This window comes from Streptomyces incarnatus, assembly GCF_001027185.1.
Classification (GTDB): domain Bacteria; phylum Actinomycetota; class Actinomycetes; order Streptomycetales; family Streptomycetaceae; genus Streptomyces; species Streptomyces puniciscabiei.
This window is the reverse complement of the sequence record NZ_CP011497.1, coordinates 4,837,382-4,893,386: the sequence shown is the minus strand read 5'-3', so window position 1 is coordinate 4,893,386 and position 56,005 is coordinate 4,837,382. Positions and strand designations below refer to the sequence as shown.

Annotated in this window: 52 protein-coding genes and 1 pseudogene (1 of these 53 only partly in view); 29 read left to right on the top strand and 24 right to left on the bottom strand. The window is 72.1% G+C overall.

Translation table 11 applies throughout. The annotated features are described in order from the left end of the window. The 3 genes and pseudogenes from ABB07_RS22080 to ABB07_RS40945 form a co-directional block, all read left to right on the top strand. A protein-coding gene (locus ABB07_RS22080) for a COG4705 family protein (RefSeq protein WP_208900327.1) crosses the window boundary here: on the top strand, positions 1-699 show its 3' portion. It extends 597 nt beyond the left edge of the window; 699 of the gene's 1,296 nt are visible here — the last part of the coding sequence; the start codon falls outside the window, past its left edge; the stop codon is at positions 697-699. Between the two features lie 192 nt (positions 700-891). Further along, positions 892-1,398 (top strand): NUDIX hydrolase, encoded by a 507-nt coding sequence (locus ABB07_RS22075; protein WP_208900326.1) that lies wholly within the window; start codon positions 892-894, stop codon positions 1,396-1,398. A gap of 86 nt (positions 1,399-1,484) precedes the next feature. Beyond that, positions 1,485-2,051: pseudogene (locus tag ABB07_RS40945) on the top strand (methyltransferase domain-containing protein); the annotation flags it as partial. 267 nt (positions 2,052-2,318) lie between these two features. On the opposite strand, the gene ABB07_RS22065 reads toward ABB07_RS40945, so the two are convergent. From ABB07_RS22065 to ABB07_RS22055, 3 genes are read right to left on the bottom strand one after another with little or no spacing between them, the layout of a single operon-like run. Beyond that, on the bottom strand, positions 2,319-3,116 hold the full coding sequence (locus tag ABB07_RS22065; RefSeq protein ID WP_208900325.1) for an ABC transporter permease: 798 nt from the start codon (positions 3,114-3,116) through the stop codon (positions 2,319-2,321). Further along, entirely contained in the window at positions 3,103-4,050 is a 948-nt protein-coding gene (locus ABB07_RS22060; protein WP_244189786.1) for an ABC transporter ATP-binding protein, read from the bottom strand. The genes ABB07_RS22065 and ABB07_RS22060 overlap by 14 nt, the downstream gene beginning before the upstream one ends. A gap of 11 nt (positions 4,051-4,061) precedes the next feature. Then, positions 4,062-5,093 carry a hypothetical protein gene (locus ABB07_RS22055; protein ID WP_208900323.1) on the bottom strand — a complete coding sequence of 344 codons (1,032 nt, stop codon included), beginning with the start codon at positions 5,091-5,093 and terminating at the stop codon, positions 4,062-4,064. An 80-nt stretch (positions 5,094-5,173) separates the two neighbouring features. On the opposite strand from ABB07_RS22055, the gene ABB07_RS22050 reads away from it, so the two are divergent. From ABB07_RS22050 to ABB07_RS22040, 3 genes are all read left to right on the top strand, one after another. After that, complete coding sequence (locus ABB07_RS22050) at positions 5,174-5,485, top strand: PadR family transcriptional regulator (RefSeq protein ID WP_208900322.1); 312 nt, start codon at positions 5,174-5,176, stop codon at positions 5,483-5,485. Then, positions 5,482-6,240: a hypothetical protein gene (locus ABB07_RS22045; protein WP_208900321.1), complete on the top strand. Its 759-nt coding sequence runs from the start codon at positions 5,482-5,484 to the stop codon at positions 6,238-6,240. The genes ABB07_RS22050 and ABB07_RS22045 overlap by 4 nt, the downstream gene beginning before the upstream one ends. 97 nt (positions 6,241-6,337) lie before the next feature. After that, entirely contained in the window at positions 6,338-7,072 is a 735-nt protein-coding gene (locus ABB07_RS22040) for a polyprenol monophosphomannose synthase (RefSeq protein ID WP_208900320.1), read from the top strand. Positions 7,073-7,212: 140 nt separating this feature from the next. On the opposite strand, the gene ABB07_RS22035 is transcribed toward ABB07_RS22040, so the two are convergent. Further along, the gene (locus ABB07_RS22035; protein ID WP_208900319.1) at positions 7,213-7,734 is read right to left on the bottom strand and encodes a hypothetical protein; all 522 of its coding nucleotides are present in this window, start codon (positions 7,732-7,734) and stop codon (positions 7,213-7,215) included. Positions 7,735-7,852: 118 nt separating this feature from the next. Between ABB07_RS22035 and ABB07_RS22030 the strand changes: the two genes are divergently transcribed. Then, positions 7,853-8,470 (top strand): hypothetical protein, encoded by a 618-nt coding sequence (locus tag ABB07_RS22030; protein ID WP_208900318.1) that lies wholly within the window; start codon positions 7,853-7,855, stop codon positions 8,468-8,470. Positions 8,471-8,576: 106 nt separating this feature from the next. Next, a complete protein-coding gene (locus ABB07_RS22025; RefSeq protein ID WP_208900317.1) occupies positions 8,577-9,419 on the top strand; it encodes a slipin family protein in 843 nt (280 codons plus the stop codon). On the opposite strand, the gene ABB07_RS22020 is transcribed toward ABB07_RS22025, so the two are convergent. Continuing rightward, positions 9,349-10,554: an MFS transporter gene (locus tag ABB07_RS22020; RefSeq protein WP_208900316.1), complete on the bottom strand. Its 1,206-nt coding sequence runs from the start codon at positions 10,552-10,554 to the stop codon at positions 9,349-9,351. The two genes, ABB07_RS22025 and ABB07_RS22020, sit on opposite strands and share 71 nt — an antisense overlap. Before the next feature lie 90 nt (positions 10,555-10,644). Between ABB07_RS22020 and ABB07_RS22015 the strand changes: the two genes are divergently transcribed. From ABB07_RS22015 to ABB07_RS22005, 3 genes are all read left to right on the top strand, one after another. Then, positions 10,645-11,610 carry an ArsR/SmtB family transcription factor gene (locus ABB07_RS22015; RefSeq protein ID WP_208900315.1) on the top strand — a complete coding sequence of 322 codons (966 nt, stop codon included), beginning with the start codon at positions 10,645-10,647 and terminating at the stop codon, positions 11,608-11,610. A gap of 134 nt (positions 11,611-11,744) precedes the next feature. After that, a complete protein-coding gene (locus tag ABB07_RS22010) occupies positions 11,745-12,233 on the top strand; it encodes a glutathione peroxidase (protein ID WP_208900314.1) in 489 nt (162 codons plus the stop codon). 66 nt (positions 12,234-12,299) lie between these two features. Beyond that, on the top strand, positions 12,300-13,211 hold the full coding sequence (locus ABB07_RS22005; RefSeq protein ID WP_425264751.1) for a MerR family transcriptional regulator: 912 nt from the start codon (positions 12,300-12,302) through the stop codon (positions 13,209-13,211). Between the two features lie 141 nt (positions 13,212-13,352). On the opposite strand, the gene ABB07_RS22000 is transcribed toward ABB07_RS22005, so the two are convergent. The 3 genes from ABB07_RS22000 to ABB07_RS21990 all read right to left on the bottom strand — a co-directional run bounded on the left by ABB07_RS22000 (position 13,353) and on the right by ABB07_RS21990 (position 15,662). Then, positions 13,353-13,544, bottom strand: coding sequence for a DUF397 domain-containing protein (locus tag ABB07_RS22000; protein ID WP_208900313.1), 192 nt, complete (start codon positions 13,542-13,544; stop codon positions 13,353-13,355). A gap of 189 nt (positions 13,545-13,733) precedes the next feature. Beyond that, on the bottom strand, positions 13,734-14,591 hold the full coding sequence (locus ABB07_RS21995) for a helix-turn-helix domain-containing protein (protein WP_208900312.1): 858 nt from the start codon (positions 14,589-14,591) through the stop codon (positions 13,734-13,736). Between the two features lie 315 nt (positions 14,592-14,906). After that, on the bottom strand, positions 14,907-15,662 hold the full coding sequence (locus tag ABB07_RS21990; RefSeq protein WP_208900311.1) for a GOLPH3/VPS74 family protein: 756 nt from the start codon (positions 15,660-15,662) through the stop codon (positions 14,907-14,909). Positions 15,663-15,857: 195 nt separating this feature from the next. On the opposite strand from ABB07_RS21990, the gene ABB07_RS21985 reads away from it, so the two are divergent. Beyond that, on the top strand, positions 15,858-18,410 hold the full coding sequence (locus ABB07_RS21985) for a D-alanyl-D-alanine carboxypeptidase (RefSeq protein ID WP_208900310.1): 2,553 nt from the start codon (positions 15,858-15,860) through the stop codon (positions 18,408-18,410). Between the two features lie 185 nt (positions 18,411-18,595). Continuing rightward, positions 18,596-20,476, top strand: a complete 1,881-nt coding sequence (locus ABB07_RS21980) for an MFS transporter (protein ID WP_208900309.1) — start codon at positions 18,596-18,598, stop codon at positions 20,474-20,476. Here the strand turns inward: ABB07_RS21980 and ABB07_RS21975 are convergent. Next, complete coding sequence (locus tag ABB07_RS21975) at positions 20,469-21,317, bottom strand: hypothetical protein (RefSeq protein ID WP_208900308.1); 849 nt, start codon at positions 21,315-21,317, stop codon at positions 20,469-20,471. The two genes, ABB07_RS21980 and ABB07_RS21975, sit on opposite strands and share 8 nt — an antisense overlap. A gap of 74 nt (positions 21,318-21,391) precedes the next feature. Here ABB07_RS21975 and ABB07_RS21970 point away from each other — a divergent pair, with 74 nt between their 5' ends. The 3 genes from ABB07_RS21970 to ABB07_RS21960 all read left to right on the top strand — a co-directional run bounded on the left by ABB07_RS21970 (position 21,392) and on the right by ABB07_RS21960 (position 24,535). Further along, positions 21,392-22,180: an SDR family oxidoreductase gene (locus ABB07_RS21970; protein WP_208900307.1), complete on the top strand. Its 789-nt coding sequence runs from the start codon at positions 21,392-21,394 to the stop codon at positions 22,178-22,180. A gap of 116 nt (positions 22,181-22,296) precedes the next feature. After that, entirely contained in the window at positions 22,297-23,859 is a 1,563-nt protein-coding gene (locus ABB07_RS21965) for a sodium:solute symporter family protein (RefSeq protein WP_208900306.1), read from the top strand. A 49-nt stretch (positions 23,860-23,908) separates the two neighbouring features. Next, entirely contained in the window at positions 23,909-24,535 is a 627-nt protein-coding gene (locus ABB07_RS21960) for a hypothetical protein (RefSeq protein ID WP_208900305.1), read from the top strand. A 101-nt stretch (positions 24,536-24,636) separates the two neighbouring features. On the opposite strand, the gene ABB07_RS21955 is transcribed toward ABB07_RS21960, so the two are convergent. Both ABB07_RS21955 and ABB07_RS21950 read right to left on the bottom strand, forming a co-directional pair. Next, positions 24,637-25,752: an ADP-ribosylglycohydrolase family protein gene (locus ABB07_RS21955; RefSeq protein WP_208900304.1), complete on the bottom strand. Its 1,116-nt coding sequence runs from the start codon at positions 25,750-25,752 to the stop codon at positions 24,637-24,639. Positions 25,753-25,847: 95 nt separating this feature from the next. Further along, a complete protein-coding gene (locus tag ABB07_RS21950; RefSeq protein WP_208900303.1) occupies positions 25,848-26,585 on the bottom strand; it encodes a TetR/AcrR family transcriptional regulator in 738 nt (245 codons plus the stop codon). 109 nt (positions 26,586-26,694) lie between these two features. Here ABB07_RS21950 and ABB07_RS21945 point away from each other — a divergent pair, with 109 nt between their 5' ends. Both ABB07_RS21945 and ABB07_RS21940 read left to right on the top strand, forming a co-directional pair. Beyond that, positions 26,695-27,720 (top strand): alpha/beta fold hydrolase, encoded by a 1,026-nt coding sequence (locus ABB07_RS21945; RefSeq protein ID WP_208900302.1) that lies wholly within the window; start codon positions 26,695-26,697, stop codon positions 27,718-27,720. 96 nt (positions 27,721-27,816) lie between these two features. Next, on the top strand, positions 27,817-28,326 hold the full coding sequence (locus ABB07_RS21940) for a DUF2165 domain-containing protein (protein ID WP_208900301.1): 510 nt from the start codon (positions 27,817-27,819) through the stop codon (positions 28,324-28,326). Here ABB07_RS21940 and ABB07_RS21935 read toward each other — a convergent pair. From ABB07_RS21935 to ABB07_RS21925, 3 genes are read right to left on the bottom strand one after another with little or no spacing between them, the layout of a single operon-like run. Further along, positions 28,319-28,885, bottom strand: a complete 567-nt coding sequence (locus ABB07_RS21935; RefSeq protein ID WP_208900300.1) for a hypothetical protein — start codon at positions 28,883-28,885, stop codon at positions 28,319-28,321. The two genes, ABB07_RS21940 and ABB07_RS21935, sit on opposite strands and share 8 nt — an antisense overlap. A 59-nt stretch (positions 28,886-28,944) precedes the next feature. Beyond that, positions 28,945-31,530 (bottom strand): bifunctional FO biosynthesis protein CofGH, encoded by a 2,586-nt coding sequence (locus ABB07_RS21930; RefSeq protein ID WP_208900299.1) that lies wholly within the window; start codon positions 31,528-31,530, stop codon positions 28,945-28,947. 41 nt (positions 31,531-31,571) lie between these two features. Then, positions 31,572-32,417: an LLM class F420-dependent oxidoreductase gene (locus ABB07_RS21925; protein WP_208900298.1), complete on the bottom strand. Its 846-nt coding sequence runs from the start codon at positions 32,415-32,417 to the stop codon at positions 31,572-31,574. 161 nt (positions 32,418-32,578) lie between these two features. Between ABB07_RS21925 and ABB07_RS21920 the strand changes: the two genes are divergently transcribed. Then, entirely contained in the window at positions 32,579-34,096 is a 1,518-nt protein-coding gene (locus ABB07_RS21920; protein WP_208900297.1) for a CehA/McbA family metallohydrolase, read from the top strand. Here ABB07_RS21920 and ABB07_RS21915 read toward each other — a convergent pair. Beyond that, positions 34,089-34,601 carry a PadR family transcriptional regulator gene (locus ABB07_RS21915; RefSeq protein WP_208900296.1) on the bottom strand — a complete coding sequence of 171 codons (513 nt, stop codon included), beginning with the start codon at positions 34,599-34,601 and terminating at the stop codon, positions 34,089-34,091. The genes ABB07_RS21920 and ABB07_RS21915 overlap by 8 nt on opposite strands. Positions 34,602-34,695: 94 nt before the next feature. Here ABB07_RS21915 and ABB07_RS21910 point away from each other — a divergent pair, with 94 nt between their 5' ends. Then, on the top strand, positions 34,696-35,265 hold the full coding sequence (locus tag ABB07_RS21910; RefSeq protein WP_208900295.1) for a hypothetical protein: 570 nt from the start codon (positions 34,696-34,698) through the stop codon (positions 35,263-35,265). After that, positions 35,262-36,575 carry a carotenoid oxygenase family protein gene (locus tag ABB07_RS21905; RefSeq protein ID WP_208900294.1) on the top strand — a complete coding sequence of 438 codons (1,314 nt, stop codon included), beginning with the start codon at positions 35,262-35,264 and terminating at the stop codon, positions 36,573-36,575. The genes ABB07_RS21910 and ABB07_RS21905 overlap by 4 nt, the downstream gene beginning before the upstream one ends. A gap of 104 nt (positions 36,576-36,679) precedes the next feature. Here the strand turns inward: ABB07_RS21905 and ABB07_RS21900 are convergent, their stop codons facing one another. Then, positions 36,680-37,129 carry a hypothetical protein gene (locus tag ABB07_RS21900; RefSeq protein ID WP_208900293.1) on the bottom strand — a complete coding sequence of 150 codons (450 nt, stop codon included), beginning with the start codon at positions 37,127-37,129 and terminating at the stop codon, positions 36,680-36,682. Between the two features lie 143 nt (positions 37,130-37,272). Here ABB07_RS21900 and ABB07_RS21895 point away from each other — a divergent pair, with 143 nt between their 5' ends. Then, the gene (locus ABB07_RS21895) at positions 37,273-37,668 is read left to right on the top strand and encodes a nitroreductase/quinone reductase family protein (protein WP_208900292.1); all 396 of its coding nucleotides are present in this window, start codon (positions 37,273-37,275) and stop codon (positions 37,666-37,668) included. A 19-nt stretch (positions 37,669-37,687) separates the two neighbouring features. Then, positions 37,688-38,578 (top strand): YwqG family protein, encoded by an 891-nt coding sequence (locus ABB07_RS21890; protein WP_208900291.1) that lies wholly within the window; start codon positions 37,688-37,690, stop codon positions 38,576-38,578. 12 nt (positions 38,579-38,590) lie between these two features. Here the strand turns inward: ABB07_RS21890 and ABB07_RS21885 are convergent, their stop codons facing one another. The 6 genes from ABB07_RS21885 to ABB07_RS21860 all read right to left on the bottom strand — a co-directional run bounded on the left by ABB07_RS21885 (position 38,591) and on the right by ABB07_RS21860 (position 46,030). Continuing rightward, the gene (locus ABB07_RS21885) at positions 38,591-40,060 is read right to left on the bottom strand and encodes an aldehyde dehydrogenase family protein (RefSeq protein ID WP_425264750.1); all 1,470 of its coding nucleotides are present in this window, start codon (positions 40,058-40,060) and stop codon (positions 38,591-38,593) included. After that, complete coding sequence (locus tag ABB07_RS21880) at positions 40,057-41,787, bottom strand: N-acyl-D-amino-acid deacylase family protein (protein WP_208900290.1); 1,731 nt, start codon at positions 41,785-41,787, stop codon at positions 40,057-40,059. The genes ABB07_RS21885 and ABB07_RS21880 overlap by 4 nt, the downstream gene beginning before the upstream one ends. Positions 41,788-41,883: 96 nt before the next feature. Continuing rightward, complete coding sequence (locus ABB07_RS21875) at positions 41,884-43,002, bottom strand: LLM class flavin-dependent oxidoreductase (protein WP_208900289.1); 1,119 nt, start codon at positions 43,000-43,002, stop codon at positions 41,884-41,886. A 97-nt stretch (positions 43,003-43,099) separates the two neighbouring features. Then, complete coding sequence (locus ABB07_RS21870; protein WP_208900288.1) at positions 43,100-43,870, bottom strand: SDR family NAD(P)-dependent oxidoreductase; 771 nt, start codon at positions 43,868-43,870, stop codon at positions 43,100-43,102. Positions 43,871-43,883: 13 nt separating this feature from the next. Then, positions 43,884-44,801 carry a TIGR03619 family F420-dependent LLM class oxidoreductase gene (locus tag ABB07_RS21865; protein WP_208903562.1) on the bottom strand — a complete coding sequence of 306 codons (918 nt, stop codon included), beginning with the start codon at positions 44,799-44,801 and terminating at the stop codon, positions 43,884-43,886. Positions 44,802-44,806: 5 nt separating this feature from the next. After that, complete coding sequence (locus tag ABB07_RS21860) at positions 44,807-46,030, bottom strand: amidohydrolase family protein (protein WP_425264749.1); 1,224 nt, start codon at positions 46,028-46,030, stop codon at positions 44,807-44,809. 179 nt (positions 46,031-46,209) lie between these two features. Here ABB07_RS21860 and afsR point away from each other — a divergent pair, with 179 nt between their 5' ends. Both afsR and ABB07_RS21850 read left to right on the top strand, forming a co-directional pair. Then, positions 46,210-49,185, top strand: coding sequence for an SARP-family global regulator AfsR (gene afsR, locus ABB07_RS21855; protein ID WP_208900286.1), 2,976 nt, complete (start codon positions 46,210-46,212; stop codon positions 49,183-49,185). Between the two features lie 215 nt (positions 49,186-49,400). Further along, positions 49,401-49,625 (top strand): hypothetical protein, encoded by a 225-nt coding sequence (locus ABB07_RS21850; protein ID WP_208900285.1) that lies wholly within the window; start codon positions 49,401-49,403, stop codon positions 49,623-49,625. A gap of 226 nt (positions 49,626-49,851) precedes the next feature. Here the strand turns inward: ABB07_RS21850 and ABB07_RS21845 are convergent, their stop codons facing one another. Further along, on the bottom strand, positions 49,852-51,474 hold the full coding sequence (locus ABB07_RS21845; protein ID WP_208900284.1) for a FadD3 family acyl-CoA ligase: 1,623 nt from the start codon (positions 51,472-51,474) through the stop codon (positions 49,852-49,854). Between the two features lie 92 nt (positions 51,475-51,566). Here ABB07_RS21845 and ABB07_RS21840 point away from each other — a divergent pair, with 92 nt between their 5' ends. From ABB07_RS21840 to ABB07_RS21825, 4 genes are all read left to right on the top strand, one after another. Next, a complete protein-coding gene (locus tag ABB07_RS21840) occupies positions 51,567-52,721 on the top strand; it encodes a lipid-transfer protein (RefSeq protein WP_208900283.1) in 1,155 nt (384 codons plus the stop codon). Between the two features lie 11 nt (positions 52,722-52,732). After that, entirely contained in the window at positions 52,733-53,143 is a 411-nt protein-coding gene (locus tag ABB07_RS21835) for a Zn-ribbon domain-containing OB-fold protein (protein WP_208900282.1), read from the top strand. Beyond that, positions 53,140-53,916, top strand: coding sequence for an enoyl-CoA hydratase/isomerase family protein (locus ABB07_RS21830; protein WP_244189464.1), 777 nt, complete (start codon positions 53,140-53,142; stop codon positions 53,914-53,916). The genes ABB07_RS21835 and ABB07_RS21830 overlap by 4 nt, the downstream gene beginning before the upstream one ends. A gap of 254 nt (positions 53,917-54,170) precedes the next feature. Further along, on the top strand, positions 54,171-54,596 hold the full coding sequence (locus ABB07_RS21825; RefSeq protein ID WP_208900280.1) for a hypothetical protein: 426 nt from the start codon (positions 54,171-54,173) through the stop codon (positions 54,594-54,596). Positions 54,597-54,752: 156 nt separating this feature from the next. Here ABB07_RS21825 and ABB07_RS40940 read toward each other — a convergent pair. Next, on the bottom strand, positions 54,753-56,005 hold a 1,253-nt coding region (locus tag ABB07_RS40940), incomplete at its 5' end, for an outer membrane protein assembly factor BamB family protein (RefSeq protein ID WP_244189463.1).

The following is a 56,005-nucleotide window of genomic DNA, read 5'->3' as shown; positions in this document are numbered from 1 at the left end:
GTTCTGTCGTTCTGGCTCGCCTACATCCTCACCCGGCCGCTCGGTGCCAACATCGGTGACTGGCTCGCCTCCCCGAAGACCGCGGCCAACCCCGGCGACCCGGTGGGACTCGGCCTGGGCACCTTCACCACCAGCCTGGTCTTCCTCGGCGCCATCCTGGCCACGGTCATCTACCTGACGATCAGCCGCAGGGACGTCGCCGAGGCCTCCGGGACGACGCACGAGCCGTCGGTCACCAACGCGCGCAGGGAGCGCGTCGCGCTCGGAGGCTTCGCGGTGATCGCCGCCGGCACCGTCGCGCTGATGATCTGGGCCCACAACCAACCCCACGTCACCTGCGACCCGACCGGTCAGAGCGAGACGATGCCGGCCTGCCCGAAGGCGGCCCTGACCGCCGACCAGACGACAGCGGCGGTGGCGAAGTACGAGAAGCTCGCCCAGACGGCGATCGCTCAGGACCGGGCCGGGACGGCCGCGGCCTCCCACGCCACCGTGCAGAAGATGCGCGACGACTGGGACGCCGACGCCACCTCGCTGCAGGCGGTCAACAACACGACCTGGACGCTGCTCGACAACCAGATGGACGAGGTCCTCAAGACGTACGCCATCGACCACGGCAACATCCAGCCGGCGCCGGCCGCCGAGCAGGAGAAGCAACTCGGCACCCTGCTGGGCGACCTCCGCAGCCACCGCTTCTGAGGAGGGTCCGGGACTTGGGTTGGTGGCCGGTCCCACGGGCCTGTACAGGACCGGTCACCAACCGCGCCGTACCGGCGCACCCAGGCACAGCGCCCTCCGCACCGGCCTCACCGCGGCCCGGCCGCCCTCTCCCTGCGCGGGAGAGTCAAGTCCTCCTCCTCACCATGTGATCCGTGGATAGCATCAGGGCCCATGACGCTGACGCGGCGGTGGACTTCCCGTGTTCTCCTGGTGGACGGCGACGATCGTCTGCTCCTGCTGTGCGGCCGTGATCCGCGCAGGCCAGGGGCACGATGGTGGTTCACCGTCGGTGGTGGCGTCGAGGACGGCGAGAACTATCCCCAGGCTGCCGTGCGGGAGGTCTGGGAGGAGACGGCGCTGTCGCTTCCCGTCGGGCGCCTGAGCCCCGTCGTCTGGACCCGGCAGGCGATCTTCAGCGTCGACGGCCATGTCATCGACCAGTACGAGGAATACCGCCTTGCCCGCGTCACGGCCGACGAGGTCCGCGGGATGAACGTCCGGACGCGGGAGGCCAGTTACGGGCATCGCTGGTGGTCGGCGGCGGAACTCGCCACCACCGCGGAGACCGTCCGGCCGAAGGGAATGGCCTCTCTCCTGCCCGATGCGCTGTCGGGCGTGGGCCTTGATCGAGCCCCTGTGCATTTGGGCGATTTCAACGAAGACACCGATCCGGAGTAGCGCATCGGTACGGTTCGAAGCGTCGAGCCATATGTTGTCGTGATACCAACCCGTATGGCCGACCGGGCAGTTGTTGACTGGGGCGCATGACATCCTCCGCGTTCGAGACGACCAGGCCCGATCCCGTCGGCTCTCTCGACCGGCTCGCCACCAGCGGTCTCGGCCGCTCCTACAAGCGGCGGATGCTCGACGAACTCGGCCTGCGTGCCGGACACCGGGTGCTCGACCTCGGCTGTGGCCCCGGTACCGCCCTTGAGGCGCTCGCCCAGGCAGTCACCCCGGCCGGTGCCGTCGTCGGCGTCGACCACGACCGGACCATGGTGGGCGCCGCGCGGGCCCGCACCGCTGGTGAGGCCGTGGTGGACGTCCGGCACGCGGACATCCACGACCTGCCGATGCCCGACCACACCGCCGACCGCGCCCGCACCGGCCGGGTCCTGCAGCACGTCGCCGATCCCCTGGCCGCGCTCGGTGAGATCCGCCGGGTCCTGCGGCCGGTCGGGCGGCTCGTCATGGGCGAGCCCGACGGGGAAACCCTCGCCGTCGACCATCCGGACAGCGACCTGACGCATGCCTACACCCGTCATGTGGCCGAACGGGTGGTCCGCAACGCCGGGGTCGGCAGGCAACTGGCGCGCCTGGCGGCCGAGAGCGGCTTCAGGGTGCCCACGGTCATCCCTGTCACACCTGTCTTCCGGGACGTCCAGGCCGCGGACAAGATCCTCGGCCTTGAACGCACCACCCGGCGCGCGGTCGAGGCCGGCCATGTCAGCGACCGGGCGGCGGAGACCTGGCTGAGCCATCTCGCGCGGGGCCCCTTTCTCGCGGCGGTGACGTTCTCCATCGTCTGGCCGAGGCATAGCCGCCCGTCGCATGGCCGTGCTCGTCGCGGAGCTCGGGCGTCGGGGGCGGAGCGGGTGTCACGCCGCGGGGTCCCGTCGGACGAGCACGAGGACGGCGGCGCCGGTGGCCAGGGTGATCGTGGCCACCTGCGCCACGATGCCGATGCCGAGGTGGGCGGTCCCCGAGGGGTCGAAGAGACGGGTCCAGTCCCGCCAGTAGTGCACGGGCAGGACGATCTGCACGGCGTGCAGGGCGTGCGAGCCGTTGAGGATGCCGGCTGCGATCACGAAGGCGACCACGGCGCCGAGGGCCTCGATGCCGCGGGGCAGGAGAAGTCCCAGGGTGAACGCGATCGTCGCGATGCTCAGCATGCACAGCAGGCAGTAGCCGGTCGCCGACAGGACGCGGGTGGCCGTCTCACCGCCGGTGAGATCCGGGGCGCCGATGATGTGGAACGGGTGCCAGCCGTAGACGGCGACGCCGGCGAGCACTCCGGCCGTCAGCACACACGAGGTGGCGATCGCGGTCACCACGGCCAGAGCGCCGAGCTTGGCCGCCAGCAGGCGTGCTCGGCTCACGGGCGCGACGTACAGGTAGCGCAGGGTTCCCCACTCCCGGTCGGACGAGGCGATCGCGGCGGCCGGCAAGGCCACCATGATCGGGAGGAGCAGCGGTTCGATGAACGCCATGCTCGCCATGGCGTGGTTGAGCGCGGAGTAGGGGGAGGCGCCGAACAGGCCGGTCTGACGGCCGTTGCGATGCCCGGCCTCGGATGCGTACGAAAAGGCGGACAGGACGGGGACGGCGGCCAGAAAGGCGAGCACGACGAGCGTGCGGATCCGCAGCAGCTGGGTGGTCAGTTCAACGCGCAGCATGCTCGCCGGCTCCTTCGGTCATGGTCAGGAACGCCTCTTCCAGGGACTTGCTCTCCTGCTGCACGGACGTGACGCCGATGCCCTCCGTGACCAGCGCGCGTACCAGGTCGCGGGAGTGCGTGCCGGGCGCGGTGACGACCATCTCGTCCCGCCGCGTCGTGACCGTCGCGACGCCGGGCAGTGCGCGCAGTACGGCGGCGGCCTGCTCGGTGTCGTCGACCTGGAGGCGGTAGGTGCCGGCGGCGCCGAGCAGTTCGTCCATCGGTCCGGCGGCGATCAGCCGGCCGTGGTTCATCACGACGACGTGGGTGGCCAGTTGCTGCACCTCGGCGAGCTGGTGGCTGGAGACGAGTACGGCGGCCCCGCGTCGGGCCAGCTCCCCCAGGTACTCGCGCAGGGCCCGAACCTCGCCGGGGTCCAGTCCGTTGGCGGGCTCGTCCAGGATCAGTACGTCCGGCTGCCGCATCAGGGCCTGGGCCAGCATCAGCCGCTGCTTCATCCCCATCGAATAGCCCTTGACCTTGCGGTCGAGCGCCCCGCCGAGACCGGCGAGGTCCAGGGCGTCGTCCAGCGCGGGCGGCGGCCATGCCTGCCCTGTCGCCGACCACAGGAGCCGCAGGTTGGCCCGGCCGGTGAGGTGCGGCACGAACGCCGGGCCGTCGATGAGCACACCGGCCCTGCGCAGCACGTCCGCGCCCAGGCGGACCGGTTCGCCCAGGATGCGCGCGCTGCCGGTGTCCGGGGACGACAGGCCGACCAGCATCCGCATCGTGGAGGTCTTGCCCGCCCCGTTCGGGCCGAGCAGCGCGCAGATCTGGCCGGCTTCCACGGTGAGGCCGAGCCCGCTGACGGCCTGCCTGCGTCCGTACCGTTTGGACAGCTCGCGGGCGCGGATCGCCGGTGTCGCTCGGTCGTGCGGTGTGGACGGTTGCATCGTCACGCCTTTCACCGGTGCTTGTCCGGTCGTCGAAGGGGGGCGGCCCCGCCGAAGCGGCGGCGTGAGCCGGAGACGTCGTACGGGAAGCAGGCGAGCAGGAGAGCGGCTGTGACCAGGGACGTGGCCAGACCCGCGCCGAGCGTGAGGGCGGCCAGGGCCGGTACGGACGTCAGCGTGCCCGTCCCGAACACCGGCCACAGTGCGTCACGGAACGCCGTCGCCACACTGATCGCGACACACCCGGCGACGGCCGATGCCTCGGCGATACGGCGTGCCCGGGTGCGCGGCGGCCGTGCGACGAATCCGGCGACCGCGTTGCTGATCACGCAGAACGCGAGGTCGGAGGTCGCCGTGACGACCAGGAACCAGGCGGTGAGCAGCGGATCCGTCCAGCCCTCGCCGATGGCCTGCGCACTGGTGAGGGCCGCCGCGGCCAGCGTGCTCAGCGTGACGAACACCGTCATCGTGTGACGGCGCACCCAGACCGCCGCGTCCGGACCGGCCCCGCGCCGCAGTACGGGAATCCGTCGGCAGAGGAAGACGGCGTCGCCGAGCCAGTCATGCCGCCATGGGCCGGCCGGGCCGTGCCCTCGGTGGCCTCGGTGGCCTCGCACGAGCAACACCGCAACGGCCACGGTGAGTACGGAGTTGACGACCAGCCCGCCGATCAGCACCGATGCCCAGGTCCCCGAGGACGCGGCAGGCGCCCTGGCGACGACCGCGGCCCACTCGGACACCACCGTGAGCCCGACCAGCGTGACCATCGCCCCCGCCGCACGCACCGTCTGCCGCACCCGGTCCACCCCGCCCGGCGCACGCCACGCGAGCAGCCGTGACGCGATCACCAGGGCGAGCATCGGCACCGCGAACTGAGCCAGGGACACCATCACGTCGTACGGGTCGTCCTGCCACGGGCTTGCCGCCCTGACCGACTTGTCCTGGGTCGCCAGCACCGTCAACGCCTCGAACACACCGGCCGCGCCGAGGCTCGCCCAGACCACGGCCGAGGAAGCCCGGCCGTTCTCCTTCACGTGTTCCATGAGCCGCCATAGTACGCGTCCCGTACTACGTGACAAGTAGTATCGCGGTTCGTAGTATGTGGATCGGAGGAAGGAGGCCCATGCACAGCAACGACGCCCAGATGCTCGTGCTCACCGTCCTCGCGGACGGCCCGCGGCACGGGTACGCCATCAACACCGCGATCGAGGAACTCACCGGCCGCAGACTCGGCCCCGGCAGCCTCTACGGCGCCCTGTCCCGCCTGGAGGGACGCGGGCTGATCCGGCCCGCGGACCAGGCGGCCGAGGCCCAGGAACGCCACCGCACCCTGCGGATCACCGACGCGGGCCGCGACCAACTGCGCGCCGAACTCGAGCAGTTGGCAAGGGTCTCCGCCGCCGGCCTGCGCGCGCTCGGGATCACCCCGGCATGAACGCGGCCACGGTGCTGACCCGGCTCTACCCACCCGCCGTACGCCAGCGATGGGGCGAGGACATCCGCCACGAGGTGTCCGCGTCGGGCATCCGGTCCTGGCCCGACACCCTCGCCGGGGCCGCGCGGCTGTGGCTGCACCCCGGCGACTGGCCCGAGACGTCCAGCGGACAGACCCGCCGCGTGCTGACCGTCGCCCTGTTCGCGCTCACCGCGGCCACCGGGCTGCTGCTGCGCTCGGCCGAACCCTCCACCACCCTCACGGCCGACCTCCACCACCCGCCGACCAGCCTGTGGCTCCTCCCGCTCCTGACCGGCATCGCCCTCGCCGCACCGCTGCCACCCCTGCACGGCGCAGCCCTCCGCCACCTGACCACCGCGGCGGCCCGGACCCTGGCGGCCCCGGCCGCCGCGGTCGCGGCCCTGTGCCTGACGGCATGGAGCGGCCGAACCGAACACCTCACCGGCATCACCGAGGCCGCCACGGTCACCTCCTACTGGCTCACCCTCGCCTTCGCCGCACTTCGCCTGTGCGTCCTCATCGCCCGCATCTCCCGCACCGCGCACCTGCCGAGCACACGCCGGCTGTCCACAGCCCTTTTGTGCATCGGCACCGGACTGACACTCGCGGCGAGCCAGAACCTCCTCGCCGCCACCACTCTTCGCCCCGGCTCCCTGGCCGAGAGCACGGCACTGGGCCTTCTGGCCGCCACGGCCCTCAGCGCCGGCCACGATCTACGGCAGAAGAGGGCATAGTCCCCAGCCATGGGAGTGCGACCAGCGCTCCGCGCACGCCGGGTGCCGGTATCGCCGAACCGTTCCCGGCCTCTGCCCCCTGACCCAGGAGTTGCCGATGAGCGCCGTGTCCCCGAAGGTCGTCGTCGTGCCGACCTACAACGAGCGGGACAACCTGCCCGTCCTGGCCGGCCTGCTCGCGGACCTGCCGGTGCCCAACCTGCACCTGCTCGTGGTCGACGACAACTCTCCCGACGGCACCGGCGAGGTCGCCGACAGACTCGCCGCCCAGTCACCGGACACCGTCGGCGTGCTGCACCGCACCGCCAAAGACGGACTCGGCCGCGCCTACCTGGCCGGAATGACCCGTGCGCTGGACGAGGGTGCCGACGTCGTGCTCCAGATGGACGCCGACCTCTCCCATCCGGCCTCGGCGATCCCGGCCATGGTCGACACCCTGCTGACGAAGGACGCCGCGGTGGTGCTCGGGTCCCGCTACGTGGCGGGCGGCTCGACCGCCGCCGACTGGCCGTGGCACCGCAAGGCCCTGTCGGCCTGGGCCAACCTCTACGTCAACGCGATCCTGCGGCTGCACGTGAAGGACGCCACCGCCGGATTCAAGGCATGGCGGGCCGGGACACTGCGAGCGATCGACCTGCCGTCGATCCGCAGCAACGGCTACTCCTTCCAGGTCGAGATGAACTACCGCACCGTCAAACAGGGGCTGCCCCTCCTCGAAGTGCCCATCCGCTTCGAAGAACGCGTGCAGGGCACATCGAAGATGAGCCTGTGCGTGCAGCTCGAATCCGCGCTCACTCCGTGGAAGCTCCGCTTCGGCGGCACGTTGAACTGAGACCTTGTGGTGCATGAGCCGGCGGGCCGCCACCGTCGCTCGGCGGCGGAACCGTGCCGTCGGCATCCGTCAAGTGCCGGACGGGCCAGGCACCGGACGGGGCGCCTCCAGGCGGCGTACGAGGGCAAAGTACCTGGCGATCAAGAGTGATCCGGGACCTGTCCCGCCACCCCGTCTCCAGGGGCCCAGGCGGACTCGACCCCGTGCCAGGCCGACGGTCCGCCCAGCGCCTGGACGAGGTGTTCCTGGGTGGGATCGAGTGAGCGGCGGGCCGCGTTGACGAACCTCAGGTGCGCCTCGTACAACCCGCCGTGGATCGGGCGGAGTTCCTCCAGATCCGACGGCTGCCGGCCATGGAACAGGATCGTGAACTCCTCGACGAAGCAGCAGATCCGCTCGGCCGCCGCCATGGCGTCCCAGCTTGCCACCAGGGACATCGACTGCAGAGCGGCGTTGAACGGGCCCCAGACGACGGCGGGTGCGCGTCTGTCGACGAAGGCCTCGCGGAGCTCCATCTCCACGGCGCCGAACGCCTGGAGGAATTTCTCGTAGGCAGCGGTCCGCGACTCCTGGAGCCACTGGCGGTTCTGGCTGCGCCGGCCCACGACGCCACCAGCGATGACGCCCACGACGGTGGCGGCTGGTGCGCGCCACGGTGCCACCCGGCCGGCTCATGGCGTCACACCCTGGACATGCCCGGAATGCCGTGTATGTCAGCTGTCGGTACGTTCGTCGCAGGTCGGTCGGCCGGCCGACGTCCGTGAGACAGAGAGAAGCGACATGCCCTCGCGTACTTTTGCCGTGGTCGGCGCCGGAGTGGGCGCAGCCGTCCTTGCCGCTGCCGGCATCACCTACGCCTCGACCGTCGGGGCCGGCTCTTCGACCGTCGCGTCCGCACCGGCGGCCCCGTCCGTCCATCGGGCGGCCGCATCCGTCCATCGGGCGGCCAAGCCTGCCCACCCGGCGGCAAAGCCCGTCTCCCCGGCGGCAAAGCCCGTGCAACGAGCCGCTCCTGCCGCGGCCTCGTCCGGCGACAAGGGAGCCGGCGGAGACAGGAGCGAGGGACGCGACGGCGGCGGGCGCGGCCATGGCCGTGGCCACGGGGACGGCGGGCGGATCTACTTCAACGACCGTGCGTACTCCGCCTCCGCCGAGGGCTGTATCACCACGGGCGGCGGACTGGGCTCCGGCAGCTTCAGCGTGTTCAACGACAGCCGGAAGTTCATCGAGGTGTTCCGGGGCTTCAACTGTGACAACGGCGGCCCGGTCGCCGTCGTCGGTCCCCACGGCGAGACCAGTGGCGTGGTGACCCGCACCGGCCACGAGGGCTTGTTCGGTTTCGGTGACGACGGTGTCGTGGGCAGTTTCCGGGTGATCTGCGACCGCGACGAGTGGTGACGGCGGGGCCGGAACCTTGACGCATTCATGACGCGGCGGCCGCATCCATCCGGCCACCGCCGGTGTCCTTCCCGGTGTCCGTGCCGTTGCGAGGAAATGGAGTGCCATGGAAGGCACCGTGGTGGCGGTCGTCGTGGTGGCGCTGTTGGCGCTGCTCGTGCTGAAGAGCGGTATGCGGGTGGTCAACCAGGTGGAGCGCGGGGTCGTGTTCCGGTGGGGCAAGGCCCTGCCGGGTCACCGGCAGCCGGGCATCACCTTCCTGATCCCCTTCGCCGACCGCATGCGCAAGGTGAACGTGCAGGTCGTGACCATGCCCGTGCCCACCCAGGAAGGCATCACGAAGGACAACGTGTCGGTGAAGGTCGACGCGGTCGTCTACTTCCGGGTGACCGACCCGCTGCGCGCGGCCGTCGAGGTCCAGGACTACGTCTTCGCCGTCGGGCAGGTCGCCCAGTCCTCGCTGCGCTCCATCATCGGCAAGAGCGACCTGGACGACCTGCTGAGCGATCGCGAGCGGCTGCACGAGGGGCTCGCCCTGATGATCGACAGCCCGGCCGCGGGATGGGGCATCCACATCGACCGCGTCGAGATCAAGGACGTCCAGCTGCCCGAGTCGCTGAAGCGGTCCATGTCGCGGCAGGCCGAGGCCGAGCGGGAGCGGCGGGCCCGGGTCATCACCGCCGACGGTGAGTTCCAGGCCGCACAGCAGCTCGCCAACGCCTCCAGGATCATGGCGGACACGCCGGAGGCCATGCAGTTGCGGCTCCTGCAGACCGTCGTCGAGGTCGCCGCCGAGAAGAACTCGACCCTCGTGATGCCCTTCCCCGTCGAGCTGCTGCGCTACTTCGACCGGGCCGCGCAGAAGCTCGACGCCGACGTCAGCGTGCCTCGGCAGCAGCAGGCCCAGGCTCCCGCGGCCCCGGCTCCGCAGAGCGCCGAGCAGCCGTAGCCAGCGCCAGCGTCACACCCACCGAGCCCGCCGCCATCACCGTCATCCCGGCGGCGGGCGAGGTGAGTTGGGCCACCGCGCCGGCCAGCGCGGCGCTCACCCCCTGCATGGTCAGCATGCCGGAGGAGTGCAGCCCCAGGGCCTGGCCGGCGAGTTCGCCGGGGGTCAGGTCCATCAGCCGCTCCTGCTGGACGAGGCTCGCGCCGAAGCCCGCGGAGGCGACCGTCACGCACACCGCCGCCACCGGCAGCGGCGGGTGCGCGCAGAACACCAGGTACGGCGTCGCCAGCAGGAGCAGCAGCGGGGTGGCCAGGCGGCGCCGTACCGCCGGCGGCAGCAGCCGGCCCACCGTCACATCGCCGGCGAACATGCCGAACGCCCCGCAGGCGAACAGGGTTCCGGCGGCGTGCGGCGCGTACGACACGTACAGGGACTCGCAGCCGACGACCAGGCCGTTGGGCAGCCACAGGCTCAGGTAGGTGAGGCGGCGCGGGCGGGCGGACCACAGCAGGGCGTTGGTGCGCCAGGTCGCCGACGGGGAGGGGCGGCCCCCGCTCCGGGGCGGGCGGGCGGTCAGGCCCAGGCGCAGGGCGAGCGCCGCCAGCAGGTACAGCGCCGCCGACAGCAGCAGGCACACACGCGGGGAGAGCGTCCCGAGCAGGGCGCCGCCGGTGGCGAAACCGGCGATCTGCATCAGCCCGCTCATCATGTTGAACAGCGAACGCCCCGGCAGATAGCCGTCCTTGGTGAGGATCTCGTTCAGCAGGCCCCAGCGGACCCCGCCGCCGAGCGAGGCCACGAGACCCAGCACCAGCACGACGCCGAAGACCGCGCCGACCGGCAGACCGGGCACCGCCTGCACCGCCGTACCGGCCGCGAAGGCCAGCGCGATCAGGGACAGCGCCGTACGCGGGGGCAGCCGGTCGGCGCCGGAGAGCAGGAAGGTCGCGCCGAGCACCTGGGCGAGCGACGGGCCGAACATGCTCACCGCGGACAGCAGCGGCGAGCCGGTGGCCCGCCACACGAGCGTGGCCAGGGCCAGCCCGCCGACGGTCTGCGCGGCGGTCTGCGCGGCCGAGCCGAGAAAGAGCGGGGTGAACTCCGGGGTGCGGAACAGGGATCGGTAGCTGGACATGCCGGGAGTCTCGGCGGGGCACCGCCGGGCTCGTTATTGTTTCGCCGCAGCGCGAAAGGTCGTACGGCCGTGAGGGGGAGGTGCGCCGGGATGGGGCTGTGGCAGCTCAACGCGGACACGCTCGCCCGCAGCCGGTTCGTCGTCTCGCCGCTCGCCGAGACCTTCGCCTGTCTGATGCTGCTGCACACGGCGGACGCCGCGCATCCCGGTGAGCACGCGTGGCTGCGCACCCATCTGCCCGCCTACCGGGCGCGGCTGGCGGCGGAGCCGGTCACGGCGCTGCTGGTACGGGCGGGGCTCGGCCGGGAGTGGATCGCCGACTTCCTGACCCCGGCACCCCGCGGCGACGAGGATTTCGGGGCCGAGGCCGCCCGGGTCCGCGCCACCGCGCCGGACGCGGCCCGCGCCCATCTGCGCACCGCGCTCGCCGGCCCGCTCCCCGCCGAGCTGGACCGCGACGACCTGCCCGAGCGGGCGGCCGCCCTCCTGGAATGGGTGTGGGAGGCGACCGTACGGCCGTCCTGGGAGCGGCGCCGGCGGGTGCTGGAGGCGGACGTGGTCGCGCGGACCGCGCAGGTGAGCCGGGGCGGCTGGGCGAGTGTCCTCGACGCGATCCGCCCCGGACGCACCCGCTGGCTCGGCGAGAACCGGCTCCAGATCAACCTGCACGAGTACCCGCCCCGGGAGATCTCCGGTGCCGAGCTGCTCTTCGTGCCGGTGACCGTGCAGCGGGCGGGCTGGGTCGCCTGGGACGACGGGGTGCGGTACGCGGCGGTCTACCCGTGCTCCGGTGCCCTAGCCGACGCGGGCACCAGGACCGTCCCGTCCGCCCTGGGCGCCCTGCTCGGTCAGGCCCGCGCCGAGGTTCTGCTCCTCCTCGCCTCCCCCATGAGCACCACCCAGCTGACGGCGGTGACGGGGCAGGGGCTGGGCTCGGTGGGGCGCCACCTGAAGGTGCTGCGGGAGTCGGGGCTGGTGGAGCGGCGGAGGGCGGGGCGCTCGGTGCTGTACGTGAGGACGGCGGCGGGGGACGTACTGACGGAGGCAGGCCCTTAAGGCTCTGGGGGGCACGACTGCCCGCAGGCTGAGCGCCCCGTAAGGGGCGCGGGGAACTGCGCGACCAGCCACGACGAAGCCGCAGCCGCCCGGCGGCCGGTCCCGGCACCCCGTGGGGCGTCTAGGCTCCCCACATGACCAACGTACTGAATGTCGAAATCGGCGCCCTCCAGGGCGGCCCCGCCGACCTCGCCCAATACGCCGGCAAGGCGGTCCTCGTCGTCAACGTCGCCTCCAAGTGCGGCCTCACCCCCCAGTACACGGGCCTGGAGAAGCTCCAGGAGCGGTACGCGGCGCGTGGCTTCACCGTGCTGGGCGTGCCCTGCAACCAGTTCCTCGGGCAGGAGCCCGGCACCGCGGAGGAGATCGCGGAGTTCTGCTCGGCGACGTACGGCGTGACCTTCCCGCTCACCGAGAAGGTCGAGGTGAACGGCGAGGGCCGGCACCCGCTGTACGAGCGCCTGGTGGGCTTCGCCGACGCCGAGGGGCACAGCGGCGACATCCGCTGGAACTTCGAGAAGTTCCTGATCGGGCGGGACGGCACGGTCGTCGCCCGGTTCTCCCCGCAGACCGAGCCGGAGGCGGACGCGGTCGTGGCGGCCATCGAGGCCCAGCTCGGCTGAGCACCGCTTGACCTTGCCCCTGGGGCAGGGCCGAGCGTCCCTGTCACCGGGCGGCGGATCCGCCCGGTGACGGAGGATGACACGGTGGACGACGACCAGCTCACGGGCGGCCCGCTCGCCGGCGACCGACGCACCGACGGCCTGCTCACCATCGGCGCGTTCGCCGCGCGGGCCCGCCTGTCGGCCAAGGCGCTGCGCCTGTACGACCGGCTCGGCCTGCTGGCGCCGGCCCATGTCGACGACGGCACCGGCTACCGCTACTACCGCGCCGATCAGGTCGAGCGCGCCCGGCTGGTGGCGCTGCTGCGGCAGCTGGACATGCCGCTGGCCCGGATCGCCGAGGTGCTCGGCGCCGAGGGGCCGGAGGCCGCCGGCCGGCTCGCCGCCTACTGGGCGGACGTGGAGAGCCGGGTGGCCGGGCAGCGGACGCTCGCCGAGTACCTCCGTGGACGGCTGTCCGGGAGGAGTCCGGAGATGTACGAGAAGTTCGTGATCGAGACCGTGGACGTACCGGCGCAGGTGGTGATCACCGAGTCGCGGCACACGCTGGCGGACGAGCTGCCGACGTGGATCGGTGTGTCGTTCGGGCGCCTGGAGGCGGCGGCGCGGGAGTGCGGGGGCATGACGGGCGCGCCGTTCGTGGTCTACCACTCCGAGGTGTCGATGGAGAGCGACGGCCCGGCCGAGTCCTGTGTGCCGGTGGCCGACGAGGCGGCGGCGCGGGCGTGGGCCGCCGGGCGGGGGCGGGCCTGGAAGACGGCGGTACGGGTGGAGTCGGCGGCCCGGCTGGCCTACACGCGGATCACCAAGGCCCAGGTGGCCCACCCGCAGATCCTGGCCGCCTTCGAGGCGGTCGAGCAGTGGATGGCGGGCGAGGGCCTGGAGATGGCCGGACCCTGCCGCGAGATCTACTTCGCGGACTGGGACGCGGCGGGCCCGCACGACCCGGTGTGCGACGTGGCGTTCCCTGTGCGGTGACACGCGCCGGCGGGGGCCGGCCCGACGGCATGACCGAGCCCTCTCGGCAAGGACGGCGACTGGTCGAGAGGGCTCATCTGGTGGTGCTTGTGAAGTTGTTTTCGTCGGGAGGTCTCACTGACGAAGGTCAGGGAGGGCCCCCTAGGCCTTGACCGAGGTCACGAAGGCGTTCCACGCGTCGGTGGGGAAGGCCAGGACCGGGCCCTCGGGGACCTTGGAGTCACGGACGGCGAGTTCGGCGTCGGTGGGCGACTTGACCTCGACGCAGGCGCCGTTGCCCGCGGAATAGGAAGACTTCATCCACGTCTCCGAAGCGCCCTGAATCAGTGCCATGTCCACTCCTGTTGCGAGTTGCGGTAGTGCGGTTCACGCCAACCTTGTCGACTGATTGGCGTGATCGACGCTACCGGGCAACTGCCCCCGCCGGAGTAGTCGTTCACTCAACCGGATGGCATATTCCGGGGTGACCTTCCATTGGAGTGGACCTTCGGTGTAAGATCCGGCGCCCTCCGTGACAGCCGCTCATTCGGCGTACTCTTTGGCCACCTTCGCAATGAATTGCCGGGATTGCTCCACATTGAGGGACTGTGCCCGCAGATGCTCGTACATCACGGCGTACTTCTGCACGTCCTGGGCCTTCTCCAGGTACAGGTCGCTGGTGACGCCCTCCAGGTACACCACGCTGGAGTCGGCCGCGTCGGCGAACTCCAGGATCGCGTACTGGCCGTTGAGCCCCGGATGCGCGCCCACCTCGAACGGCAGCACCTGCACGGTGACGTGCGGCAGCTGGGACATCTCGATCAGATGGTCCAGCTGCTCGCGCATCACCAGCTTGCTGCCCACGACGCGCTTCAGCGCCGCCTCGTCGAGCACGACCCACAGCCGGAGCGGGTTGTTCTCGGCGGTGATACGTTCCTGTCGGCGCATGCGCACCTGCACACGCTTCTCGATCTCGGCCGTCGACGTCTCCGGCAGCGCGCCCTGCACCAACGCCTCCGCGTAGGCGCGGGTCTGCAACAGACCGGTGACCAGCTGGGGTTCGTACACCCTGAGCGACTCGGCGTCGGTCTCCAGACCGATGTAGACGCTGTAGGGGATGTCCCCGAAGGTGTGCCACCATCCCTGCTGCCGGGAGTCCCGGGCCATCTCCATCAGCGAGTCGACGATCCGCTGGTCCTCGACCTCGTACACCCCGCACAGGTCGCGCACGTCGCGCTGGCTGATGCTTCTGCGGCCGTTCTCCAGCCGGCTGATCTTCGACTGCGACACGAGCAGACGCTCGGCCACTTCCTCGGCCGTCATGCCCTTGAGCTCGCGGAGCCTGCGCAGCTCCTGGCCCAGCCGGCGCCGCCTGACGGTGGGATTGACATTGGACGCCACGGGACGTGCACCTCCGGCTGCCTGCCTGTTTACTTAACACTTTCCGTATCTGCTGCAGAGCAGACTGCCACCAAGGTGCTTTCTACCGCTGGGAAATGGTGGATATGCGGCGCGTACGCGTCAGTTCGCCACGGCTCGCCACCCGATGGGGTGCCCGGACGCAGTCGAGCGGGACGGCGGGATCCCGGGGAAGGATCCCGCCGCCCCGCTCTGACCAGCGGCTCCCGAACGGGTCTGGGCGAACCGGGGTTCCGGCTCGGAACCGGCTCCCGCGGCTCGGAACCGGCTCCCGCGGGCTCGGAACCGGGGTGCGGCTCAGTGGGCCACGGCGCGTGCCATGGATCCGTGGCGCGGCTGCATCGGAACCCCGCGTGCGGGTTCCGCCGCGGACCTGGCACCGGCCGCGCCCTGACGCCCGGCGGCGGCCGCACCCCGGCGCGGCTGTGCCACCGCGCCGTTCTGCACGTCCATCACGGCGTGCGCGACGAGACCGCCCATGGGGTCGTGCCGGATCAGATCCCGCAACCGGGACCGGGACGAGCGTCCCTCGTTCCCCGGATACAGGTGCTTGCCGAGTCCGACGGCGTGCGCCAGGGCGGCGAGCGCCGCGGTCCGCGGGTCCGGCGGTACGCCGGTGCGGATCGCGGAGTCCAGCCGGGCTCGGATCTCCCGGCTGATCTCGTTGTCCGTCGCCTGATAGCGAGTCGTCGGCAGCACCCCGCACATCTGGCCCGCCACGGCATGCACCATGCCGCACCGCTCCAGATGCGAGAGGTAGGTCTGCCTGAGCCCCAGCCGGGGCCCGCCGATCCAGTGGACGGCACGCACGGGAGCGCCACGCCTTCGCAGCAACTCCAACGCGCAGTCCAAAGTCGGATCTCCAGTCGGCCGTGGCACCACCACGGCGATACGATCCCCGTCTGGGGCTATCCGTCCGGCCAGCGCCAGCTCCACTAGCTGTGCTCCGGCCAGACCGAGGTCGAGCGACTGCGGCTGTGCAGTGGTACCCGTGGCCGGGTCCAGTGCCAGCAGCAGAAGCTCCTCCGGAAGTGTTCTGCGGCTCCTGCCCATCCATGCCTCCCCGCGTGGATGAATGACAGGGTGACCCCTCTCACATTGGTCTGTCGAGGGTGCGTGACCGGTTCGTGAGGGAACCGGTAGGTATGTCGTTCTCGTCTATCGCAGGGGCCAAGCCCTCACACAGGACACTGGTACATGGTTCGGACAGGGCGCGCGCGTGGGCGTGCGGCGCATGAGGAGGCATCGGTGGCGGGCGAGTCCCCCGACAGGTCGAAGCAGCGCGAGTCGTCGGCAGAACCGACGTCGGGGAGCGCGGGTCCGGTTCCCGAGGCACGCGATCCGCGCCTCGCCGTCTCGCGGGAAAAGGATTCCGCGTCCAGCGCCGTGGACACCGCGACGAAGGTCCTGTCGGTCCGCGACGCGAAGACCCCCGCCCCGGAAGCGTCCCCGGAGGACACCGCCCTCCGCGACGCGGTCTCCTCCTGGGTCCGCGCCGCCGCCCCCACAACTCCCGAGCCCACACCCACGGATGAGCCGACCCCCGAAGAGGGCAAGGCCGAGAAGACCGGGCCCGAGGAGACCGGCTCGGAGGAGACCGGCTCGGAGGAGACCGGGCCCGAGGAGACCGGGCCCGAGGCGACCGAGACCGACGCCGAGTCCCCGGTCGCCGACGCAAAGCCGAACCCGGGCACGGAGCCGGACGCCGACGCGAAGACCAACACGGACACCGAGCCGGACGCTGACGCCGCCTCCGACAAGGCCCCGGACGCGAACGCGAAGACCGAGCCGGCCGCCGACACGGACGAGAAGGCCGACACCGTCAACGAGGCCGACGAGAACGCGGACACGGAGCCGACCGCGGAGGACAGTTCCGAGGCCGAGGAGAACGCAGAGGCGGAGGCCGACGCGGACGGTGACACCGGGGCTGAGGCGCAGGCCGACGCGGACGACGACGCCAGGGCTGAGGCTCAGGCAGAGGCAGAGGCAGAGGCCGACGCGGACGGTGGCCCCGGGGCCGAGGCACAGGCCGACGCGGACGGTGGCGCCGAGGCTGAGGCGGATGCAAAGGCAAAGGGCGGCGAAGGCGAAGCCGAGGCCGCGGTGGCCGAAGACGCGCCCGAGGACGCCGACGGCGAGGACGCCCCGCAGGGGCCACCCGCAGCCGACGACGAGACCCGCACGGGTGGTGCGGGTGGGAACGACACCGACGCCGAAGGCGAAGCCGAGGCGAGCGACGAACCGGCAACCACGCCGGAGGCGAAGCCCGTCGATCAGCCCACCACCGTCTTCAAGGCCGTCACGCCCGAGCCGCGGGTCGACCAGCCCACGACCATGCTCAAGCTCGGCGGCAAGAAGACCCCGGAGTCCGACTCCGAGCGCACCAGCAAGTTCGTGGCGCTCAAGAACGACATGGCCCCGGCCGCCAAGCCGCAGGCCGAGCCCGCCGCCAAGCCGGACGCCACCACCCCCGTCCCCCAGGTCGGCCCCGAGCGCACCACCCAGCAGCCCCTCCCCCCGAAGCCCCCGCTGGACCTCCTGGCGGAGCTGACGAACACGCCCCCGCCGCCGGAGACCGCGGTCCGCACGCTCGTGCGCCGGGTCAAGATCTGGACCCCGCTGGTCCTGCTGCTGGCGATCATCTTCGCGGTCGTACAGACCCTGCGCCCGCTCCCCGACCCCACCCTCGACCTCACCGCGAAGGACAGCTACACCTTCGCCGGCGGCAAGGCCGACATCCCGTGGCCGGCGAACGGTCAGGCCGCGCTCGACGTCCAGGGCATCGGCACGTTCGGTTCCTCCGGCGCCCAGAAGCCCGTACCGATCGCGAGCGTCGCCAAGGTGATGACGGCGTACCTCATCCTGCGCGACCACCCGCTCAAGAGCGGCCAGGACGGTCCGAAGATCACGATAGACAAGGCCGCCGAGGCCCAGTCGGACGCGGGCCAGGAGTCCACCGTGCGCGTCACGGCCGGTGACCGGATCTCCGAACGGGAGGCGCTGGAGGCGATCCTGCTGCCCTCCGCCAACAACGTGGCCCGGCTGCTCGCCCGCTGGGACTCCCGTTCGGAGCAGGCCTTCACGGTGAAGATGAACACCGCCGCCAAGAGCCTCGGCATGACCGACACCAAGTACACCGACCCCTCGGGCCTGACCGCCTCCACGGTCAGCACGGCGGTGGACCAGGTGAAGCTGGCCCGCGCCGCGATGCAGCAGCCCGTCTTCCGCGAGGTCGCGGCGATGATGTCGTACAACGACCACAAGGGCGTCAACCACCCCAACTACAACCGCCTGGTCGGCCACAACAACGTCGTCGGCATCAAGACCGGCACCTCGACCGCCGCCCTCGGCAACCTGGTCTTCGCGGCGAAGCAGCAGGTCGGCGGCGAGACGCGCACCATCATCGGGGCCGTGCTGCGCCAGCCCGCCGGCGGCTTCGACAACACCATCATCAGCGGGGCCCTGGACGCGGGCGACAAGCTGATCCGGGCCGCGCAGGGCGCCCTGAAGCCGGTGACGATCCTGAAGAAGGGCGATGTGGTCGGCTACGTCGACGACGGTCTCGGCGGCCGTACCCCGGTCGTGGCCACGAAGGACGTCACGGCGGCCGGCTGGGCGGGCCTGCAGGTGAAGCTGTCCTTCACCTACGGCAAGGTGCCGCACACCGCCAAGGCCGGCACGGAGGTCGGCTCGCTCACCGTGGGTGACGGTTCCGCCGCCGGCGCCGTCAAGGTGCCGGTGGCCCTGCAGAAGGACCTGACGCAGCCCGGCTTCGGCGCCAAGCTGACCCGTCTGGGCTGAGTCCGCACCCCGGTGTCACCAGCACGCACCCCGCCGACGGAGACCCGCGGCGGGGTGCGTGCTAGCGTCACGAATCGGGGCAGGTCGCCGGTCACGGGACAGGGCCGCGAACTGGACGGGAAGCAGCCGGGAACACCGTGGAACACGGCCGAGAACAGAAGACGGGACACGGGGAGTGCCTTCAGGTGGCCACAGCCGAGCCGACACGCGCCGACGACGCCGATCCAGGACCGGGATCCGGCCCGCGAATACGCCTGTCCGAGCCTGACCCGGACGGTCGCGGGGATCACACGGACCACCCGGACGGCCGTACCGACGGTGATCGGCTCGACGCGCCCTCCGGCAGGCTCGCGCGTCTCCTGACCGCCGCCGAGCCGCTGCGGCAGCGGCTGCTCCAGCACCCCGTGCTGTCGATAACGGCGCTTGCCGGAGTCCTGCACATCGCCTGGTTCTTCACGTTCGCGAACAGCGGCGGCGATCTCGCGGCCCAGGACGCGTGGGCGGAGTTCGTCGGCCGGCACCCGGACTCGGCGTACAACCTCGCCTGGTACGGCGGCATGCACCCGGTGTCGTACAGCGTGGTGTCGCCGTATCTGATGGCCGTCCTGGGTGTCCGTACGACGATGATGATCGCCGGGACCGTGTCGGCGGGTCTGCTCACGCTGGTCCTGATCCGCAGCCGGGCGGTGCGGAACCCGCTGTGGGCGTCGCTCGCCGGGGTCGTCGCGCTGCTGTGCAACGCGATCTCGGGCCGGGTGACCTTCGGTCTCGGCACGATGTTCGCGCTCGGCGCGGTCGCGGCCGTCTTCTGCTGGCCCCACCGGTGGCGGTACAAACGCTGGGCGAAGGCGGCCGTCGCCGCCCCGCTGGCCGGTCTGTCCACCATGGCCTCGCCCGTGTCGGGGCTGTTCGTCGGGCTGGTCGCGGTCGCGCTGTTCCTGCAGAAGCGGCGGCCGGGTGCCTGGGCGCTGGGCCTCGCCCCGACGGTGGTGGTCGCCGCCTCGTACTTCCTCTTCCCCTTCTCGGGCACCCAGCCGATGACGATCGGCTCGGTGATCCTGCCCCTGTCGTCCGGCCTGCTGTGCCTGTACGTCGCGCCCCGCCAGTGGGTGACCGTCCGGCTGACGGCGGCCGTCTACAGCGTCGGCGTGGTCCTGGTGTGGCTGATCAGCTCACAGATCGGGTCGAACATCTCCCGGCTGCCGATGCTGTTCGCGGGTGCGACGCTGGTGGCCGCGCTGCCGTTCACGGTGCGGAAGTCGCGCAAGTGGTACACGGCCGTGCTGGCGCTCGTCGGCTTCGCCGGGTGGATCGGCTTCAAGTCGGTGGACGACATCATCCACACGACCCCGGCCGCGTCCTGGGCCCGTGAGCTCGCCCCGCTCGTGCACCAGCTGCAGCGGGCCGGCGCCGAGAAGGGCCGCGTGGAGGTGGTCCCGGCCCGCTCGCACCGGGAGGCGTCCGCGCTCGCGCCGTACGTCAACCTGGCGCGCGGCTGGAACCGGCAGGCCGACATGGAGCGCAACCCGCTCTTCTACGACGACACCCTCAACTCGGCGAACTACCACGAGTGGCTGCAGCGCTGGGCCGTCCACTTCGTCGTGCTGCCGAAGGACAACCCGGACGGCGACGGCGGCGAGCGGGAGCGGCAACTGCTCCGGCGCGGGATGCCGTATCTGCGGCAGGTGTGGGGCGACGCCAACTGGCAGCTGTTCCGGGTGACCGATGCGACGCCGCTCGCCGAGCCCGACGCGGTGGTGGACCGCGCCGATCAGGGCGAGATGACGCTGCAGGTGCGCAAGGCCGGGCGGATCCTGATCAGGATCCCCTACTCGCCGTGGCTGAGCGTCGTCGACGAGCACGGGAAGAGCCTGAAGGCGCCGCAGCTGGTCTCCTCCGGGCCGCCGAAGAGGTACCGGAACGTCAACGGGTGCCTGATGGAGACGCCTCAGGACGCGAACGGCGACAAGTGGACGATGCTGCTCGCGCCGCACGCCGGTACGTATCGGCTGGCCGCGCCGTACCAGCTGCCGCGCGGCACGCCCTGCCCGGACGAACTCAAGTAGAGCCGCGCAGCCGGTCCACATAGGTGTCCGTGCCGGGAACCGTCGGGATGAACGGCGCCACCAGCTCGACCCTGCCCAGCCCCGGCTCCGCGACCTCCGTGTCCAGCCCGGCGAAGTGGTCCGCCCAGCACTCCCTCGGGTCGGCCTCCAGGAACCACAGCAGGGTCACCCGGGTGTCGACGCCCTCGACCTGCTTGACGTAGGTCATGCGGTCGCCGGGCAGGGGTGTCGGCCGGAAGACCGCGACCATGGCCGCCGGGGAGCCGGCGAGACGGCGGGGCAGGTGCCGCGTGCGCAGCCACTGCACCAGTTCGGCCCGCTGCCGCGACGCCTCGCTGTCGATCACCTCCAGCACCAGCCCGGCGTAGGGGTGGTCCAGGGCGTGGAAGTCGCGGGGGCCCGCGGCGCCGTCGCGGTAGACCGTCGTCTCGTGGTCCTGGAAGGCCGTGAAGACATGGGTGCGGTCGTGGTAGACGCGGGCGTCGCGGTTGAGGCGCCGGTTGATGGCGACGGTCCACTTCATGTGCTCGTCGTAGCGGCCGGCGGTGATCCAGTAGGTGGAGAGGTAGCAGCCGACCGTGACGGGCTGGGCGACGGCCGACTTCTCCGGGTAGCGCAGGAGCTGCAGATCCCGGGTCGCCACCCAGCGGCGGCCCGCGTACATCCAGGGCATGGCCATCGCGCCGGCGTAGTAGTGGTCGTCCTCGTACCAGCGGTTGTAGGCGTACTCGTGCCCGGGGTGCGGTTCGACCATGGTGATCAGGGCGTGGCCCGGGTGGACGCCGTACGGCCCGACGGCGGCCAGTTCGGCGTACGTCTCGCTGCGGGTGTCCTCGCTCATGCGGTTCCCTTCTCCGGCCCAGGGCCATACTCTGACGCCCCGTCAGATAAAGCGCCATACCGCGGGAGGCACCGATGTCCCTGCTCGCAGGCAAGACAGTGGTCGTATCGGGAGTCGGCGCCGGGCTCGGTCACCAGGTCGCCGCGGCCGTCGTACGGGACGGCGGGAACGCGGTGCTCGGGGCGCGCACCGAGGCCAACCTCGCCAAGAGCGCGGCGGAGATCGATCCGGACGGCACCCACACCGCGCACCGGGCGACGGACATCACCGACGAGGGACAGTGCGCGGCGCTGGCCGCGCTGGCGCGGGAGCGGTTCGGGGGGATCGACGCGGTGGTGCAGGTGGCGGCCTGGGACTCGTACTTCGGCGGCGTCGAGGACGCGGACTTCGCGACGTGGCAGTCGGTCATCGACGTGAACCTGCTCGGCTCCCTGCGGATGACGCGGGCCTGCCTGCCGGCGCTGCGGGAGGGCGGGGGCGGGTCCGTCGTGTTCATCGGGACGCAGTCGGCGGTGGCCGCGCCCTCGCAGGTACGGCAGGCGGCGTACGCCGCGTCCAAGGGAGCGCTGACCAGCGCGATGTACTCGCTGGCACGGGAGCTGGGGCCGCGGCGGATCCGGGTCAACACCGTGCTGCCGGGCTGGATGTGGGGGCCGCCGGTGCAGGCGTACGTCCGGTTCACCGCGCAGACGGAGGGCGTGCCGGAGGCGGAGGTGCTGGGGCGACTGACGGAGCGGATGGCCCTGCCCGAGCTGGCGACCGACGGGGACGTGGCGGACGCGGTCGTGTTCCTCGCCTCGGACCGGGCGCGGGCCATCACCGGTCAGTCACTGCTGGTCAACGCGGGTGAGCTGATGCGGTGAGCAGACTCGGACGCATTCAGGAATGTGAATGAGGGTCGCCAGAACGAACAACTTTACCGCCTCTTGACCTGATGCTCGCTTGTCGTGTTCACGTGGCGGCACCCACGATCGAGCACATGAACAGTCTCGACTGGGCCGTACTCATCGGCTACTTCGGTGTGATGGTGGCGATCGGCGTCTGGTCGCACAAGCGCGTGGACGACGTCTCCGACTTCTTCACGGCCGGCGGCAAGATGCCCTGGTGGCTGTCCGGCATCTCGCACCACATGTCGGGCTACAGCGCGGTCATGTTCACCGGGTACGCGGGCATCGCCTACACCTACGGCGTCACCTCCTTCGTCACCTGGTCCTTCCCCATCGCGCTCGGCATCGCCATCGGGTCGAAGCTGTTCGCGCCCCGCATCAACCGGCTCCGCTCCCGGCTCCAGGTGGCCTCCCCGCTGGAGTACCTGAAGAACCGTTACAACCTGCCGACCCAGCAGGCGCTCGCCTGGTCCGGCATGCTGCTGAAGATCGTGGACGTGGGCGCCAAGTGGGCGGCGATCGCCACCCTGTTGTCGGTGTTCACCGGCGTCACCCTGAACCAGGGCATCCTGATCACCGGCGCGATCACGGCCGTGTACTGCACGATCGGCGGCCTGTGGGCGGACGCGCTGACCGAACTCGGCCAGTTCGTCATCCAGTTGCTCGCCGGTGTCTCGATGTTCGTCGCCGTCGTACTGAAGCTGAACGACAAGCACATCGGCTTCCTCGACGCCTGGAACCAGCCCGCGCTGCACGGCCACGGCAAGCCGCTCGTCGGCCCCTACGGCACGGTGTTCCTGCTGGCGTTCCTGTTCATCAAGCTCTTCGAGTACAACGGCGGCATGCTCAACCAGGCGCAGCGGTACATGGCGACGGGCAGCGCGTACGCGGCCGAGCGCTCCGCCCGGCTGTCGTCGGCCCTGTGGCTGGTCTGGCCGGTGGTGCTGTTCTTCCCGATGTGGATGTCCCCGCTCCTGGTGCACGCGCAGAAGCCGGACGGCTCCGACTCCTACGGGCTGATGACCGAACAGCTGCTGCCGCACGGCCTGTTGGGACTCGTCGTCGTCGGCTTCTTCTCCCACACGATGGCCATGTGCTCCTCCGACGCCAACGCCATCGCGGCGGTGTTCACCCGGGACGTGGCGCCGGTGCTGTCCGCTCGCGCGCGGGCGTGGGGACAGCGGTCGGGGCTGATCGCCGCCCGCGTCACGACGGTCGTCTTCCTGGCCCTGTCCATGGCGGTGGCGACGCAGGTCAACTCGCCCACGTTCAAGGACATCATCACGGTCGTCATCAAGTGGGTCGCCGGCCTCATGGGCCCGATCGCGATCCCGATGATGCTGGGTCTGCTCCGCCCGTTCCGCCGCTCCGGCCCGACGGCGGCGCTGACCAGCTGGGCGGCGGGCCTGCTGGCGTTCTGGCTGGTGAACTACCCCATCAGCTGGCACGTCTCCGGCGGGGTGCCGCTCCAGTACCAGGTCTCGGTGCCGCTGGCGGTGTCCCTGGTGCTGTACATCCTGATCGGCTACGTGAAGCCGGAGGACACCCCCGAGCGACTGGCGATCATCGAGCGGGTCAACTCGGACGGCGACGGCGCGGCGGCGGTCCCGGCACCCGCGGCAGCCCCGGACGGCATCGTGGGGACCTCCAACTGACCCCTGTAGCCTGCCGGTTGATCAAGCAATCGGCAGGAACGGGGAACGAATGAGCATCGAAGCGTGGCGGGCGGCCTCCCGGCTGGTGGGCCGCCGTACCGCCCTGCGCTGCCTCACCGCCGGCGTCGGCGCATCGCTGCTGGCGGCGTGCAAGGGGAACGACCAGAGCAAGGGGAAGGGACTGGGGAAGAGCCAGGGGACGGGGAAGGGGAAGGGGAAGCACAAGGGCTGGACCGGTACGGGCGGATCGTCGCCGACGCCCGGAGTGACCGGAATGGCGTTCGCGGCGTTCGTCCGCGGCTCCTGGAAGGTCACCTCGAAGCCGTCGTCCGGAGCCCCCTTCTCCTACTCCATGGCCATCGGCGACGGCACGTGGTCGATGAGCGGCAGCGGCAAGTCGGTGAAGGGCACCTGGGCACTCCAGGGCGGGCGACTGGTGATGAGCGTCCCCGAGGACATGGGCGGTGACAGCTCCGGCGCACAGAGCGCCGCCGCCTCCGACGTCCCCGCCGCGGTCGGCACCTTCGTGAACCAGGTCCTCCCCTGGCAGCCGCCCGGGACAGCCGGCACCGGTTCCGGTCAGCGGCTGGAGGTGAGGTACGCCAACCGGGTCCTGCACATCAGGCACGTGGACGAGCACGGCAGCGTGACGGAGCACACCTGCACCCGGGCTTAGGACCCCCTGACCGCCGGGCCGTGACCGCCGGGCCCTGGCCGCCGGGCCCTGGCCCCTGGACCCTGGCCGCCGGGCCCCGGCCGCCGGCGCTCGTGCCCGGCTCAGGCCCGCGGATACCGGGCCAGCCAGCCCGGCGACGACCCCGCCGGACCATGCAGCGCCGGTCCCTGGGTCATCTCCATCGCAAAGTCGTCGGCGAGTTCGAGCATCGTCGGCCGTCCTTCCAGCTCGGCCAGCCACCCCGGGGGAAGGGCGGTCTCGCCGTGCAGGGCGCCCAGCAGCCCGCCGGTCAGCGCGCCGGCCGCCGCGGACGGCCCGCTCTGGTTCACCGCCAGGCACAGCCCGTGCCGCACGTCCTCCCCGACCAGCGCGCAGTACACGGACGCCGCCAGCAGCCCGTCCGCCGTACCGTCGCCGGCCAGTTCCTCCACCCGTGTCGGACTCGGGATCCCCTGCCGTACCGCGCCGAGGGCGTGCTGCAGGGCGTCCGAGACGGGCTGGTGGCCCGGCCGGGCCGCGAGCAGGGCGAGGGCCCGCTGCACGGCACCGTCCAGGCTCTCGCCCCGGGCCAGCGCGTGCACGATCACGGCGTACGCGCCCGCCGACAGGTAGGCGAGGGGGTGCCCGTGGCTCTGGGCGGCGCACTCCACCGCCAGCTGCGCGACGAGCTGCGGCTCCCAGCCGACCAGCAGCCCGAAGGGCGCGGACCGGGCCACCGCCTCCGGCCCCAGCTCGCCGGGGTTCTTCGGTGCCTCCAGCGTGCCCATGGCGTCGTCGCCGAACCCGACGAGCAGCGCCCGGGTCGGATCCCGGCGGGCGTACAGCCACTCCTCACGGGCCAGCCAGCCGTCGTCCTTGCGGCGCTCGTCGGGCCCCCAGTCCCGCTGGGTGGCGGCCCAGCGCCGGTACGCCCGGTGCAGATCGGTCGGCGGGTGCCAGGCGCCGGTGTCCCGGCGCACCTGGGCCCTTATCAGCCCGTCCACGCTGAACAGGGTGAGCTGGGTGTGGTGGGTGACCGTGCCGCGCCGCCCGTGCCCGAAGGCCAGGTCGAGCAGCCCCTCGGGGCCGTAGGCGGCCCGTATCTCCTCCAGGGACAGCGGGTCGGCGGGCCCGCCGAGCGCGTCGCCCACGGCGACCCCGAGCAGGGTGCCGCGCACCCGGCTGCGGTAGTCCTGCTGCTCGGCTCGGCCCCAGACGGCGCCCGATGTCGCACTCATCCCGACCTCCCCACAGCACCGTCCGTCCGTACGACGCTCAGCACTGTAATCGACGGGGAACGGTCCGTTCACGGGGGCAAATCGCCCCCCAGCGGTCATTCCCGCACAGCTACGAGCGCTTCGACCCCGTCGAGGATGCGGTCGAGCCCGAAGTCGAGCGGGTCGGTGCCGGGCGGGTCGAAGGCGCCGTCGGCGATGGCCCGGGTCAGGGCCGGGAAGCGGTCCGCGTGGCGTTCGAGGACCTCTCCGGTGAGGCGGTTCCACTCGCGGTCCTGGTCCGCGTCGAAGTCGGCCGTCTGCTGGGCGAGGCTGCGCACCAGGCCGACGACCAGGACGAAGACCTGGTGCCGCTGGGCCGCCGGCAGGCCGGTGGGCTCCAGGGCCGCGTGCGCCGCGTCCAGCCAGCCGAGCTGGTGGGGGCCCATGACCTGGCGGCGCATCGCGGTGGCGGCGAGCGCCCAGGGGTGGGCCCGGTAGAGATCCAGGCACCGCCGGGCCCACAGCCGTGTCCCGGCCCGCCAGTCGCCCTGCGCCGCGGAGAGGTCGGGGACCTCGGCAAGCATAGACTCGATCATCAGCTCGACCAGTTCCGCCTTGCCGGGCACATACCGGTAGAGCGCCATCGCCGAGACGCCGAACTCGGCGGCGACCTTGCTCATCGAGACCGCGTCCAGCCCCTGGGCATCGGCCAGTTCGACGGCGGCCGCGGCGATGCGCTGCGGGGACAGCGTCGGCTTGGGCCCGCGGGTGGGCTGTTCCTGCTCGCCCCACAGCAGCGCGAGGGTCGCCCGCGGATCGCGGTCCTGTTCCTGCTCGTTCTTCCGCCCGCCCATGGCTTGCCTCCCGATCGTCCGCGCGAAGCCTGTTGACTCCGCCAGACAACTGTATATACCGTAAACCCAGCAGAACAGCTGACGGCTTAAACAGTTTAGGGGGAACACCATGCTGCTGACCTACCGCGCCCTCAAGCGCCGCGCGCTCGCCAAGAAGCTCGCGATCACCACGCCGAACGGCATCGACGAGTCCTCGTACGTCCGCATCGGCGGCATCGACCAGTGGATCTCGGTCCGCGGCGAGGACCGGTCGAACCCGGTCGTCCTGGAGATCCACGGCGGCCCCGGCGCCTCCAACCTGGTCTTCACCCCGCGCACCCGCGCCTGGGAGCGGCACTTCACGATCGTCCGCTGGGACATGCGCGGCGCCGGCCGGACGTTCGCGGCGGGCGGCCCGGAGGGCCAGGGCGAGATGACCCTCGACCGGCTGTACCAGGACGCCCTGGAGGTGACGGCCCACGTCCGCGCCCGCCTCGGCGTCGCCAAGGTCCTGCTGGTGGCCAACAGCTTCGGCACCGTCATCGGCCTCCGCCTGGCCCGCAACCACCCTGAGCTCTACTCGGCGTACGTCGGCACCGACCAGAACATCGTCGGCGGCGACCGGGACCGCTCCGCCTACGAGGCGCTGCTGGCCCGGCTGGCGCGGGCGGGCAAGAAGAAGCAACTGGCGCAGATGACGGCCATCGGCCCGGACCGGTCGGCCTGGTCGTCCCACGAGTGGGCCGAGTACGCCAAGACGGTGGTCACGACCGACCCCCTCACCTACGACACCATGAAGACGGTCGTCGTCCGCTCCCTCTGGTTCTCGCCCCTCCACACGCTCCGCGACCTGCGCACCTACCTGAAGGGCCAGACCTTCTCGGAGCAGCTCGGCCCCCAGGCCATGACGATCGACGAGTACGCCGAGGGCACCGCCTTCCGTCTCCCCTTCTTCGTCTTCCAGGGCGAGAGCGACGTCCTCACCCCGCCGCAGCCGGCCCGCCGCTTCTACGACGAAGTCACGGCCCCGGTGAAGGACTTCGCACTCATCAGGGAGGCGAGCCACTTCGCGTCCTTCCGCCACCCCGACCGCTTCCTGGACCTGCTGCTGACCAAGGTGCGGCCGGTGGTGACCGGGGAGGCGGTGGACCGCTGAGCACCGGACCGAACGGCCGGCTTCGGTCAACTCGCCTTCTCACTCTGGCCTGATGACCACGCGCAATGCGGGCCGTCGGCAGGAGAGAATTCAGCCATGACCACCACCCCCACACGTAACTCCGGCCTCAGCCTGGCCGCCGGTGTCCTCACCGGCATACTCGCCCTCTACATCGCCCTGGTCGCCCTCGGGAACATCACCGACTTCGGGACGAACCAGCAGTTCGTCCGGCACGTGCTGGCGATGGACACGACGTTCAGGGACGACCACCTGATGTGGCGGGCCATCACCAGCAAGGGGCTCCAGGACACCGCGTACGTCCTCATCATCGTGTGGGAGACCGTGGCGGCCCTGGTGCTGGTCTGGGGGACGTACCTGTGGGCGCGGCGGAAGGACGACGGCCTCGCGCGGCGGGTCTCCACCTACGGGCTGCTGATGCTGGTGCTGCTGTTCGGGGCCGGGTTCATCGCGATCGGCGGAGAGTGGTTCTCGATGTGGCAGTCCAAGACCTGGAACGGGCTGGAGGCCGCCACCCGGGTGTTCCTGCTGAGTGGGGTCGCCCTGATCGTCAACCAGTTGCCCGGGCGGCAGGCGGACGCTACCTGACGACCGCCACCGTCGTGTCGGTGTCGCCGAAGGCCCACAGGGCGGCGCCGTCCTGCTTGTGCAGGCGGATGCCGCCCAGCTTCTGACCATGGGCGGGCGGCGGCGAGGAGCCGTCCAGGGCGTTGGAGAAGGCTATGTTCACGCCGTCCGCCTTGGTGAAGTACATGATGTGCTCGATCTCCACGCCGTCCGAGCCCTTCAGGGACTGGCGGCGCAGAGTGACCGAGTAGCGGCCGGGCTGCGGGTTCACCGTGCCCGGCCACACCGTGAAGGTGCGGGTCGCCCTGCCCGTCGCGTCGACCAGCCACACCCGCTTCTCGCCGAGGGAGTACACGATCCGGCGGCCCGCGCCCGACGCGTCCGGCAGCGCGGGCGCGGACGGGGAGTGCGGCGCGGCGGAGCCGTGGGCGCGCGCCGACGCCGACGGGCTCGGCCCGGCCGCCACGGCGGCCGTGGGGTGCGGCCCGTGGTCCGCCTGTACGGCGAGGGCGACGACGGCCGCGGTCGCGCCCGCCGTCAGGCCGGTGACCCAGGCCCAGGAGGGCAGTCGGGCAGCCACGGGTACGCATCTCCTCCGCTACGGGGCCCCCGCTCGGACCGGGGGTCGGATCATCGTACTCAGTCCAGGACGGGCAGCAGCTCGGGCAGGTGGCCGTCGGAGGCCGCCGCCGCCCGCTGCCGTTCCTCCGGGACCTCGCCGTAGAGCGTGGTGCGCGGCTTCGCCGGGCGGCCGGCCGCCTCGGCCACGGCGACCAGCTCGCGGACCGACTTGTACGAGCCGTACGACGAGCCCGCCATGCGGGAGATCGTCTCCTCCATCAGCGTGCCGCCCAGGTCGTTCGCCCCGGAACGGAGCATCTCCGCCGCACCCTCCGCGCCCAGTTTCACCCAGCTCGTCTGGATGTTCGGGATCCAGGGGTGGAGGAGGAGACGGGCCATCGCGGTGACCGCGCGGTTGTCGCGGGCCGACGGGCCGGGGCGCGCGATGCCCGCCAGGTACACCGGCGCGTTCGTGTGGATGAACGGAAGCGTCACGAACTCGGTGAAACCGCCCGTCTCCCGCTGGATCCGCGCCAGGGTGCGCAGATGGCCCAGCCAGTGGCGGGGCTGGTCGACATGGCCGTACATCATCGTCGAGGACGAGCGGATGCCCAGCTCGTGGGCCGTCGTCACGACCTCGGTCCACGTCGCCGCCGGCAGCTTGCCCTTGGTCAGCACCCAGCGGACCTCGTCGTCGAGGATCTCCGCCGCCGTGCCGGGGATGGTGTCCAGGCCGGACTCCTTGGCGGCGGAAAGCCACTCGCGGATCGACATACCCGTCCGGGTCGCGCCGTTCACCACCTCCATCGGCGAGAAGGCGTGCACGTGCATGCCGGGGACGCGGGACTTCACCGCCTTCGCGATGTCGAAGTACGCCGTGCCCGGCAGGTCGGGGTGGATGCCGCCCTGCATGCACACCTCGACCGCGCCCACGTCCCAGGCCTGCTGGGCGCGGTCGGCGACCTGCTCCAGGGAGAGGGTGTAGGCGTCGGCGTCCGTGCGGCGCTGGGCGAAGGCGCAGAAGCGGCAGCCGGTGTAGCAGACGTTGGTGAAGTTGATGTTGCGGGTGACGATGTAGGTCACGTCGTCGCCGACCGCGGACCGGCGCACGTCGTCGGCCACCCGGCACAGCGCGTCCAGCGCCGGGCCGTCCGCGTGCAGCAGGGCCAGCGCCTCGGCGTCGGTCAGCCGGGTCGGGTCGTCGGCCGCGGTCGCCAGCGCCTGCCGTACGTCCGTGTCGATGCGCTCCGGCGCCATGCCCGGGGCGGCGGCCTCGCGCAGCGCCTCCCAGTCGCCGTACACCTCGTCGAAGTCGTCGCGCCGGTCGGCCGTACGGCCCTCGGTGTCGATGGTGCGGTGCAGGTCGGTGCGGCCGGTCGGGACGAACGCCTCCTCCGGTTCCTGCCACGGCCGGCCCTCGACGACGGCGTCCTCGCGCGCCAGGCCCGTCTCCGGGTCGGCCAGCGCGCTCACGTGCGGGCGCAGCCGGGGGTCCAGCCAGGGCTCGCCGCGCCGCACGAACTCCGGGTAGACGCAGAGGCGTTCGCGCAAGGAGAAGCCGGCGGCGGCCGACCGCGCGGCCAGCTCCTCGATCTGCGGCCAGGGCCGTTCGGGATTGACGTGGTCGATGGTCAGGGGGGACACCCCGCCCCAGTCGTCGATGCCGGCGCCGATCAGCCGCTCGTACTCGCTGTCGACCAGGTTCGGCGGGGCCTGGAGGCAGGCGGACGGGCCCATGATGTGGCGGGCCACGGCCACGGTGGCGACCAGGTCGTCCAGTTCGGCGTCCGGCATGCCGCGCATCGCCGTGTCCGGCTTGGCGCGGAAGTTCTGGATGATCAGTTCCTGGATGCCGTGGTGGGCCCGGGAGACCTTGCGGAGCGCGAAGAGGGACTCGGCCCGCTCCTCGTACGTCTCCCCGATGCCGATGAGGAGACCGGAGGTGAAGGGGACGGAGGAGCGGCCGGCGTCCTCCAGCACCCGCAGCCGTACGGCCGGTTCCTTGTCCGGGGAGCCGTAGTGGGGGCCGCCGGGCTCGGACCAGAGCCGGGTCGCGGTCGTCTCCAGCATCATGCCCATGGAGGGGGCCACGGGCTTGAGGCGCTGGAAGTCCGTCCAGGTCATGACGCCCGGGTTGAGGTGGGGCAGCAGCCCCGTCTCCTCCAGGATCCGGACCGAGACGGCGCGGACGTAGGCGATCGTGTCGTCGTAGCCGTGCGCGTCCAGCCACTCGCGCGCTTCCGCCCAGCGGTCCTCGGGCTTGTCGCCGAGGGTGATCAGGGCTTCCTTGCAGCCGAGGGCGGCGCCCTTGCGGGCGATGTCCAGCACCTCGTCGGGGGACATGAACATTCCGTGGCCGGCCCGGCGCAGCTTGCCGGGGACGGTGACGAAGGTGCAGTAGTGGCACTTGTCCCGGCACAGCCGGGTGAGGGGGATGAAGACGCTCTTCGAGTAGGTGATGACGCCGGGACGGCCCGCCTGTTCGAGACCCGCGTCGCGCACCCGGGCGGCGGACGCGGCGAGGTCGGTCAGGGCCTCACCGCGGGCCTGCAGCAGCACCGCCGCCTCGGCGACGTCGAGGGCGACGGCGTCCCGGGCGCGTTTGAGGGCGCGACGCATGGAGTTCTCGGTCGGCCCGGTTCCGGAGGTCGCGGAAGTCGTCATCCCTCAACTGTACGTTCGGGGTGATCGCAGCTCAGGGCTGCCTACAGGAAGCTCCCGAACTCGTCCAGCACCCCCAGCACCTCCCTCTCCCCCGCCGGCGGCAACTGGAGTACGACCTCCTCGATTCCCAGCTCCGCGTAGTGGGCCAGCTTGCCCGGGGTCGGCTGGACCGCGTACGGGACGACCTGGAGGGCGGACGGGTCGCGGCCGGCATCCGCCCAGGCCGTGCGCAGCGCCGGCAGGGACTCGGTGAGGCCGCGGCCGCCGATCGGGAGCCAGCCGTCGGCGTACTCGGCGATGTGGGCGAAGAGCCTCGGTCCGGCGGCGCCGCCGACGAGCGTGCGGGGCCCGGTCACCGGGCCGCGCGGCTTCCGGACGGGCTTGGGGTGGGCGTGGCTGGCCCGTACGGCGGCGAACTCGCCTTCGTACGGCGTCGGTTCCGCAGACCACAGCGCCTGCATCAGCCGCATCCGGTCCCGGACCAGTTCCCGGCGGGTGCGCCACTCCACGCCGTGGTCGGCGGCCTCCTCGACGTTCCAGCCGTAGCCGAGACCGAGCGTGAAGCGGCCGCCGGACAGGTGGTCCAGGGTGGCGATCTGCTTGGCCAGGGCGATCGGGTCGTGCTGGGCGAGGAGGGTGACGCCGGTGCCGAGGCCGAGGCGCTCGGTGACGGCGGCGGCCTGGCCGAGGGCGACGAAGGGGTCGAGGGTGCGGCCGTACTCGCGGGGCAGGTCGCCGCCGGCGGGGTACGGGGTGGTGCGCTCGACGGGGATGTGCGTGTGCTCGGGGAGGTAGAGGCCGGCGTAGCCGCGCCGCTCGAGTTCGCGGGCGAGTCGTACCGGCGTGACGGTCTCGTCGGTGAGGAAGATGGTGACGGCGATACGCATGGCCCATCTGTACCCGGCCGGGCTTCCACCGTCCATACCGACTGACAGGCACGCGCTCACCATGGCCGCGAATATCGCGGGCGTCGCGTCCATGACACTTCGTCGCCCGTCAATCCCCTTTTCTTCCACGGGAGTTCACGCCCGGACGAGAGAGTGACCTCATGGGTGAGGACACGCACGAGCAGACTCACGGCATCGGCAGACGCGCGCTGTTCGTGACGGGCGCCGCCGCTGCCCTTACGTTGGGACGCGTGAGCTTCGCAGCGGCGGACGGTCAGCGCCAGGAGACCCGGACGGTGCACGGCACCCTGCCGGCCGGCTCCCCCGACTTCGTGTACGTACCGGTCGAAGTGCCCGCCGGGGTACGGGAGATCAAGGTCTCCTACACCTACGACAAGCCCTCGGTCCCGGCCGGCACCCCGGGCAACGCGCTCGACATCGGGCTCTTCGACGAGCGCGGCACCGAGCTGGGCGGCCGGGGCTTCCGTGGCTGGTCGGGCGGCGCGCGCACGGAGTTCTTCGTCCGCGCCGACGACGCCACGCCGGGCTATGTCCCCGGCCCGGTGCGGGAGGGCACCTGGTACGTCGCGCTGGGCCCCTACACGGTGGCGCCCCAGGGCCTGACGTACGAGCTGACGGTCACGCTGACCTACGGCGAGCCGGGCGAGACCCCGCGGCCGGTGTATCCGCCCTCCCGGGCGAAGGGGCGGGGCCGGGCCTGGTACCGGGGGGACTGCCATCTGCACTCCTGGTACTCCGACGGCCGCCGCACCCCGGCCGAGATCGCGGCCCTCGCGCGGGCGGCGGGCCTGGACTTCATCAACTCCTCGGACCACAACACCCACTCGTCCCACCCGCACTGGGCGGACCAGGCGGGCGACGACCTGCTGATCATGCTCGGCGAGGAGGTCACCACGCGCAACGGCCACGTGCTGGCGCTCGGCACCGAGCCCGGCACGTTCGTGGACTGGCGCTACCGGGCCCGGGACAACCGCTGGGCCCGCTTCGCGCGGGACATCCGCCGCGCCGGCGGCCTGGTCGTCCCCGCCCACCCGCACGCCACCTGCGTCGGCTGCGGCTGGAAGTTCGGCTTCGCCGAGGCGGACGCCGTGGAGGTGTGGAACGGCCCCTACACCCCGGACGACGAGGTGACCCTGGCCGACTGGGACAACCAGCTGGTCGCCTCCGTGCGGCACGGGCGGGCCTGGCTCCCGGCGATGGGCAACAGCGACGCCCACCGCGACCCGGACACGGTCGGTATGCCCCAGACGGTCGTCCTCGCCGACGACCTGACCCGGGAGGCGATCCAGGACGGCATCCGCGCGGGACGCTCCTACGTGGCCGAGTCCAGGAACGTGACCCTCTCCTTCACGGCGGCGGGCGGGCGCGGGCAGCAGGCGGGCATCGGCGAGCGGCTGGCCGTGGCCGCCGACACCCCGGTGACGGTCCGGCTGGAGGTCTCGGGCGCCCCGCGCTGCACGGTCCGCTTCGTCACCGACCAGGGCGTGCTGTTCACCAGCGATCCGCTGCCGGTGTCGGGCGCGGGCACGGTCGAGTGGCGTACGACGCCCGCCTACGCGGCGTACGTGCGCGCCGAACTGCGCCACGAGGCGGCGCTCGGGCCGGTGCCGGGGGCGCTCGCCGCCTTCACCAACCCGGTCTTCCTCGGGGCTACTTGATCTGCTCCGCCGCCCACTCGGCCCACTCGCGCCGCATCGCGTTGAACCGCAGGCCGTACTCCAGGGCGATCCGGCCGTATACCGAGAGGTTGCCCTCGTCCCAGTCGATGGAGTCGGCGAGCCGCCGCAGCCGGTCGTGCCCCTCCTGGGACATCCCGGCCAGCAGGGACAGGTAGTCGCGCGCCTGCTCGGGGCTGAGCACACCGAGGAAGAACACCCGCAGCAGGATGTCGCTGCGCATGACGGGCTGGGGCGCGACCTCGGTCAGCCAGTGCCGCAGCTCCGCGAGCCCCGCGTCGGTGATCTCGTACTCCTTGCGGCCCCGCGGGCCCTCGGCGGCCACCGTGATCAGCCCGGAGCCCGCCAGCTTGGTCAGCTCGGTGTAGATCTGGCTCTGGGTCGCCGGCCAGACGTGGGCCAGCGAGGTGTCGAACGTCTTCAGCAGGTCGTATCCGCTGGCGCGACGGTCGGAGAGCAGGCCGAGCAGTGCGTGTCTGAGGCTCATGACTCCCACCTTACCTTCCATTGTTGACATGTCGAGCACAGACCTTCTAGTTTTGACATGTCGGAATCGGAACCTACTCCGCCCGGGGGAACCCATGTCGTACCTGCGCACGTTCTTGCCGTGGATCGTCTTCGCCGTCATCCCCTCGGGGCAGTGGCAGTGGGGCGCGCTGGCCGCCCTGGTGATCTCCGTCGCGATCATCGCCCAGCAGCGGCGGGCCGGCGCCGGCTTCGACGCCCTCGTCATCGAGGCCGGCTCGGCGGTCTTCTTCGCGGTCCTCGCGGCCATCGCCTTCGCCGACCCGCACTCGGGCGTGCACGCCTACTCCGCCGCCCTCTCCTCCGGCACCCTCGCCGTCATCGCCGGCCTGTCGCTGGCCGTCGGCCGGCCCTTCACCCTGGGCATCGCCAAGCGCACCACCCCCCGCGAGCTCTGGGACCTGAAGCCCTTCATCCGGGTCAACGTCGTCATCACGTCCGTCTGGACGGCCGCCTTCGTGCTGACCGCCGTCGTCCTCGCCGTGCTGGCCCACGCCGGGCACGCGCACTCGACGCCCGCGACCCTCGTCCAGATCGCCGGCTTCGCCGTCCCGATGCTCTTCACCGTCCGCTATGTCGCCCACGTCCAGGCGAAGGCCCAGGCCGCCGGGCAGGTGGCCCGGTGACCGCCACCCCGAAGCACCTGTCCGGCAACTACGCCCCGGTCACCGAGGAACTCACCGCGTACGACCTGCCGGTGACCGGCACCATCCCGCCCGCGCTGACCGGCTGGTACCTGCGCAACGGCCCGAACCCGGCCGACGCCGCCTCCGGGCACTGGTTCTTCGGCGACGGCATGGTCCACGGGGTGCGCCTGGAGGGCGGGCGGGCCGTCTCCTACCGCAACCGCTGGGTCCGCACCACCCGCCTCACCGACGGCGCGCGGATGTACGACGACCGGGGCCGCCGCGACCTCACCGCCGGCCCGGCCAACACCCACGTCGTCCGGCACGCGGGCCGCACCCTCGCCCTGGTCGAGAGCGCCCTGCCCTACGAGCTCACCCGCGAGCTGGACACCAAGGGCCCGTACGACTTCGACGGCCGCCTGCACACCGCGATGACCGCCCACCCGAAGACCTGCCCGGCCACCGGCGAACTGCACTTCTTCGGCTACGGCATCCTGGAGCCCGCCCACCTCACCTACCACCGGGCCGACGCCACCGGCGAGTTGGTGCTCAGCCGGCCGATCGAGGTGCCCGGGCCGACCATGCTGCACGACTTCGCGCTCACCGCCGGGCACGTCGTCTTCATGGACCTGCCGGTCGTCTTCGACGCCGAACTCGCCCTGACCGGCGGCACGATGCCGTACAGCTGGGACGACGGGTACGGCGCCCGGCTCGGCGTACTGCGCCGCGACGACCCCCGGGGCGAGGTCCGCTGGTTCGCGGTCGACCCCTGCTACGTCTTCCACCTCCTCAACGCCCACGACGCGCCGGACGGCACCCTCGTGCTGCACGTGATGCGCTACCCGGAGCTGTGGCGGCGGGAACCGGACGGCGGCACGCGGGCGCACCGGGCCGTGTGGTGGAAGTGGACGATCGACCCGGCCACCGGCACGGTCCGCGAGGAGCAGTGCGACGACCGGCCCGGCGAGTTCCCGCGCGTCGACGACCGGCTGACCGGCCTCGCCGCCGGACACGGGCACATGACGAGCGGCACCTCACTGGTGCGCTACGAGCTGTCCTCCGGGTCCGCCGCCGCCCATGACTTCGGGCCCGGCCGCACCCCGGGCGAGGCGGCCTTCGCCCCCGCCGACGGCACACCCGGCGGCCCCGGCTGGCTGCTGACCTACGTGTACGACGCCGCCACCGACCGCAGTGACCTGGTCGTCCTGGACGCCGACGACCTCGGCGCGCCCCCGGTCGCCACCATCCACCTGCCCACCCGGGTCCCGTTCGGCTTCCACGGCAACTGGCTGGCGGACGCGGACGGCTGAGGGCATGAGGGCCTCGGTTCCGGTCGTCCGGGTCAGCGGACGGTGACGGTGAAGACGTAGAAGCCGGCGTGGGAGCCCGGGGTTCCGGTGCCGGTCCGGGTGGGTTACGGGGACAGCGACGGGGACACCGTGCTCCCGGGGGTGGGCGACGGGGCGGCCGTGGCGGTGGCGTGGGCGGGTGCCGGGGCCGTGCCGGTGGGGTACGGGGTCGCCGTGTCGTCCGGGCCGTGGCACGTGCTCATCGGGCAGTACAGCAGCCGTACCGTGGCCCTGCCCTTCGCGAGGGCGGTGAAGTCGAAGGACTGGGTGCCCGAGGTGCCGCCGTCGGAGTCGCCGCCGCCCTTCCAGTCCTCCCGCCCGCCCCGGTACTTCAGCACGCCCGCGTCCGTCTCGCCATACCCCTCGACACCGATGGGCACCGGCTTGCCGTCGTTGTCCATACCGGCCCAGTTGTCAGCGCCGACGGCCGCGCGGGCGGGGGCGGGCACGGTGCCGACGTACGTGTCACCGGCCGGAGTCGGCATGGCGGTGAGGGAGCCGTCACCGACCCGCACACTGCGGACACTCGTGTCGGCGAGGCTGTCGCCGCCGCCGTACGCCCCCTTCGCCAGCCGTACCGTGCCGCGCGAGCCCCCTACACTGCTGCCACGGCACCCGCGCGAGCCGCGGCAGGCACGGCACACAGGAGGCAGGACAGATGCCCGGCCACTCCCCCCTCAAGCACCGCCTCGTGACCGGTTTCCAGCGGTATCTGGCCAACCCGCTGAACCGGCGGCTGCCGTTCCAGACCCTCCTGGAGACCACCGGCCGCTCCTCCGGCCTGCCCCGGCGGACGCCGGTCGGCGGGCGCCGGGTGGGCCGGTCCTTCTGGCTGGTCTCCGAGTTCGGCCACAGGTCGCAGTACGTGCGCAACATCCAGGCCGACCCCAGGGTCCGCGTCCGCATCGGCGGCCACTGGCACACCGGCACCGCCCATCTCCTCCCCGACGACGACCCGGTGGCCCGGCTGCGCTCCCTGCCCCGCTTCAACAGCGCGGCGGTACGGGCGTTCGGCACCGACCTGCTGACGATCCGGGTGGACCTGGACGGCTGAGCCCGGCGACACTGCGGGCGTGAAGCTCACCACCGCCCCCTCCGTCGTCGAACCGGCCCGCGACGTCCCGGAGTTGCTGCCCCACGCCCGCCCGGCCGTCCGGCTGCACCCGCGCCGCGGCACCCCCGGCCCGCGCGACAGCCACATCGGCGGCCCCCTGTGGTGGCCGGCCGCCGAGCCGTGGCCGGAGTGCGCCGACCACAAGGACGTGAACGGAAGGCCGTACACGGAGCGGATGGTCGCGGTGGCCCAGCTGACGGCGGCGGACTTCCCCGAGATCCGCTTCCCGGACGGCACGGACCTCGTCCAGCTCCTGTGGTGCCCCGAATGGCACGAGCAGCCGCACCCGGAGGGCTGGGGCCAGGCCTGCCGGCTGTTCTGGCGCCGGGCCGCCGAGGTCACCGACCCGCTCACCGACCATCCGCATCCGGCCGAGGAGTGGGACGACGACCTGGACATGGTCCCGCGGCCCTGCGTGCTGCACCCGGAGCGGGTGACGGACTACCCCGGGGACGAGGAACTCCCGGCCGCCCTCACCGAACGCTTCGAGACCTGGCTGGCGGAACGGGACCTGGCCGACGACCTCACCACGATCCCCGGCTACAAGCTGGGCGGCTACCTGAACTGGTGCACGACCGGCCTGCCGAAGCCCCTGGACTGCGGCGCCTGCGGGGCGCCGCTGGAGCTGTTCCTGCAGTGCGACACCTACGAGTACTACCTCGGCAGCTGGGCCCCCGACGGCGCACCGGACCGCTTCCGGCCGCTGGAGGAGCGCCACCTGGAGACGGGCGACGAGGCCGCCGACGCCTCCCGCGAGCCGGTGGGCATGGTCGTCGGCCGCGGCAGCCACGCAGGCCTGTTCGTGTGCGCGGACGACCCCCGCCACCCGGCGTCGTTCTTCACGCAGTGAGCCGGGCTCCCCTCACCCCGGCCACACGATCGCCTGGACCTCGCTGTACGCGTGCAGGGCGTACACGCCCACGTCGCGGCCCACGCCGCTCTTCTTGAAGCCGCCGAACGGGGCCTCCATGTTGCGGCCGACCGTGTTGATCCCGACGCCGCCGGCGCGGAGTTGGCGGGCCACGCGGAAGGCGCGGGCCACGTCACCGGACCAGACGTAGTCGATGAGGCCGTACTCGGAGTCGTTGGCGAGGGCGACCGCCTCGTCCTCGTCGTCGAAGGGGAGCACCGCGACCACCGGGCCGAAGATCTCCTCGCGGGCCACGCGCATGTCGGGGGCGCAGTCGGCGAAGAGGGCGGGCGAGACGTAGAAACCCCGGGCCGGCGAAGGCCGTTCGCCGCCGGTGACCAGCGACGCGCCCTCCTTGCGGCCGAGTTCGACGTACGACTCGACCCGCGCCCGGTGCTCGGCCGAGATCAGCGGCCCGACGACCGTGTCCGGCTCCCGGGGGTCACCCACCTTCAACCGCCCTGCGTACGCGGCGAGTTGCTCCACCAGCCGCCCGTACACCCCGCGCTGGGCCAGCACCCGGGTCGGTGCCGTGCAGATCTGCCCGCTGTAGAAGGAGAAGGTGGTGCCGATACCGGCGACGGCGGAGCCCACGTCCGCGTCGTCGAACACGAGCGCCGCGCCCTTGCCGCCCAGCTCCATGAGCTGGCGTTTCATGTCCCGCCCGCACACCTCGGCGATGCGCCGGCCGACGGCCGTGGAGCCGGTGAAGCTGACCATGTCGACGTCGTCGGAGGCCACCGCCGCCTCGCCCACGGCCGCCGCACGGCCGGAGACGACGTTCACCACCCCCGGCGGCGCCCCGGCCGCCTCGAGCGCCTCGGCCATCCGGTAGACGGACAGCGGATCCTGCGGGGCGGGCTTCACCACCACCGTGTTGCCCATGGCGAGGGCCGGTGCCACCTTGCCGGCCGGGTTGGCCCACGGGTTGTTGTAGGAGGTGATGCAGGTGACGACCCCGACGGGCTGCCGCAGAGCCAGCGCGCCCATCACCCCGGCCCTGCCCATCGGCCCGGCCTCGTTGATCTGCGGCGCGATCGCCCACTCGGCGGGCTCCACGCGCGCGTACCGCCGGAAGCGGGCGGCGGCCACCCCGACCTGCATCGCCCGGGCGGTCCCCGTGGTCGCGCCGGTCTCCGCGCGGGCCAGCTCGGTGTACGGCCCCGTCCGCTCCCTGATCAGGTCGGCCGCCCGGCCCAGCACCGCCGCCCGCTCCTCCGGCGGGGTCCGCGACCACGCCCCGAACGCCTCCCGGGCCGCCGCACAGGCCGCCCGCACCTGTTCCGGCGAGGCCTCCGGAGCCCAGCCCACGGCCTCCTCGGTGGCCGGGTCGGTCACCGGGTAGTGTCCGCCGTCCGGCTCCACCCACCGCCCGCCGACGAACAGCCGCTGCCCCTCGCCCGCCGGCGCCACCCGGCTCACCGGGTGCTCACCGTCCGCGTGTCGGTGCCGGACCGCAGCACCTTCCCCGGTACGGCCCCGGTCACCACGTCGTCCCGGATCGCCTCGACGCCGTTGACCCACACGGCGCGCACCCCGAGCGCCCTGGAGTCCAGGCGCGGACTGTCACCCGGCAGGTCGTGCACCAGCCGGGCCTGACCGGCGTCGATGCACTCCGGGTCGAACAGGACGAGGTCCGCGTGCCAGCCCTCCCGTACCTGTCCCCGCTCGCGCAGCCCGAACAGCCGCGCCGGATCGTCGGTCAGCATCCTCACCGCCTGCTCCAGACCGACCAGCTTCCGCCCGCGCAGACAGTCCCCGAGGAACCGGGTGGTGTACGGCGCCCCGCACATCCGGTCCAGGTGCGCGCCCGCGTCGGAGCCGCCGAGCAGCACGTCCTCGTGCTGCCAGGTCTCGGCGCGCAGCGCCCAGGACGCCGGGTCGTTGTCGGGCGGCATCGGCCACAGCACCGTACGCAGCTCGTCGTGGGCGCAGATCTCGACCAGGCAGGCGAAGGGGTCCTGCCCGCGCTCCTGCGCGATGTCCCCGACGACCCTGCCCGTGAGCCCCCGGTTGGCCTCGCTGTAGGTGTCCCCGATGACGTACCGCCCGAAGTTGGCCAGCCGCCGGAAGACGCCCGCCTCCTTCGAGCGGGCCCGCCGCAGCATCTCCGCCCGGACGGCGGGGTCCCGGAGCCGGGCGATCCGCTCCGGCACCGGCAGCCCGAGGACCGGCCCCCAGCCGGGGATGAGGTTGAGGGCGCAGAAGGTGCCCAGGGACATGTTCATCGGGGTGAGGATCGGCATGGTGAGGGCCACCACCCGCCCGCCCGCCTTCCGGGCCCGCTCGCTCGCGCTCAGCTGCCGGGGCACCCGCTCGGGTACGGCCGCGTCGACGGTGAGCACGTTCCAGTTGAGCGGCCGCCCGGCTGCCGCGCTCATCTCCACGAGCAGGTCGATCTCGTCGTCGCTGAACTGGTCCAGACAGCCGGCGACGATCGCCTCGATCTGCGTGCCCTCGTGCTCACCCACGGCCTTCGACAGCGCCAGCAGCTCCGCCGGCCCCGCGTGCCGGGAGGCGACCGGCCGGCCGTCCCCGTCCGAGTGGGTACCGGACTGCGTGGTGGACAGCCCCCAGGCCCCCGCGTCCATGGCCTCGTGCAGCAGCCGCAGCATGGCGTCCATCTGGTCGCCGCTCGGCTGCCCCCCGACGGCCTCCGGCCCCATGACGTACCGCCGCACCGCGCAGTGCCCCACCATGAAGCCCGCGTTGACGGCGATCCGCCCGTCCAGGGCGTCCAGGTACTCCCCGAAGGAGTGCCAGCTCCACGGCGCCCCCTCCTCCAGCGCCACCAGCGACATCCCCTCCACCTTGGACATCATCCGGCGCGTGTAGTCGGCGTCCTCGGGGCGGGCGGGGTTGAGCGGCGCCAGTGTGAACCCGCAGTTCCCGGCGGCGACCGTCGTCACCCCGTGATTGAGGGAGGGGGTGGCGTACGGATCCCAGAACAGCTGGGCGTCGTAGTGGGTGTGGGGGTCGACGAACCCGGGCGCGAGGACGAGCCCGGTGGCGTCCTCGGTCGTACGGGCTTCTTCAACGACCTTCCCGACGGCGGCGATACGACCGCCCCGGATACCGACGTCGGCGGTGAAGGCGGGGGCGCCGGTGCCGTCCACGACGGACGCGCCCTTGATGACATGGTCAAGCATGGAGCCTCCTTCTCGACTGGGGCGCGAGGTCCAACCTGAAGGGGCGCGGGGAACTGCGCGAGCGACCCACCACGCACCCGCACCCGCCGACGGCGCTCACACGGCTGCTCGGAACCGCGAAGTCCGATGCACAGGATCCGTGTCGATCTTCGGAATCACATGCTCCCCGATCAGCCGGATCGTCTGCAGCGTCTCCTCCTTCGGCACCCCCACCGGCAACCCGAAGCTCAGCTGGTCGGCGCCCGCCTGCTCCCACCGCTTGCACTGCCGCAGCACCTCGTCGGGGTCGCCGCAGATCAGCAGCTCCTCCTCCACGAGCAGCTCCACGAACTCCGGCGTGTACCGGGGCAGCGTCTCCGGCCACACGGGGAAGCCCTCGGGGCGCGGGAAGGTGTCGTGGTACCGGAAGACGAGCGAGGGCAGATAGTGCAGACCGCCGTTCACCGCGATCTCTATCGCCTCCGCGTGCGTGGGCGCGCAGATCGCGGTCGTCGTCACCATCACGTTGTCGTTGACGAAGTCCCCCACCGGCTCCGCGTTCACGATCGCCGTCTTGTACTGCTCCAGCACCCACTCCATGTCGGACACCTTCTGGATGCTGAAGCCGAGCACGCCGAGCCCCTTCCTCGCGGCCATGGCGTACGACGGCGGAGACCCGGCCGCGTACCACATCGCCGGGTGCGACTTACCGTACGGCTTCGGCAGGACCTTGCGCGGCGGCAGCTGCCAGTGCTTGCCCTGGAAGCCCGCGTACTCGTCCTGGAGCCACATCTTCGGGAACTCGGCGATGGTCTCCTCCCAGATCTCCTTGGTGTAGTTCATGTCGGTCACACCCGGTATGAACCCCAGGATCTCGTGGCTGCCGGCGCCGCGCCCGCTGCCGAACTCGAAGCGCCCCTCGCTGAGGTGGTCGAGCATGGCGACCTTCTCGGCGACCTTCACGGGGTGGTTGACCTGGGCGAGGGGGTTGAAGATGCCCGAGCCCAGGTGGATCCGGTCCGTCGCGTGCGCCAGGTACCCCAGGAACACGTCGTTGGCGGACAGGTGCGAGTACTCCTCCAGGAAGTGGTGCTCGGAGGCCCACGCGTACTTGAAACCGGACTTGTCCGCCTGGATGACGTACTCGGTCTCCTCCATCAGCGCCTTGTGCTCGGCCAGCGGGTCGGTCTCGGCGCGCTGGCCCACGTATCCCTGTACAAAGAGCCCGAATTCCAAGGCGGTTCACCTTCCCCTGTTTCTGACGCTCCGTCAGATCGATCCTGTTGGCCGACTGTCGCACCGAGCGCGAGGACCGTCAATAGCTGACGGTGAGTCAGATAACGCTGACCCCCGCCAGCCATCCGCCGTCGATCACGAACGGCTGCCCGGTGATGTACGACGAGTCCGCCGAGGTGAGGAAGAGCGCCAGCCGGGCCACCTCCTCCGGCTGCCCGACCCGCCCGAGCGGCACGAGCTTGCGGTACAGCTCGTCCAGCGCCCGGCTCGTCTCCTCCGGATCGGCGTCCGGGTCGAGCCGCGCCGGATTGGACATCGGGGTGTCGATGGCGCCCGGGCAGATCGCATTGACCCGGATGCCCCGGCCCGCCAGCTCCAGCGCGGCCACCCGGGTCAGCCCCAGCACGGCGTGCTTGGTGGCGGCGTACGTGCCCACGGCCGCCATGCCGGTCATGCCCGTGTAGGACGCGGTGTTGACGATGGTCCCGCCGTCGGCCATCTGAGGCGCCACCGCCTTCATCCCCAGGAAGCAGCCGACCTGGTTGACCTGCACGACCTGCATGAACTCGTCCAGCGGGGTGTCCACGAGGGCGTTGAAGCGCAGGATCCCCGCGTTGTTCACCAGCCCGTCGATCCGCCCGTACGCCCCCTTCACCGCCTCGACGGCATCCCGCCAGCCGTCCTCGGTGCCGACGTCGAGATGGACGTACAGCGCGCCTATCTCCTTGGCCAGGGCCTCCCCCTGGTCGTCCAGCACGTCGGCGACGGCCACCCGCGCCCCCTCGGCCCGGAACAGCCGCGCCTCCTGCTCGCCCTGCCCGCGTGCCGCCCCGGTGACGAGGACGACCCGCCCGTCCAGCTTGCCCATGTCCACCCACTCCTCAGCTCAGCAGGGGCGCGACCGCCGCCCCGAACGTGGCGATCTGATCGGTCAGTTCGTCCCGGCCGCGGCTGCGGAACCGCACCTGGACCTGGTCCACGCCCATCGCCCGGTACGCCCGCAGCGACTCGGCGATCTCCTCCGGCGCCCCGGTGATCGTCCGCCGCCCGACGTCCCAGCCGGCCCGCCCGACGTACAGCGGCTCGGCGAGCGCGCCGACGGTGAACGGCCCCTCGACGCCCGCGTCCTCGCGCACCTGCCGCAGCCGGGCGATCTGCGCGGGCAGCCTCTCCCGTGGATCCCCCTGCGGCAGCCAGCCGTCCCCCTTCAGCGCGGCCCGGCGTACGGCGGCCGGCGAGGAGCCGCCGACCCAGAGGGGCACGTGCGGCTGTGCGGGCCGGGGCCGCTGCCCGAGCCCGGCGAAGTCGTAGAGCTTCCCGTGGTGCTCGGGGAACTCCTCCGGCCCCAGGGCGGCCCGCAGCGCGTCGATCACCTCGTCCAGCACGGCCCCCCGCCGCTCGAAGTCCACCCCGAGCGCCTCGAACTCCTCCCGCACGTGCCCGGCCCCGACCCCGAGGACCAGCCGGCCCCCGGAGAGGTGGTCGAGGGTGGCGTACTGCTTGGCGGTGAGCAGGGGGTGCCGCAGCGCCACGACGGCCACATGGCTGAGCAGGCGCACCCGCTCGGTGACGGCGGCGAGGTGGGCGAGGGTGGCGACCGGGTCGTACCAGACCGTGCCCATGGCGGGGGCGAGCCGGCGCGGGACGCCCACGTGATCGCAGACGGCGAGGTAGTCGAACCCGGCCCGGTCCGCGGCCCGCGCGACGGCCACCAGGTCCTCCGGCCCCGCAGCGGCCTCCCACCCTTCCGCGAACAGGGCGCTCTGCGCCTGGACGGGCAGCTGGATGCCGTACGCCAGGGCACTCACCGCCAGCGCCCTTCGGGGGTGAGTCCCAGCAGCTCGATGGCGTTGCCGCGCACGATCCGCTCGACCACGTCCGCCGGCAGATGCCCCATCTGCGCCTCACCGACCTCGCGGGACTTGGGCCAGGTGGAGTCGGAGTGCGGGTAGTCGGTCTCGTACATGACGTTGCCGACCCCGATCGCGTCCAGGTTCCTGAGCCCGAAGGCATCGTCGAAGAAGCAGCCGTAGACGTGCCCGGCGAACAGCTCGGACGGCGGCCGGGTGACCTTCTCGGCGACCCCGCCCCACCCCCGGTTCTCCTCCCACACCACGTCGGCGCGTTCGAGGATGTACGGAATCCACCCGATCTGCCCCTCGGCGTACATGACCTTCAGGTTCGGGAACCGCTCGAACTTGCCGCTCATCAGCCAGTCGACCATCGAGAAGCAGCAGTTGGCGAAGGTGATGGTGGAACCGACGGCGGGCGGCGCGTCGGCGGAGGTGGAGGGCATACGGCTGCTGGAGCCGATGTGCATGGCGACGACCGTGCCGGTCTCGTCGCAGGCGGCGAGGAAGGGGTCCCAGTCGTCGGTGTGCACGGACGGCAGGCCGAGGTGCGGGGGTATCTCGGAGAAGGCGACGGCCCGCACGCCCCGTGCGGCGTTCCGCCGTACCTCCGCCGCGGCCAGCTCGGCGTCCCACAGGGGGATGAGCGTGAGCGGTATCAGCCGCCCGTGCGCCTCGGGCCCGCACCACTCCTCCACCATCCAGTCGTTGTAGGCGCGCACGCACAGCAGGGCGAGTTCCTTGTCGGCGGCCTCGGTGAAGGTCTGCCCGCAGAAGCGCGGGAAGGTGGGGAAGCAGACGGCCGACTGCACGTGGTTGACGTCCATGTCGGCGAGCCTGGCGGCCACGTCGTACGACCCCGGCCGCATCTGCTCGTACGTGATGACCTCCAGCCTGACCTCGTCCCTGCCGCACCCCACGGCGGTGTCGAGCCGGGTGAGGGGCCGCCGCAGGTCCTCGTAGACCCACCAGTCGCCGAGGGGTCCGTCGGTGCTGCCGGGTTCGCCCATGACGGGCTTGAAACGCCCGCCCAGGAAGGTCATCTCCTTCAGCGGGGCGCGCACGATCCGGGGCCCGGTCTCCCGGTACTTCCTCGGCAGCCGGTCCTGCCAGACGCCGGCGGGCTCGACGGTGTGGTCGTCGACGGAGATGATCAGCGGGAACTGTGTGGTCTCCATGGCCCTCACGGTAGCGCCGATCTGACGGTCCGTCAGCTAGCGGGTGTCTGCAAAGAGGGTGTGAGGGGTTTGTGTGCGGCGGTACGCCACCCTGTGATCGGTGTCTCCCACGGCTGACGGAACCGCCCGGAACAAGGCAAACTGACGGGGTTGTTCGTGATGCCGAGGGGGACGAACGCATGGACGGTGGGCCGCGAGTGCCTGAGCAGCGGCGTTCCGGCTCCGTGACCGTCACGGAGCCGGAGGCGCTGCGGTTCGGCGTGCTCGGTCCGGTGCGGGCCTGGCGCGGCGAGGAGCAGCTCAGCACGGGCTCGCCCCAGCAGCGCGCCCTGCTGGCCGCCCTGCTGCTGCGCGAGGGCCGTACGGCCACGGCGGCGGAGCTCATCGACGCGCTGTGGGGCGCCGAGCCCCCGTCGCAGGCACTGGCGGCGGTGCGGACCTACGCGTCCCGCCTGCGCAAGATCCTGCCGCCCGGGGTCCTGGTCAGCGAGTCCGGCGGTTACGCGGTGCGGGTGCCGGCCGAGGGCGCCCTGGACCTGGCGGTCGCGCAGGACCTGGCGGCGGAGGCGGAGAAGGCGCGGGCGGCCGGCGACCTGTGCCGGGCGCGTTCGGTGCTGAGCGAGGCCCTGGCGCTGTGGGACGGCGAGGTGCTGGCCGGCGTCCCCGGCCCGTACGCCGAGACCCAGCGGGTCCGCCTGGAGGAATGGCGCCTGGGCTTGCTGGAGTCCCGCCTGGACATGGACCTGGAGCAGGGCTGCCACGCGGAGGCGGTGTCGGAACTGACCGCGCTGACGGCGGCCCACCCCTTGCGCGAGCGCCTGCGCGAACTGCTGATGCTCGCCCTGTACCGCAGCGGCCGGCAGGCGGAGGCCCTGGCGGTCTACGCCGACACCCGCCGCCTGCTGGCCGAGGAACTGGGCGTGGACCCGCGCCCCGGCCTGCGCGAGCTGCAGCAGCGCATCCTGCAGGCGGACCCGGCCCTGGCCGAGCCGTCGTCCCCGGCGCCGGAGCCCTCGGTGGTCCCGGTCCGCCCCGCCCAACTCCCCGCGTCGGTACCCGACTTCACCGGCCGCTCCTCCTTCGTGTCCGAACTGAGCGAGGTACTGTCCTCGGCCTCGGAGTCCCCGGACGCCGAGGGCCGGGTGATGGCGGTGTCGGCGCTGGCCGGCATCGGCGGGGTCGGCAAGACGACCCTGGCGGTGCACGTGGCCCACCGGGCGCGGGGCGCCTTCCCCGACGGCCAGCTGTACGTGGACCTGCAGGGCGCCGGGCCACGCCCGGCGGAACCGGAAACGGTCCTGGGCTCCTTCCTGCGCGCGCTGGGCACGGCGGACTCGGCGATCCCGGACTCCCTGGACGAACGGGCGGCGCTGTACCGCTCGGTCCTGGACGGCCGCCGGGTCCTCGTCCTGCTGGACAACGCCAAGGACGCGGCCCAGGTACGCCCGCTCCTGCCCGGCACGGAGGGCTGCGCGGCCCTGGTCACCTCCCGCGTCCGCATGGTCGACCTCGCGGGGGCCCATCTGGTGGACCTGGACGTGATGTCTCCCGAGGAGGCCCTCGCCCTCTTCACGAAGATCGTGGGCGAGGAGCGGGTGGCGGCGGAGCGCGAGGCGGCCCTGGACGTGGTCGCGGCCTGCGGCTTCCTGCCACTGGCGATCCGCATCGCCGCATCCCGCCTCGCGGCCCGGCGTACGTGGACGGTGTCGGTCCTGGCGGCGAAGCTCGCGGACGAACGCCGCCGGCTGGACGAACTGCAGGCCGGGGACCTGGCGGTGAAGGCGACCTTCGAGCTCGGCTACGGCCAGCTGGAGCCGGCCCAGGCCCGGGCGTTCCGGCTGCTGGGCCTGGCCGACGGCCCGGACATCTCCCTGCCCGCCGCGGCAGCGGTCCTGGACCTCCCCGTGGAGGAGACCGAGGACCTCCTCGAATCCCTGGTGGACACGTCCCTGCTGGAGTCCGCGGCACCGGGACGCTACCGCTTCCACGACCTGGTCCGGCTCTACGCGCGTGCCTGCGCGGAACGGGACGAACAGCCGCCCACCGAGCGGGAGGCCGCGATGTCGCGGCTGCTGGACTTCTATCTGGCGACGGCGGCACAGGTGTACGCGATGGAGCGGCCGGGGGATCGGCTGGTGGATCACCTGGAGAAGACCGGCGTCTCGGGACTGGCCTTCACCGATCGCCGCGCCGCCCAGGACTGGCTCTACTCCGAGGCCGTACCGCTTCTGGCCTGCGTACGGCAGTCGTCGGGTGGCGCGACGCTGCGGCGCGCCGTCGACCTGCTGTGGGCGGCGGTCGACCTCGCGGAGTCGGGAGCGAACTTCAAGGAGTACGAGGCGGCGGGCGCGGCCCTGCGCAGCGCCTCGCATGCCGCATCCGACATACGCGCCGAAGGCCGGGCCATCCTCGTACTGGCCAACGCACGGCACTGGTCTGGGCAGTTCACCCAGGCGTACGAAGAGGCACGGCAGGCACTTGCCCTGGCGGAGGCTGCCAACGACCCCCTGCCCTGCTGCTGGGCCGCGAACATCCTCGGAGTCTTCGCCTATTACCAGGGCCGCTACGCCGAGGGCGAGGCATACCTTGAGCGGGCCATCTCCGACTTCCGTGAGTGCGGCGACCTTTCCGGCGCGGCAGCGGCACTGTGCAACCTCTCGCGTCTGCATCTGCAGACGGACCGGGCTGACAGCGCAGTGCACCTCGCGCGGCAGGGCACCGAGACGTACGAGGAGCTCGGCCACTCGCTGAAGGCGGCCAACGGCCACTATGCCCTGGGGCTGGCCCTCGGCAAGAGCGGGCGACTGGACGATGCCGGCGCCCATCTCGGCCAGGCCCTGCTCGTCTTCCGCGCCAGCAGGCAGCGCCTGTGGGAAGGGATGACCCTCTTCCGGCTCGCCGAGGTGGACCTGCTCGCCCAACGACCGGCTCAGGCCGCCGCCAACGCCGAGATGGCGCTGACCCCGCTCAAGGAGATCGGCGGCGAGTGGCGGCGCGGCAACGTGCTGACCGTGCTCGGGAAGGCGCTGAACGGGATCGGCCACACGGGCCGGGCCCAGGTCTGCTGGCGTGAGGCCCTGGAGATCTACGAACGGCTGAACTCGCCGGAAGCGGCCGAGGTCCAAGCCCTCCTGACACCGGCCGCTGCTGCCTGACCTGGGCGCTGTCGCGGCGTTCATCGATTGTTTATCGCCCCACGGCAGTCTCATGGACACCGGGCCGTTGTGTCGGGGGGCCGACGGACCAGCCGGTGAGACCGCCGCACTCTCGATCTAGAGTGGGCGGCTCCAGCGGCCCATCCGGCCACACTCGGGGGAGTGTCCGGATGGGCCCGCCACAGCTGCAACGCAATCTCCAAGGGGAGCACCTGATGAGCGACATCACCAAGGACGAGCCGGTCGTGAAGCCGGACAACACGCACATCACCGACGCCGAGGCCGGCACCGAGGTCAAGCCGCTCAACACCCACATCACCGACGCCCAGGCCGGCGCCGACGTCAAGCCGCTCAACACCCACATCACGGACACCAAGGCGGTGGCCGCCGACGGCACGGTGACGCCGGACAACACGCACATCACGTCCGAACCCAGCTGAGCCACCTCCCGGACGGGGGACCGGCCGCGACGGCGCCGAGGGGGAGCCGTCGCGGCCGAGGTGTGTGCGGCGCCGGCGGTCCCACGGGTCAAGGGTGGCCCGCAGGGCCATCGCCGAAGGCGACGCGGAACGCCGTTGACGCGGCTCGCGGAAGCACGACAATCGCCGAGAAGCGGGCGGTCCCACGGCAACCTTCCCACCCCGCCCACTGCAACGCCCCCTCCCCTCACCCCCTCGCCCGCAGAACCCCCTTCGCCACCTTGCCGCTCGCGTTCCTCGGGAGTTCCGGTACGAAGTCGACCTCCCTCGGCACCTTGTAGTTCGCCATTTCCCGGCGTGCCCAGGCGATCAGGTCGTCGGAGGTCAGGGGCGAGCCGGGGCGGCGGACCACGTACGCCTTGGCGACCTCGCCCAGCCGGGCGTCGGGTATGCCGATCACCGCCACCTCGCGCACATCCGGATGCGTGCCCAGGAGCTGCTCTATCTCCGCCGGGTAGGCGTTGAAGCCGCCGACGATGAACATGTCCTTGATGCGGTCCGTGATGCGCAGGTTGCCCGCCTCGTCCAGGACGCCCACGTCGCCCGTGCGCAGCCAGCCGTCCGGGGTGATCGCCTCGGCGGTCGCCGCCGGGTCGTCGTAGTAGCCGCGCATGACGTTGAAGCCGCGGACCAGGATCTCGCCGGCCGCGCCGGGCCGTACCGGTGTGCCCGTCGCGTCCACCAGCCGTATCTCCGTCCCCGGGATCGCCCGGCCGGAGGTGGCGGCGATGACCGACGGGGCGTCGCCGCGCCGGCACATCGTGACGATGCCGCTCGCCTCCGAGAGGCCGTACGCGGTGAGGACCGTGTCGACGCCGAGTTCGCCGCGCAGGCGTTCCACCAGCCGCAGCGGTACGACCGCCGCTCCCGTCACCACCAGCCGCAGCGCCGAGAGGTCATGGGCGCTCCGGGTCGGGTGGTCCAGCAGGGACTGGTGGAGGGTGGGGGGACCGGGGAGGACGGAGATCCGTTCCGCCGCGATGTTCGCCAGTGCCGTCTCCACGTTGAACACCGGCTGGGGGATCATCGTCGCCCCGCGCATCAGGCAGGCGATCACCCCGGCCTTGTAGCCGAAGGTGTGGAAGAAGGGGTTGACGATCAAGTAGCGGTCCGCGGACCGCAGGCCCGCCAGGTCCGCCCAGATCTCGTACGCCCGGAGGGTCTGGGTGTGGGTGATCACGGCACCCTTCGGGCGGCCCGTCGTACCCGACGTGTAGATGATGTCCGAGGGTGCCTCGCCATCCAACTCGCCTGACCGGAGCCGCACTTCAGCCCCCGATGTCCCCTCCCCTCCCGCCAGGAAGTCCTTCCACGTGCGGAAGTCCGGCGGCGCGTCCTCCGACAGGACCACCACCTGGTCCAGGTCCGGGAGGCCCGGGAGCGGACCCGGGCCCGTCGGCGCCCCCTTGCCCGCGGCCCGCCGCAGGCTCGCCACGTACGACGCGCCCAGGAAGGTGCCCGTCACGAAGAGCAGGCGGGCGCCGCTGCGGCGCAGTACGTCCGCGGCCTCCGTGCCCTTGAAGCGGGTGTTGAGCGGGACGAGGACCGCGCCCGCGGTCACCGCGCCGAGAGCCGACACGATCCAGTCCAGGGAGTTGGGCGCCCAGACCGCCACCCGGTCACCGGCCCGCACCCCGCTCGCCAGGCAGGCCGCCGCCGCGCGCTCGACCCGGGCGCCCAGTTCGGCGTACGTGATCCTGGTACGGCCGTCGACCACCGCCTCGGTGTCCGCGTACCGCTCGGCCGACCACCGGACCAGATCGGGGATGGTGTTCCAGTGGCCCCGGCCGCCGTCGCCCCAGTCGCTCATCACAGGCCCCCTGTACCGCGCAGCTGACTGTCCGTCAGATTAGCGGTAATCTGACGGACTGTCAGGACGGCCAGGAGGAGGGGGAGGACGGCATGGCGGCAACCGGGCTCAAGGACGCCACCGCGATCGTCGGGATCGGGCAGACCTCGTTCGCCAAGCGTCTTGCCGAGGACGAGAAGACGCTCGCCTGCCGGGCCGTGCTCGCCGCGCTCGACGACGCGGGCATCGCGCCCGGCGAGGTCGACGGACTCGCCTCCTACACCATGGAGGAGACCGACGAGGTCGAGCTCGCGAAGGCCGTCGGGTTCGGGGATGTGACCTTCTTCAGCAAGGTGGGGTACGGCGGGGGCGGGTCCTGTGCCACCGTCGCCCATCTCGCCGCCGCCATCGCCTCCGGGCAGGCCACCGTCGGGGTCGCCTGGCGGTCGCGGAAGCGGGGCAGCGGGCCTCGGCCCTGGACCGACACCAGGGTCCAACTGCCCACTCCGGCCCAGTGGACGCGGCCCTTCGGACTCCTCCGCCCCGCCGACGAGATCGCCATGCTCACCCGCCGCTACATGCACGAGTACGGCGCCACCCGCGACCACCTCTTCAACGTCGCCCTCGCCTGCCGCAACCGGGCCAACCAGAACCCGGCCGCCGTGATGTACGAACGCCCGCTGACCCGCGAGATGTACATGACCTCGCGCTGGATCAGCGAGCCGCTCTGCCTCTTCGACAACTGCCTGGAGACGGACGGGGCCCTCGCCTGTGTCGTGGTGTCGAAGGAGCGCGCCCGGGACTGTGCCCAGCGGCCCGTGTACGTCCACTCCGCCGCCCAGGGGCTGCCCGCCCAGCACCACGGCATGGTCAACTACTGGAACGACGACCCCCTCACCGGTCCCGCCTGGACCGCCGCCCGGCATCTGTGGAAGCACGCCGACGTCACCCCGGACGATGTCGACGTGGCCCAGATCTACGACGCCTTCACCGCGCTCATCCCGCTCTCCCTGGAGGGATACGGCTTCTGCGGGCGGGGGGAAGGGGGCGCCTTCACCGAGGGAGGCGCCCTGGAGATCGGCGGGCGGCTGCCCCTCAACACCGGTGGCGGCGGGCTCTCCGAGGCCTACGTCCACGGCTTCAACCTCATCAACGAGGGCGTGAAGCAGTTGCGCGGGACCAGTACCGCCCAGGTGCCCGGTGCCGCCACCTGCCTGGTCACGGCCGGCGAGGGCGTGCCCACCTCCGCCCTTCTCCTGCGGAACTGAGGAAGTGCCCCATGCTGACTCCCGTCACCGACACCGACGGCGCGCCCTTCTGGGAGTACGCGGCCCGCGGTGAACTGCGCGTCCAGTCCTGCGGCGACTGCCACGAGCCCCGCTTCCCGCCCCGCCCCTGCTGCCCGCACTGCCAGTCCTTCGCGACCGAGTGGCGGCTCACCAGCGGGCGCGGACGGATCTGGTCGTACGTCGTGCCGCATCCGCCGCTCCTCGCCGGCTACGCGGAACAGGCGCCGTACAACGTCGTCGTGGTGGAGCTGGAGGACGCCCCGCGCATCCGGCTGGTGGGGAACGTGGTCACCCACGCCGGCGCGTCCCTCGACTCCCTCGACCCGCGAAGGCTGCGAGTCGGCGCGCGGGTGCACGCCGTCTTCGGGGACGGCGGGCTGCCGCGGTGGGTGCTCGCGTGAGCGGCGTGCGGGTCGAGGCGGACAAGGACAGCGGGGTCGCCGTCGTCACCCTCGACCGGCCGCATCGGCTCAACGCCATCGACCTGGACATGGCGCACGAACTCGCCGGTGTCTGGCGGGCGTTGCGGTTCGACGACTCGGTGCGGGCCGTCGCGCTCACGGGGGGCGGGGAGCGGGCGTTCTGCACCGGGATCGACCGGGACGCCGTCGTGCCGCAGCCCCCGTCGCCGTACATGCAGGACGATCCGCTGCTGGCCGTCGGACCGAAGGCCAATGACCTGTGGAAGCCGGTGGTCGCGGCCGTGCGCGGGATGGCCTGCGGGGGTGCCTTCTATCTGCTGGGCGAGTGCGAGTTCGTCGTGGCCGACCCGACGGCCGTCTTCTTCGATCCGCACACCTCGTACGGCATGGTCAGCGCCTACGAATCGATGCTGATGGCGGCGCGGATGCCGTACGGGGAGGCGGCCCGGACGGCGCTCATGGGGAACGCCGAGCGGATCTCCGCACGGCGGGCGCATGAGATCGGGCTCGTGTCGGAAGTCACGGAGGAGGGCGGGGCGTTGGCTGCCGCCGTGCGCTGTGCCGCCGTCATCGCCGGGTATCCGCCGGCCGGGGTGCAGGGCACCGTACGGGCGTTGTGGGCGGCCAGGGAAGCGGCGCTGGCCCAGGCGTTCGCCCAGGCCCCGGCTCTCATCGCCCTCGGCAATCTGCCGGCCGAGCGGCAGGCGGAGCTGTTCGCCGGGCGGCGCAGGGGCGGGTTCCGGGTGCGTTAGGGCTGTCCGCCGAGGGGTCCGATCGGCGTAGGGACTGTTACTCACTTTCGGGTGGGGCGGGACCACCCCTCACCCTGATCCTGCACCAGATCTTCACTTTCAGTACATATATGGTCGTTACAGCCGAGTGTCACAGAAGGCTCTTTAATCCGTAATGCCCTTTGTGTTCCCCCATCGAGCCGGGGTGTCCGGTTGCAGGGTGTGGGGGTGCGGCCGACCGGTCGCCATCCGCACCCTTTGCGAAGGGGGACCTCGTGTCCGTAGTTGTTTGCGTCCGTCGTGTGCTCGCCGCCGCTGGCGTGGCCGCCGCCCTTGTGGGCGTCGCGGCACTGCCGGCCGCGGCAGCCGACCACTACCCGGGCCGCCCGCACGTGGCGGTGGACATCAGCGGCGAGCGGCACGGCTCCCCGTGGCCGGGCGGCCGCTGGGACCGTGACCACCGTCGGGACGACGACCGGTGGCACGGCAGGGACGGCCGGCGTCATGACGGCCACTGGCGTGACGGCGGTCGCCGGCACGACCGGGACGACTGGCACCACCGGGACGGCCGGCACGACCGGGACGACTGGCACCACGCCGGCGGCCGGCACGACCGGGACGACTGGCACCACGCCGGCGGCTGGCGCGACCGGGACGACTGGCACCACGACCACGACCACCGCGGCGAGCACCGCCGCTGATCCGTCGGGCCGTGCCTCGTAGTCCGCGGGGCGGCCGGGTCACCTGCGTGGCGGGTGCCCGGCGCCCGGGGTAGCGTCAGGCCTGGGACGGCCGCCGTCTGGAGCCCTTCCGTGACACACCGGTACGACGGCCGTCGCACAACTCCGACCGGGGAGTCACGCCGTGCGGGCCGTGCCCGTGCCCTTCTCCGCGTCCAGCGCGTACACGCACCGGTCCTTGCTGCACGCGTACACCACGCCGTCCTTGACCACCGGCGAGCCGGTGATCTCGCCGCCGGTCGCCAGCTTCCAGCGCAGGCGGCCGTCGTCGGCCTTCAGGGTGTAGAGCAGATGGTCGGTGGAGCCGAAGTGGATACGGCCCTCGGCCACCGCCGGGGCGCCCACGACGTCGCCGCCCGCCTGGAAGCGCCACTTCGGCGTGCCGGTGACCGCGTCCAGGGTGTACAGGCCCTTGCCGCTGCCCACGTGCACGTGCCCGGCGGCGACCAGCACCGGCTCGATCGACGCACGCGCCTCCGTGGCGATGCGCCAGCGGTCGCGGCCGTCGGTGGCGTCGAGGGCGTAGACGGTGCCGAGGTAGTCCGCCAGGTAGACGCCGCCGCCCGTGACCGCCGGGCCCGGGGCGAAGGCCGGCGGGCTGAGGAAGACCGCGGGTGCCTCGAAGTGCCAGCGGACCATGCCGCTCGCCGCCTCCACGGCGAGGACGCGGGTACCGGCGGAGACATACACGTAGCCGTCGGCGGCGGGGGCCAGGCGGACCGGCACACCGCCGCAGGAGGCCGCGTCGCCGACCGGGTACGACCAGCGCTCCTCGCCGGTGCGGGCCTCCAGGGCGCGCAGCCGGGCGTCCTGCCAGACGTAGACCGTGCCGTCGTGGACGAGGGGGCCCGCCTCCGGGGACTCGAAGTCGGTCTGGCAGCCGGCGATCTCCCACAGCTTCTGCCCGTTGGTGGCCTCCCAGGCCTGCACGCCGCCGCCCCGGGTGCCGGTGACGACCGTGCCGTGGTCGGCGTTCAGGGAGTACACCCAGGCGTCCGTGGACAGCCGCCACAGGTCGGTGCCCTCGCGGGCGTCCAGGGCGAACAGGGTCGGCCCGTCGGAGGCGTGGACACGGCCGTCCGCGACCGCCATGGACCAGGCGACGTCCCGAGTCTTGAAGCGGCGGCGGCCGGTGGCCACGTCCAGGGCGTGCACCTCGAAGGAGGTGACGTACACCAGGTCGCCGTCGACGGCAGGGGTGCCCCAGACCTCGTTGGACATGCGGAACCGCCAGGGCCGCCAGCCGCTCGCGTTCTCCGGGGGCTGCGGCGGCGCGGGCGGGACGCTCGGGTCGGGGCCGGTGACGCCGGGGCTCGGGCGGGACCAGCTGGCGACCAGGCCGGCCTCCGGCGGGGGCGCCTTGACGGCGG

What these genes read in the sequence shown, in the direction of transcription:
- ABB07_RS22015 (WP_208900315.1), top strand. Translation starts at nt 10,645, where the DNA reads ATGGGGCTGTGGCAGCTCAACGCGGACACGCTCGCCCGCAGCCGGTTC.
- ABB07_RS22010 (WP_208900314.1), top strand. Translation starts at nt 11,745, where the DNA reads ATGACCAACGTACTGAATGTCGAAATCGGCGCCCTCCAGGGCGGCCCC.
- ABB07_RS22075 (WP_208900326.1), top strand. Translation starts at nt 892, where the DNA reads ATGACGCTGACGCGGCGGTGGACTTCCCGTGTTCTCCTGGTGGACGGC.
- ABB07_RS21990 (WP_208900311.1), bottom strand. Translation starts at nt 15,662, where the DNA reads ATGGGCAGGAGCCGCAGAACACTTCCGGAGGAGCTTCTGCTGCTGGCA.
- ABB07_RS21845 (WP_208900284.1), bottom strand. Translation starts at nt 51,474, where the DNA reads ATGAGCGACTGGGGCGACGGCGGCCGGGGCCACTGGAACACCATCCCC.
- ABB07_RS22065 (WP_208900325.1), bottom strand. Translation starts at nt 3,116, where the DNA reads ATGCTGCGCGTTGAACTGACCACCCAGCTGCTGCGGATCCGCACGCTC.
- ABB07_RS21945 (WP_208900302.1), top strand. Translation starts at nt 26,695, where the DNA reads ATGCTGCTGACCTACCGCGCCCTCAAGCGCCGCGCGCTCGCCAAGAAG.
- ABB07_RS21850 (WP_208900285.1), top strand. Translation starts at nt 49,401, where the DNA reads ATGAGCGACATCACCAAGGACGAGCCGGTCGTGAAGCCGGACAACACG.
- ABB07_RS21870 (WP_208900288.1), bottom strand. Translation starts at nt 43,870, where the DNA reads ATGGGCAAGCTGGACGGGCGGGTCGTCCTCGTCACCGGGGCGGCACGC.
- ABB07_RS21950 (WP_208900303.1), bottom strand. Translation starts at nt 26,585, where the DNA reads ATGGGCGGGCGGAAGAACGAGCAGGAACAGGACCGCGATCCGCGGGCG.
- ABB07_RS21930 (WP_208900299.1), bottom strand. Translation starts at nt 31,530, where the DNA reads ATGACGACTTCCGCGACCTCCGGAACCGGGCCGACCGAGAACTCCATG.
- ABB07_RS21955 (WP_208900304.1), bottom strand. Translation starts at nt 25,752, where the DNA reads ATGAGTGCGACATCGGGCGCCGTCTGGGGCCGAGCCGAGCAGCAGGAC.
- ABB07_RS21915 (WP_208900296.1), bottom strand. Translation starts at nt 34,601, where the DNA reads ATGAGCCTCAGACACGCACTGCTCGGCCTGCTCTCCGACCGTCGCGCC.
- ABB07_RS21940 (WP_208900301.1), top strand. Translation starts at nt 27,817, where the DNA reads ATGACCACCACCCCCACACGTAACTCCGGCCTCAGCCTGGCCGCCGGT.
- ABB07_RS21925 (WP_208900298.1), bottom strand. Translation starts at nt 32,417, where the DNA reads ATGCGTATCGCCGTCACCATCTTCCTCACCGACGAGACCGTCACGCCG.
- ABB07_RS21860 (WP_425264749.1), bottom strand. Translation starts at nt 46,030, where the DNA reads ATGGAGACCACACAGTTCCCGCTGATCATCTCCGTCGACGACCACACC.
- afsR (WP_208900286.1), top strand. Translation starts at nt 46,210, where the DNA reads ATGGACGGTGGGCCGCGAGTGCCTGAGCAGCGGCGTTCCGGCTCCGTG.
- ABB07_RS22055 (WP_208900323.1), bottom strand. Translation starts at nt 5,093, where the DNA reads ATGGAACACGTGAAGGAGAACGGCCGGGCTTCCTCGGCCGTGGTCTGG.
- ABB07_RS22050 (WP_208900322.1), top strand. Translation starts at nt 5,174, where the DNA reads ATGCACAGCAACGACGCCCAGATGCTCGTGCTCACCGTCCTCGCGGAC.
- ABB07_RS22030 (WP_208900318.1), top strand. Translation starts at nt 7,853, where the DNA reads ATGCCCTCGCGTACTTTTGCCGTGGTCGGCGCCGGAGTGGGCGCAGCC.
- ABB07_RS21920 (WP_208900297.1), top strand. Translation starts at nt 32,579, where the DNA reads ATGGGTGAGGACACGCACGAGCAGACTCACGGCATCGGCAGACGCGCG.
- ABB07_RS21975 (WP_208900308.1), bottom strand. Translation starts at nt 21,317, where the DNA reads ATGAGCGAGGACACCCGCAGCGAGACGTACGCCGAACTGGCCGCCGTC.
- ABB07_RS22020 (WP_208900316.1), bottom strand. Translation starts at nt 10,554, where the DNA reads ATGTCCAGCTACCGATCCCTGTTCCGCACCCCGGAGTTCACCCCGCTC.
- ABB07_RS22040 (WP_208900320.1), top strand. Translation starts at nt 6,338, where the DNA reads ATGAGCGCCGTGTCCCCGAAGGTCGTCGTCGTGCCGACCTACAACGAG.
- ABB07_RS21880 (WP_208900290.1), bottom strand. Translation starts at nt 41,787, where the DNA reads ATGCTTGACCATGTCATCAAGGGCGCGTCCGTCGTGGACGGCACCGGC.
- ABB07_RS21835 (WP_208900282.1), top strand. Translation starts at nt 52,733, where the DNA reads ATGCTGACTCCCGTCACCGACACCGACGGCGCGCCCTTCTGGGAGTAC.
- ABB07_RS21895 (WP_208900292.1), top strand. Translation starts at nt 37,273, where the DNA reads ATGCCCGGCCACTCCCCCCTCAAGCACCGCCTCGTGACCGGTTTCCAG.
- ABB07_RS22045 (WP_208900321.1), top strand. Translation starts at nt 5,482, where the DNA reads ATGAACGCGGCCACGGTGCTGACCCGGCTCTACCCACCCGCCGTACGC.
- ABB07_RS22025 (WP_208900317.1), top strand. Translation starts at nt 8,577, where the DNA reads ATGGAAGGCACCGTGGTGGCGGTCGTCGTGGTGGCGCTGTTGGCGCTG.
- ABB07_RS21965 (WP_208900306.1), top strand. Translation starts at nt 22,297, where the DNA reads ATGAACAGTCTCGACTGGGCCGTACTCATCGGCTACTTCGGTGTGATG.
- ABB07_RS21840 (WP_208900283.1), top strand. Translation starts at nt 51,567, where the DNA reads ATGGCGGCAACCGGGCTCAAGGACGCCACCGCGATCGTCGGGATCGGG.
- ABB07_RS22060 (WP_244189786.1), bottom strand. Translation starts at nt 4,050, where the DNA reads ATGCAACCGTCCACACCGCACGACCGAGCGACACCGGCGATCCGCGCC.
- ABB07_RS21970 (WP_208900307.1), top strand. Translation starts at nt 21,392, where the DNA reads ATGTCCCTGCTCGCAGGCAAGACAGTGGTCGTATCGGGAGTCGGCGCC.
- ABB07_RS21960 (WP_208900305.1), top strand. Translation starts at nt 23,909, where the DNA reads ATGAGCATCGAAGCGTGGCGGGCGGCCTCCCGGCTGGTGGGCCGCCGT.
- ABB07_RS21910 (WP_208900295.1), top strand. Translation starts at nt 34,696, where the DNA reads ATGTCGTACCTGCGCACGTTCTTGCCGTGGATCGTCTTCGCCGTCATC.
- ABB07_RS22000 (WP_208900313.1), bottom strand. Translation starts at nt 13,544, where the DNA reads ATGGCACTGATTCAGGGCGCTTCGGAGACGTGGATGAAGTCTTCCTAT.